Annotated in this window: 39 protein-coding genes and 1 pseudogene (1 of these 40 running past the window's edge); 33 read left to right on the forward strand and 7 right to left on the reverse strand. The window is 67.3% G+C overall.

The genetic code is table 11. The features are described from left to right. Positions 1-160, forward strand: the final stretch of a protein-coding gene (locus ACM0PK_RS11925; RefSeq protein ID WP_414607363.1) for a GNAT family N-acetyltransferase. 305 nt of this gene lie to the left of the window's left edge; only the last 160 of its 465 coding nucleotides appear in the window; the start codon falls outside the window, past its left edge; it ends in the stop codon at positions 158-160. Positions 161-186: 26 nt separating this feature from the next. Here the strand turns inward: ACM0PK_RS11925 and ACM0PK_RS11930 are convergent, their stop codons facing one another. Together ACM0PK_RS11930 and ACM0PK_RS11935 are read right to left on the reverse strand one after the other, a co-directional pair. Next, a complete protein-coding gene (locus ACM0PK_RS11930) occupies positions 187-546 on the reverse strand; it encodes a response regulator (RefSeq protein WP_069139920.1) in 360 nt (119 codons plus the stop codon). After that, positions 536-1,699 carry a two-component system sensor histidine kinase NtrB gene (locus ACM0PK_RS11935; protein WP_414607362.1) on the reverse strand — a complete coding sequence of 388 codons (1,164 nt, stop codon included), beginning with the start codon at positions 1,697-1,699 and terminating at the stop codon, positions 536-538. Before ACM0PK_RS11935 ends, ACM0PK_RS11930 begins: the two co-directional genes overlap by 11 nt. A 151-nt stretch (positions 1,700-1,850) precedes the next feature. Between ACM0PK_RS11935 and ACM0PK_RS11940 the strand changes: the two genes are divergently transcribed. From ACM0PK_RS11940 to ACM0PK_RS11960, 5 genes are all read left to right on the forward strand, one after another. Further along, complete coding sequence (locus tag ACM0PK_RS11940) at positions 1,851-4,958, forward strand: response regulator (protein ID WP_414607361.1); 3,108 nt, start codon at positions 1,851-1,853, stop codon at positions 4,956-4,958. Continuing rightward, positions 4,955-5,779 (forward strand): CheR family methyltransferase, encoded by an 825-nt coding sequence (locus ACM0PK_RS11945; protein WP_134969518.1) that lies wholly within the window; start codon positions 4,955-4,957, stop codon positions 5,777-5,779. The genes ACM0PK_RS11940 and ACM0PK_RS11945 overlap by 4 nt, the downstream gene beginning before the upstream one ends. Then, the gene (locus ACM0PK_RS11950) at positions 5,779-6,354 is read left to right on the forward strand and encodes a chemotaxis protein CheB (protein WP_005416311.1); all 576 of its coding nucleotides are present in this window, start codon (positions 5,779-5,781) and stop codon (positions 6,352-6,354) included. Before ACM0PK_RS11945 ends, ACM0PK_RS11950 begins: the two co-directional genes overlap by 1 nt. Beyond that, on the forward strand, positions 6,351-7,484 hold the full coding sequence (locus tag ACM0PK_RS11955) for a hybrid sensor histidine kinase/response regulator (RefSeq protein WP_072169055.1): 1,134 nt from the start codon (positions 6,351-6,353) through the stop codon (positions 7,482-7,484). Before ACM0PK_RS11950 ends, ACM0PK_RS11955 begins: the two co-directional genes overlap by 4 nt. A gap of 83 nt (positions 7,485-7,567) precedes the next feature. Next, on the forward strand, positions 7,568-7,996 hold the full coding sequence (locus tag ACM0PK_RS11960; protein WP_005416313.1) for a BLUF domain-containing protein: 429 nt from the start codon (positions 7,568-7,570) through the stop codon (positions 7,994-7,996). Positions 7,997-8,011: 15 nt separating this feature from the next. On the opposite strand, the gene ACM0PK_RS11965 is transcribed toward ACM0PK_RS11960, so the two are convergent. After that, entirely contained in the window at positions 8,012-8,332 is a 321-nt protein-coding gene (locus ACM0PK_RS11965) for an ArsR/SmtB family transcription factor (RefSeq protein ID WP_088497310.1), read from the reverse strand. Positions 8,333-8,406: 74 nt separating this feature from the next. Between ACM0PK_RS11965 and ACM0PK_RS11970 the strand changes: the two are divergent. The 3 genes and pseudogenes from ACM0PK_RS11970 to ACM0PK_RS11980 all read left to right on the forward strand — a co-directional run. Beyond that, positions 8,407-8,856: pseudogene (locus ACM0PK_RS11970) on the forward strand (YeeE/YedE family protein); the annotation flags it as partial. Then, positions 8,853-9,290, forward strand: coding sequence for a DUF6691 family protein (locus tag ACM0PK_RS11975; protein WP_088497312.1), 438 nt, complete (start codon positions 8,853-8,855; stop codon positions 9,288-9,290). The pseudogene ACM0PK_RS11970 and the gene ACM0PK_RS11975, both read left to right, overlap by 4 nt. 43 nt (positions 9,291-9,333) lie before the next feature. After that, complete coding sequence (locus ACM0PK_RS11980) at positions 9,334-10,386, forward strand: linear amide C-N hydrolase (RefSeq protein WP_414607360.1); 1,053 nt, start codon at positions 9,334-9,336, stop codon at positions 10,384-10,386. Here ACM0PK_RS11980 and ACM0PK_RS11985 read toward each other — a convergent pair. Then, entirely contained in the window at positions 10,383-11,162 is a 780-nt protein-coding gene (locus ACM0PK_RS11985; RefSeq protein WP_414607359.1) for a DUF6491 family protein, read from the reverse strand. The two genes, ACM0PK_RS11980 and ACM0PK_RS11985, sit on opposite strands and share 4 nt — an antisense overlap. Before the next feature lie 81 nt (positions 11,163-11,243). Here ACM0PK_RS11985 and ACM0PK_RS11990 point away from each other — a divergent pair, with 81 nt between their 5' ends. The 6 genes from ACM0PK_RS11990 to thrC all read left to right on the forward strand — a co-directional run bounded on the left by ACM0PK_RS11990 (position 11,244) and on the right by thrC (position 18,149). Beyond that, the gene (locus ACM0PK_RS11990) at positions 11,244-11,939 is read left to right on the forward strand and encodes a helix-turn-helix domain-containing protein (RefSeq protein WP_414607358.1); all 696 of its coding nucleotides are present in this window, start codon (positions 11,244-11,246) and stop codon (positions 11,937-11,939) included. Between the two features lie 167 nt (positions 11,940-12,106). Beyond that, complete coding sequence (locus ACM0PK_RS11995; RefSeq protein ID WP_005416320.1) at positions 12,107-13,057, forward strand: DMT family transporter; 951 nt, start codon at positions 12,107-12,109, stop codon at positions 13,055-13,057. A gap of 138 nt (positions 13,058-13,195) precedes the next feature. After that, entirely contained in the window at positions 13,196-13,333 is a 138-nt protein-coding gene (locus tag ACM0PK_RS12000; RefSeq protein ID WP_162911581.1) for a hypothetical protein, read from the forward strand. 84 nt (positions 13,334-13,417) lie between these two features. Then, positions 13,418-15,922: a bifunctional aspartate kinase/homoserine dehydrogenase I gene (gene thrA, locus ACM0PK_RS12005; protein WP_414607357.1), complete on the forward strand. Its 2,505-nt coding sequence runs from the start codon at positions 13,418-13,420 to the stop codon at positions 15,920-15,922. After that, the gene (locus tag ACM0PK_RS12010; protein WP_065184999.1) at positions 15,919-16,833 is read left to right on the forward strand and encodes a homoserine kinase; all 915 of its coding nucleotides are present in this window, start codon (positions 15,919-15,921) and stop codon (positions 16,831-16,833) included. The genes thrA and ACM0PK_RS12010 overlap by 4 nt, the downstream gene beginning before the upstream one ends. A gap of 29 nt (positions 16,834-16,862) precedes the next feature. Continuing rightward, positions 16,863-18,149 carry a threonine synthase gene (gene thrC, locus ACM0PK_RS12015; RefSeq protein ID WP_171956011.1) on the forward strand — a complete coding sequence of 429 codons (1,287 nt, stop codon included), beginning with the start codon at positions 16,863-16,865 and terminating at the stop codon, positions 18,147-18,149. A gap of 57 nt (positions 18,150-18,206) precedes the next feature. On the opposite strand, the gene ACM0PK_RS12020 is transcribed toward thrC, so the two are convergent. After that, positions 18,207-18,959 carry a Crp/Fnr family transcriptional regulator gene (locus tag ACM0PK_RS12020; RefSeq protein ID WP_005416324.1) on the reverse strand — a complete coding sequence of 251 codons (753 nt, stop codon included), beginning with the start codon at positions 18,957-18,959 and terminating at the stop codon, positions 18,207-18,209. Between the two features lie 126 nt (positions 18,960-19,085). On the opposite strand from ACM0PK_RS12020, the gene hisS reads away from it, so the two are divergent. From hisS to cueR, 18 genes are all read left to right on the forward strand, one after another. Continuing rightward, the gene (gene hisS / locus ACM0PK_RS12025; protein WP_414607356.1) at positions 19,086-20,480 is read left to right on the forward strand and encodes a histidine--tRNA ligase; all 1,395 of its coding nucleotides are present in this window, start codon (positions 19,086-19,088) and stop codon (positions 20,478-20,480) included. A gap of 407 nt (positions 20,481-20,887) precedes the next feature. Beyond that, positions 20,888-21,196, forward strand: a complete 309-nt coding sequence (locus tag ACM0PK_RS12030) for a YerC/YecD family TrpR-related protein (RefSeq protein WP_414607355.1) — start codon at positions 20,888-20,890, stop codon at positions 21,194-21,196. A 34-nt stretch (positions 21,197-21,230) separates the two neighbouring features. Further along, the gene (gene hisG, locus ACM0PK_RS12035; RefSeq protein WP_414607354.1) at positions 21,231-22,142 is read left to right on the forward strand and encodes an ATP phosphoribosyltransferase; all 912 of its coding nucleotides are present in this window, start codon (positions 21,231-21,233) and stop codon (positions 22,140-22,142) included. Then, positions 22,139-23,434: a histidinol dehydrogenase gene (hisD, locus tag ACM0PK_RS12040; RefSeq protein WP_414607353.1), complete on the forward strand. Its 1,296-nt coding sequence runs from the start codon at positions 22,139-22,141 to the stop codon at positions 23,432-23,434. The genes hisG and hisD overlap by 4 nt, the downstream gene beginning before the upstream one ends. Beyond that, a complete protein-coding gene (gene hisC, locus ACM0PK_RS12045) occupies positions 23,431-24,525 on the forward strand; it encodes a histidinol-phosphate transaminase (RefSeq protein WP_414607352.1) in 1,095 nt (364 codons plus the stop codon). Before hisD ends, hisC begins: the two co-directional genes overlap by 4 nt. Continuing rightward, on the forward strand, positions 24,522-25,595 hold the full coding sequence (gene hisB, locus ACM0PK_RS12050) for a bifunctional histidinol-phosphatase/imidazoleglycerol-phosphate dehydratase HisB (RefSeq protein ID WP_053499882.1): 1,074 nt from the start codon (positions 24,522-24,524) through the stop codon (positions 25,593-25,595). The genes hisC and hisB overlap by 4 nt, the downstream gene beginning before the upstream one ends. After that, positions 25,592-26,194, forward strand: a complete 603-nt coding sequence (gene hisH, locus ACM0PK_RS12055) for an imidazole glycerol phosphate synthase subunit HisH (RefSeq protein WP_065177579.1) — start codon at positions 25,592-25,594, stop codon at positions 26,192-26,194. Before hisB ends, hisH begins: the two co-directional genes overlap by 4 nt. Continuing rightward, a complete protein-coding gene (hisA, locus tag ACM0PK_RS12060) occupies positions 26,191-26,925 on the forward strand; it encodes a 1-(5-phosphoribosyl)-5-[(5-phosphoribosylamino)methylideneamino]imidazole-4-carboxamide isomerase (protein WP_065177580.1) in 735 nt (244 codons plus the stop codon). Before hisH ends, hisA begins: the two co-directional genes overlap by 4 nt. Beyond that, positions 26,919-27,695, forward strand: a complete 777-nt coding sequence (gene hisF / locus ACM0PK_RS12065) for an imidazole glycerol phosphate synthase subunit HisF (protein ID WP_065184991.1) — start codon at positions 26,919-26,921, stop codon at positions 27,693-27,695. Before hisA ends, hisF begins: the two co-directional genes overlap by 7 nt. Next, positions 27,685-28,305 (forward strand): bifunctional phosphoribosyl-AMP cyclohydrolase/phosphoribosyl-ATP diphosphatase HisIE, encoded by a 621-nt coding sequence (hisIE, locus tag ACM0PK_RS12070; protein WP_414607351.1) that lies wholly within the window; start codon positions 27,685-27,687, stop codon positions 28,303-28,305. Before hisF ends, hisIE begins: the two co-directional genes overlap by 11 nt. Positions 28,306-28,452: 147 nt before the next feature. Beyond that, complete coding sequence (locus ACM0PK_RS12075) at positions 28,453-30,042, forward strand: calcineurin-like phosphoesterase C-terminal domain-containing protein (protein WP_414607350.1); 1,590 nt, start codon at positions 28,453-28,455, stop codon at positions 30,040-30,042. Positions 30,043-30,077: 35 nt separating this feature from the next. After that, entirely contained in the window at positions 30,078-30,362 is a 285-nt protein-coding gene (locus ACM0PK_RS12080) for a hypothetical protein (protein ID WP_414607349.1), read from the forward strand. 84 nt (positions 30,363-30,446) lie between these two features. Beyond that, positions 30,447-31,469, forward strand: coding sequence for a glucokinase (locus ACM0PK_RS12085; protein ID WP_088497321.1), 1,023 nt, complete (start codon positions 30,447-30,449; stop codon positions 31,467-31,469). A 51-nt stretch (positions 31,470-31,520) separates the two neighbouring features. Then, entirely contained in the window at positions 31,521-32,519 is a 999-nt protein-coding gene (locus ACM0PK_RS12090) for a glycosylasparaginase (RefSeq protein ID WP_072169076.1), read from the forward strand. Continuing rightward, complete coding sequence (locus tag ACM0PK_RS12095; protein WP_414607348.1) at positions 32,516-33,253, forward strand: copper homeostasis protein CutC; 738 nt, start codon at positions 32,516-32,518, stop codon at positions 33,251-33,253. Before ACM0PK_RS12090 ends, ACM0PK_RS12095 begins: the two co-directional genes overlap by 4 nt. 393 nt (positions 33,254-33,646) lie before the next feature. Further along, positions 33,647-36,604 (forward strand): TonB-dependent receptor plug domain-containing protein, encoded by a 2,958-nt coding sequence (locus tag ACM0PK_RS12100; RefSeq protein WP_414607347.1) that lies wholly within the window; start codon positions 33,647-33,649, stop codon positions 36,602-36,604. Between the two features lie 161 nt (positions 36,605-36,765). Then, on the forward strand, positions 36,766-39,267 hold the full coding sequence (locus ACM0PK_RS12105) for a heavy metal translocating P-type ATPase (RefSeq protein ID WP_414607346.1): 2,502 nt from the start codon (positions 36,766-36,768) through the stop codon (positions 39,265-39,267). An 11-nt stretch (positions 39,268-39,278) separates the two neighbouring features. Next, entirely contained in the window at positions 39,279-39,734 is a 456-nt protein-coding gene (cueR, locus tag ACM0PK_RS12110) for a Cu(I)-responsive transcriptional regulator (RefSeq protein ID WP_111202265.1), read from the forward strand. A 77-nt stretch (positions 39,735-39,811) separates the two neighbouring features. Here the strand turns inward: cueR and ACM0PK_RS12115 are convergent, their stop codons facing one another. After that, positions 39,812-40,006 (reverse strand): heavy-metal-associated domain-containing protein, encoded by a 195-nt coding sequence (locus ACM0PK_RS12115; RefSeq protein ID WP_111202266.1) that lies wholly within the window; start codon positions 40,004-40,006, stop codon positions 39,812-39,814. Between the two features lie 204 nt (positions 40,007-40,210). Continuing rightward, positions 40,211-43,285, reverse strand: a complete 3,075-nt coding sequence (locus ACM0PK_RS12120) for a TonB-dependent receptor (protein ID WP_414607345.1) — start codon at positions 43,283-43,285, stop codon at positions 40,211-40,213. Positions 43,286-43,890 lie beyond the last annotated feature (605 nt).

Below are 43,890 nucleotides of genomic sequence, written 5' to 3' on the forward strand. Positions count from 1 at the left end.
GATCGAGCAGGCGTTCCAGTCTGATGCCGTTCAACGGCTGACCTTGCGGGTCTATCGGGACAATGCCGCCGCAGTTGCGTTGTACCGGTCCTTCGGCTTCGAGCCGGTGAACACTGCATCCACGCCGGCGCTGCTGTTCATGCAGCGGGCCCGGCGCTGAGCATGGCCACGCAGGCCGGTACGCCTTCAGTCCTGCCTGAGCAGTTCAACCAGCTGGCGCAGGCGATAGGGCTTGGGCAGGAACTCCACCTGCTCCGGAAGCGGCGGCAGCTGCGAACGCGCATAGCCGGAGGACAGGATCATGCGTGCATGCGGCTGCTCACGCGCGACGTGCTCGCTGAGTTCAATGCCGGACATGCCATTGGGCATGCTGACATCGCTGAACACCACGTCGAAACGTGCGTCGCCCTTCAGCAACGCAGCGGCTTCATGCCCGTCGGCGGTGGTGGACACCTCGATGCCGAAATCGCGCAGGGCCATGCCGATCATCTCGCGCAGATCGTTCTGGTCCTCCACCATCAGTACGCGGATCGGGTCATCGGTCATGGGTAAATTCCTCGGTTGCGGGTAGCAGCAGGCTGACCGTGGTGCCGACACCGGGCGTGGTGGACACGTCGACGAAGCCGCCGCTCTGGGTAGTGAATCCGAACACCTGGCTCAGGCCCAGTCCGCTGCCCTTGCCGATGTCCTTGGTGGTGAAGAAGGGCTCGCTGGCCCGCTCGGCGATGTCGGCGGCCATGCCGTGGCCTTCGTCGCAGACGCTGAGGGTGACATAGCCGCGTTGCAGCGTGGTGTCCGCATCCGGGTCGAGGCGGTGTTCCAACGCGGTGCCGATCAGGATGCGGCCGCCATCGGCGGTGGCCTCCACGGCATTGGCCACCAGGTTCGCCAGGGCGGTCTGGAGCTGCATCCCATCGGTACTCACCTGCGGCAGGCCCGGGGTGAGATGGGCTTCCAGTACCACCGTGGGCGGGCAGGCGCGTTGCAGGTCCGGCAGCCACTGCCGTACCAGCGCATTGATGTCCACCGATTCCCGGATCAGGGTCTGGCCGGTGCTGAAGGCCAGCAGCTGGCGGGTCAGCAGCGCGCCGCGGTCGGTGGCTGCCTGCGCGGCATCCAGCAGCTCGGCTGCGCGTGCATCGTCACTGCTGACACGCAGCGACAGCAGGTCAAGGGCGTTGCCGATGGTGGTCAGCAGGTTGTTGAACTCATGTGAGAGGCCGCGACTGAGCCGGCCGACCGTCTCGAACTGCTGCGTATTGCGCAGCGCACGCTGGGCATCGCGCAGCAGCCGCTGCGCCTGCCACTGCTCGGTGATGTCACGGGTGATCTTGACGAAGCCGAGCAGTTCGCCGGCTTCCACGACCGGCTCGATGACCACGCTTGCGCGGAACGACGAGCCATCGCGGCGAACGCGCCAGCCCTCACTGGCGACATGCCCCTGCTGCGCTGCGACGCGAAGCAGGCGCTGGGGTTCACCGGCCTCGCGGTCGGCGGCCAGGTAGAAGCGGCTGAAGTGCGTTCCCACCACTTCATCGGCTGAATAGCCTTTGATACGTTCGGCGCCCGGGTTCCAGCTGCACACGATGCCTTCAGGATCAAGCAGGTACAGCGCATGGTCGCGCACGCTGTCGATCAGCAGTCGCAGTTGTCGGGAAGGGTCCGTCAGCACGGACGTCGTAGAAGCGGCTGCGTCCACGTGTAAATAAGTGTTACCCCTGTGAGGGACGTGAAGCTAGGCATTCAAGTGTGAAGGATGCGTGCAAACCTGACACGTGCCATTTGTCCTGTGCGGCTGAATGCGACACGGAGTACCATCTTCCACCCTTTGCCTTCTGGAACCGACCTGCATGCGTCCTGGTGCGACTACGCGTGACCGCTGGATCTGGATGACGTCCGCCGTGCTGCTGGCCGCGACCATCGCGTTGGAACTGGTCGTCCCGCTCGGCTACGCAGTATGGCTGGCCTACTTCCTCGCGGTCGGCGTGACGGTGTTCCAGCGCAGTGCACGCGCGCCGTTCGTGGTCGCGGTGATCGCCTGTGTCCTGCTGGTGATCGGCTTCAACGTTGCGCCAGCCAGCAACAATTCGTCGTTCTCGCTTGTCAACCGTACCGTCGGTGGCTGCGCCTTCCTGATGATCGCACTGATCGTCTCGCGCGCGATCCAGGCCCGGCGCCAGGCGATGCGCGCGCTCTGGCTGCAGGAGGCCGAGAACGCGGTGGCGATGAGCCTGCGCGGTGACCTCGGGCCGGAGCAGATCGCCGAGGCGGCAGCAGTAAGCCTGGCAGGGCAGCTGGATGCAGAGGTCGGTGCGGTCTATCGCCTGGACGGCGGCCGGCTGCAGCTGACCGGTGGCGTGGCGCTGCCCTCTGGGACGCCGGCCTCCCTGGCCCTGCACGAAGGACTGGCCGGGCAGGTTGCCCGGGACGAACGCATCCGCCACCTGCACGGCGAAGATGCTGCCGTGCTCGAACTGCAGACCAGCCTGGGCCGGCTGCCGGTGCGCGAGCGCATCCTGGCGCCGATCAGCAGCGATGGTGCGGTGGTCGGTGTGATCGAGCTGGGCCGCGCGCGGGCGGGTGAACAGCGTGATCTGGATCGCGAGCTGCTGGAGCGCTGCGCCGACACCATCGGCATGGCATTGCGCGCATCGCTGCTGCGTGCGCAGCTGGTGGTGTTGCTGGAAGAGTCGCAGCGCCAGGGCGAGGAGCTGCAGGCCCAGCAGGAAGAGCTGCGTGTGGCCAACGAGGAACTGGAAGAGCAGAGCCGCAGCCTGTTGCAGTCGCAGAGCCACCTGGAAGAACAGCAGGCTGAGCTGGAACAGAGCAACGTGCAGCTGGAAGAGCGCACCCATGAGCTGGAGGCGCAGAAGCAGGCACTGCTGGTTGCGCAGAGCCAGCTGGTGCGCAACAGCAACGAGCTGGCGGCGACCTCGCGCTACAAGTCCGAATTCCTGGCCAACATGTCGCATGAGCTGCGCACGCCGCTGAACAGCTCGCTGATCCTGGCCAAGCTGCTGGCCGACAACAAGGACGGCACGCTGACCGAGGAACAGGTGAAGTACGCGCGTGCGATCCTGTCGTCCAACAACGACCTGCTGGCGCTGATCAACGACATCCTCGACCTGTCGCGCATCGAGGCCGGCCATGTCGAACTGTCCGATGAAGTGGTGGTGGTCGAGAGCGCGCTGCAGCGCCTGCGCGAGACGTTCGAGCCGATGGCGCGGCAGAAGGGCCTGGCCCTGCAGATCGAAGCCGACGCCGTGGCACCGACCCAGATGGTGGTTGACAGCCAGCGGCTGCAGCAGATCCTGAAGAACCTGCTGGCCAACGCGGTGAAGTTCACCGAGCATGGCAAGGTCAGCCTGCACGTGCGTGCCGGCGGCAACGGCCGCATCCGGTTCGAGGTCTGTGACACCGGCATCGGCATTGCCCGCGAGCAGCTGGATGTCATCTTCGAAGCGTTCCGCCAGGCCGATGGCAGCACCCGCCGTCGCTACGGCGGTACCGGCCTGGGCCTGTCGATCTCGCGCGATCTGGCCGAGCGCATGGGCGGCGGCATCCAGGTCGACAGTGAGCCCGGGCGCGGCAGCTGCTTCATCCTGGAGCTGCCGTTGCAGGGTGCGCCCGCGGCGAGCGCAGCCGACGCTGCCGAGGTCCCCGCGGCAGCGCCGCCGACGGCGCCGGCCGTGCTGCCGGCCGCGCCCGTACGCACTGCGACTGCGGCAGCGCCGGTCACTGCGATGGCCGGCGTAGCCGACGACCGCGGTCGCCGCCAGCGCGCCGGGCGCCTGATCCTGGCGGTCGAGGACGATGCCACGTTCGCCGAAGCGCTGGTGGCGCTGGCCCATGAACTGGAGTTCGACTGCGTGGTGGCGGGCACGGCGGAAGAGGCGCTGGCCCTGGCCAGCGAACTGCGCCCGAACGGCATCCTGCTCGATATCGGCCTGCCGGACGTGTCGGGCCTGAGCGTGCTGGAACGCCTGAAGCGCAACCCGGACACCCGCCACATCCCGGTGCATGTGGTCTCGGCCACGGACCGCAGCCAGGTGGCGCGTGAGCTGGGCGCGATCGGTTTTGCGATCAAGCCGACCACGCGCGAGCGGCTGGTGACGGCCATCGAACAGCTGGAACAGACCAGCCAGCGCGACATGCGGCGGCTGCTGATCGTGGAGGACGACAACGAGCTGCGCCACAACCTGGAACTGTTGCTGGGCCGCGACCAGCTGCAGATCGTCGCCGTAGGCACCCTGGCCGGCGCACTGGAACAGCTCAGTACGGTCACGTTCGACTGCATGGTGATGGACCTGTCGCTGCCCGACGGCAGTGGCTACGACCTGCTCGAGCACATGGCCGGCAACGACGATGTCGGTTTCCCGCCGGTGATCGTCTATACCGGCCGCGCACTCAGCCGCGAGGAAGAGCAGCGACTGCGCCGCTATTCCAAGAGCATCATCATCAAGGGCGCGCGTTCGCCCGAGCGCCTGCTGGACGAGGTGACCCTGTTCCTGCACAGCGTGGAGGCCAACCTGCCCAGCGACCAGCAGCGCCTGCTGCGCGAGGCCCGCCGTCGCGACACCGTGCTCGACGGTCGGACGGTGCTGCTGGCCGAGGACGACGTGCGCAACATCTTCGCACTGTCCAGCGTGCTCGAACCCCTCGGCGTCACGCTGGAGATCGCGCGCAATGGCCAGGAAGCGGTGGATCGCCTGGCCGAGCGCGAGGTCGACCTGGTGCTGATGGACATCATGATGCCGGAGAAGGATGGCCTTGCTGCGATGCGCGAAATCCGCGCGCAGCGCCACCTGCGGGACCTGCCGATCATCGCGCTGACCGCCAAGGCCATGCCGGACGACCGTGAGCGCTGCCTGCAGGCCGGCGCCAACGACTACATCGCCAAACCCATCGACGTCGACAAGCTGGTCTCGCTGTGCCGGGTCTGGTGCTCGCGGCAATGAACGAGCAGGCCCTGTTCGACCTCGAGCTGAAGGTGCTGCTGGAAGCGCTTTACCAGCGCTACCACTACGATTTCCGCAGTTATGCGGTGTCGTCGCTGCGCCGGCGGATCCGCCAGGCCATGCAGCGCTATGAGTGCGAGCGGCTGGCCGACCTGCAGCACCGCCTGCTGCACGAGCCGGACCTGTTCGCGCAGGCGATGCAGTTCTTCACCGTGCAGGTCTCGGAGATGTTCCGCGACCCGGCCTATTTCCGTGAGCTGCGCGAGCAGGTGGTGCCGGTGCTGCGCACCTACCCGTCGGTGAAGCTGTGGGTGGCCGGTTGCAGTACCGGCGAGGAAGTGTGGTCGCTGGCGATCCTGTTGCACGAGGAAGGCCTGCTGGAGCGCAGCATCGTCTACGCCACCGACATCAATCCGGCAGCCTTGGCCAACGCCGAGGCCGGCGCCTATGGCATCGACCGGATGGCCCAGTTCAGCCGGAACTACCTGGCGGCCGGTGGCACCGCCTCGCTGTCCGACTACTACGCCACAGCCTACGATGGCGCGGTGTTCGATCGCCAGCTGCGCCGCAACGTCGTGTTCGCTGACCACAGCCTGGCCACCGACACCGTGTTCTCCGAGGTGCACCTGGTGTCGTGCCGCAATGTGCTGATCTATTTCAACCGCGATCTGCAGGACCGCGCGGTGGGCCTGTTCCGTGAAGCGCTGGTGCATCGCGGCTTCCTTGGCCTGGGCAGCAAGGAGTCGCTGCAGTTCGGGCGCCACCACGGCGCGTTCGAGACCTGCTCGCGGGAGCATCGCCTGTACCGGAAGGTTGCCTGATGGCACCGCCGACACGACCGGCGGTGCTGGTGATCGGGGCCTCGGCGGGTGGGGTCGCGGCGCTGCAGGCGGTGCTCGGCGCGCTGCCTGCGGCTCTGCCGGCGCCGGTGCTGGCCGTGCTGCACCTTCCGCGCGATCGCAGCAGCCGCATCGCCGAAGTGCTGGCGCCGTACTGCGCGCTGCCGGTGCGCGAGGCCGAAGACAAGCAGCCGCTGCAGCCTGGCACGGTGACCTTTGCGCCACCGGACTATCACCTGCTGGTGGAAGACGCCGGTTCGCTGGCGTTGTCGGTGGACGCACCGGTGCTGTTTTCCCGCCCGGCCATCGATCCATTGTTCGAGTCGGCTGCGGCCGTGTTCGGCGCGCAGGTACTGGCCCTGCTGCTGACCGGTGCCAGCAGCGATGGTAGTGAAGGGGTGGCCGCGGTGCGCGCCGCCGGCGGCCGCGCCTGGCTGCAATGTCCCGAGGAGGCCGAGGCATCGATGATGCCGGCCTCCGCCCTGCAGCACGCCGGCGCCGATGCCGTGCTGCCCCTCGAACTGATGTGCCGTCGCCTGAAGGAGCTGTTTGCATGAACCTGTTGCCGCCGGACCCTGCGCAGTCGCAGACCCCGGTCAACCTGCTGATCGTCGATGACGTGCCGCAGAACCTGGTGGCCATGCAGGCGCTGCTGCAGCGCGAAGGCGTGAACCTGCTGCTGGCGGGCTCGGGCGCGCAGGCGCTGGAACTGCTGCTCGAGCATGAGGTGGCGCTTGCCCTGCTGGACGTGCACATGCCGGAGATCGATGGCTTCACCCTGGCCGAGCTGATGCGCGGTTCACACCGCAGCCGGGATGTGCCGATCATCTTCCTGACCGCCTCGCCGGACGACCCGCTGCGCGCGTTCAAGGGCTACGAAACCGGCGCGGTCGACTTCCTGCACAAGCCGGTGGCGCCGCAGGTGATCCTGAGCAAGGTCAATGTCTTCATCGAGCTGTACCAGCAGCGGCAGCTGCTGAAGGCGCGCAACGAGGCGCTGGAGCGCTCGCTCAAGCTCAACGAGACGATGGCGGCGGTGCTCACCCACGATCTGCGCACGCCGCTGTCGGCGATCCTGCTGTGTGCCGACAAGCTGGCGCTGGAGCTTCCTGCGGGCAATGACGGCGCGCAGCAGACCCTGAAGCACCTGGAGGCCAGCACGCTGCGCATGGCGCGCATGGTCGAGCAGCTGCTGGACTTTTCGCGGATCCGCAGCGGCGGGCTGCGCCTGCAGGCCAGCGCCTGTGATCTTGCCGAGGTCACGCGTGCGGTGGTGGCCGAAGCGGGCAGCGCCCACGGCCACGCACGGGTGCATCTGGATATGCTGGGCGATACCCGCCTGCAGGGTGATCTGGATCGGCTGGGACAGGTTGCCGCCAACCTGATCGGCAATGCGCTCACCCATGGCAGTGAGGCGCGGGTGGAGGTGGACGGCCGTGATCCGCGCAGCGTGCTGCTGCGGGTGAGCAACGCGGGACGGATCGACGACGCGCTGCTGCCGCGCCTGTTCGAGCCGTTCAAGGCCAGCTTCCATCCCAGCAATGGCCTGGGGTTGGGCCTGTATATCGTCGATCAGTTCGTGCGCGCGCACGGCGGGCATATCGCAGCGCGCAATGAAGCCGGTCAGGTGGTGTTCGAAGCCCGGTTGCCGAGGCGCGTAGAGGCGCTGCCGGCGGCCGCTACCTGAATTCTTCAGGAAACACCCGCGGGCACTGAGACGGACTCGTCCGCAGCTGCTACCGTGGCTGTACATCTTGTCAAGGAAGCGCCATGCCACTGCGTGCCATCGCCTACGTCAGCCAGGCGCTGCCGGATCTTTCCGCTGAACGGCTGCGGGCGCTGGTCGATGATGCAGCCCGTTTCAACAAGATGGCGGGCGTGACCGGTGTGCTGCTGCATGACGGCGGGCGATTCCTGCAGTACATCGAAGGGCCGCCGGATGGTATCGATTCGGTGTACGAACGCATCCTGCAGGCCGGTAGCCATATCGACATCATCGAACTGGCGCGTGGCCGCCTCGGCCAGCGCCAGTTTCCGTACTGGTCGATGCGCGCGTTGCCGGTGGAGGAGGCGCTGCTGCGGCAACTGTCTTCCAGCGACTGGTCAGGTTTCACCCGCGCGTTGCATGGTGACCTGTCGGCGCCGACCCCGGTGGATCTGCTCGATCAGGTCGTGCAACCGGTGCTGCACGCAGGTTGAACCCGCGTGGAAGGTTCAGCGCGCTGCATTTCCGCAGTAGGCGGCGTGCAACGCCTGCAATACGCCCAGCGCCGGCCCTTCCACCACCCGGTAGTGGATCGCCTGCGCTTCGCGCCGGGTCGCGACGATGCCAAGTCCGCGCAGCACCGCCAGATGCTGGGACAGCGCTGATGCGCTGAGCCCGGTCAGTGCCTGCAGTTCCGGTACTGGCGCCTCGCCTTCAACCAACCGGCACAGCACGCGCAGCCGTGCAGGATGGGCCAGGCTTTTGAGCAGCGCCGCGGCCTGGGCGGCATGCCCGGCCATCGCGGCAGTGTCGAGCTCGATGCGGGTCATGGTTGACCTTTTGTTTTAGAAGAAGCTAATTTAGAAAAAGCTAATTCAAAAGGCAAGCGAATGAACGGAACAACTGGAGGCAGGTCATGACCGTGCCGTGGGCCGCCGTCGCGGGGGGGGCGTTGATCGGTGCGGCGGCGGTGGTGTTGCTGGCGACCACGGGCCGGGTGGCCGGCATCAGCGGCATTGCCGCTGGCAGCGTGCGCGCAACGCCGGGCGAGCGCGGCTGGCGCTGGGCATTCCTGCTCGGCCTGCTTGCCGCTGCCGGGGGTGTGCTGTACTGGCAGGCCGTGCCAGGCCAAGCGCCCCGCGACCTGTTGCGTGACGCCTTGCCGGCGTGGCAGCTGGTTGGCGCCGGCCTGCTGGTCGGATTCGGTACGCGGTTGGGCAACGGCTGCACCAGTGGTCATGGGGTGTGCGGCGTGGCCCGCGGCTCAATGCGGTCACTGCTGGCGGTGGTGGTGTTCATGGCCTGCGCAATGTTGACCACATTCCTGATCCGTCATGGCGGGGGCTTCGCATGAGCCGCGTGATGGTGGCCGCCGGCGCGGCAGGGGCGCTGTTCGGCGCGGGCCTGGCGCTGGCCGGCATGACCGATCCGCGCCGCATCCTCGGTTTCCTCGACATCGCCGGCGATTTCGATCCCACCTTGGCCTGGGTGCTGGCCTCGGCACTGCTGGTCAGCGCGGTCGGCCAGCGCTGGGTGCTGCGGCGCCCGCAGCCGTCATGCGCAACGCGCTTCCAACTGCCCGCCGCGCGCGCTGTCGATGTACGCCTCGTGCTGGGCGCGGCATTGTTCGGAATGGGTTGGGGCTGGGCAGGCTATTGCCCGGGCCCTGCCATCGCCGGGCTGGCGGTGGGATCGCGCGAAGCGCTTTGGTTCGTGCCGGCGATGCTTGCAGGTTTCTGGCTGCACGATCGCCTGGTTCGCCCGGGCTTCACCGCTGTGTCACCCTGAATCGGGTCATATCCACGGATCACGGGGAAAGGAGCGCAACGACATGGCACGGATGAAGTGGAAGGAAAGGGCACTGCTGGCGGTCGCGCTGGCTGCCGCAGTGGCACCGGCGCTGGCCTGCACGCGCGCGGTCTACCTGGGCGACAACGGTGATGTGATCACCGCTCGCTCCATGGACTGGAAGGTTGATGTGGCGACCAACCTCTACGTGCTGCCGGGCGGCATCGCGCGCACCGGCCAGGCCGGGCCGAAGTCGCTGGCCTGGACGGCGCGCTACGGCTCGGTGGTGGCCACCGGTTATGACGTATCGACCACCGATGGCATGAACGAGAAAGGCCTGGTGGCCAACCTGCTGTGGCTGGTCGAATCGGAGTATCCGAAGCAGCGCGGCAACAAGCCGGGCCTGGCCATCTCACTATGGGCGCAGTACGTGCTGGACAACTTCGCCACCGTAGACGAGGCGGTCGCGGCGCTGCAGCGCGAGCCGTACTCGATCGTCACCGACAAGGTACCGGGCGAAGACCGCCAGGCCACGCTGCACCTGTCGCTGTCAGATGCCAGTGGCGACAGCGCCATCGTCGAATACATCGGCGGTCGCCAGGTGATCCACCATGACCGGCGCTACCAGGTGATGACCAATTCACCGATCTTCGAGCAGCAGCTGGCACTCAACAGCTACTGGCAGCAGATCGGCGGCACGGTGATGCTGCCGGGCACCAACCGCTCAGCCGACCGTTTCGCGCGCGCCTCGTTCTACATCAACGCCATTCCCAAGGCGGAAGACCCGGTAGTGGCGCTGGCCAGTGTGTTCAGCGTGATCCGAAACGCCTCGGTACCGTATGGCATCACCACCCCGGGCGAACCGAATATTTCATCCACGCGCTGGCGCACCGTGGCCGACCACAAGCGGCGGTTGTACTTCTTCGAATCGGCACTGACACCGAACACCTTCTGGGTCGACCTGAACAAGGTCGATTTCGGCGGCAAGGTGCTCAAGCTCGATCTCGGTCCGGACCAGCGCAATACCTTTTCCGGCGACGCGCTGGGCCACTTCGTGCCCAGCGCACCGTTCGCGTTCCTCGGCGTCGACGGTTAGTTCGACGCCTGGCTGGAAGCCGGATAGACCGCCTGGATCGTGCAGCCGCCGCGGGTGTACTGCGGCAGCGGCGCCAGGGCGTCGTTGCGCAGGTCACCATTCTCGAATCCGGCGGTGAGGATGCGATCGCCCGGATTGCCACAGATCAGGCCGTTCTGCATGCCGGAGTGGAAGCTCAGCTGTGGCGCACGGTCGAGCTGGCGGCAGTGGCTGCCAAGCTCCACGCGATAGTAGCGGTGACCCCCATTGCGATGCGGATTGGTCTCCACCAGCATGCCCTGCGGGTCGGACGACCACGCGCGCACGTTGCGCGTGGCAAAGCAGTACGACGGCGAACCACCGAAACTGCGGCGGATGTCCCTGCGCTCGCGGATGGTCAGGGCGGGCAGGGTGGCCATGCGCAGGCGGTCGCTGTCGCGGGCCACGCTGGCGTAGTCGCGATCCTGCACGGGGGTCACCGCGCTGATCGCGCAGCTGCGGCCATCGACCACCACACGCTCGCTGGGGCGACCGCAGGCCCAGCCGGCGGGTGCTTCAAGTTTCAGCGTGGTGGCACCGCGGACGCCGGGGCACTCTTCACTGAAGTCGATCCGATAGGCCTGGCCCGCGGCGGCTCGCAGAGCGATTGAACGCGATGAAGCCTGCTCCACTTCCTGGACGCCGACCGCGTCCATGCAGTGCGGGGCCGGTGGCGTACGTTCCTGCGCGGAGGCCGAGGCGGTGAGCGCCAGGCCGAGGCTGGTGGCAAGCACCAGGGACAGCTGCTGATGGGTCATGACCTGCACTCCCTGCGTTGGATGACGGATCGACTATAGCAGCGGTTTGCACGGCCGTTGTTACACGCGCACACTGCCCGAATGGGCGCCATCTTCCATCTGCGGCACTACGGGCAGGCCACCGGCCTGGACCGCCATGACTACGCGCAGTGGGTGCTGCCGCTGCAGGGGGAACTGCAGTTCGAGATGGAAGGGCGCGGCGGCCGGCTGGACCTGCTGCAGGGGGCATTTGTCGCCGCCGGCGAAGCACATGACCAGATGGCGGACGGCCCCAATGGTTTCGTGATCGTTGATTGTCCTCCAGGCGTGCTGGATGACGGCACGCAGGAGCATCTGTGCCGCCAGCGCTGGCTGCATCTGCCGCTGGCGTTGCGGCAGCGCCTGGGCGCCGTGCAGGCAGGGCAGCCGATGCCGGCGTTGCTGCCGCAGTTGCTGCAGGTGTTTGCACCGGCGGGCAGTGGCGCGCGCATGCAGGGCCTGTGCGCGGCGGTGCAGGCCGATCCCGGCCGGGCCTGGCCGGTTGCCCGGATGGCCGGAGTTGTCGGTGTCAGCGAGAGCCGGTTGCACACATTGTTCCAGCGCGAGTTCGGGCTGAGCCCGCAGGCCTGGCTCAGCGCGTGCCGCTTGCGTTGGGCCAAGCATCAGCTGCGCACTACCGCCGCGCCGATCAGCGATATCGCACTGGCCGCAGGCTATTCCGAACAGAGTGCACTGACCCGTGCGCTGCGCCGCGAATGTGGCCAGACCCCCGCTGCGTGGCGCAGGGGGGCCGGCTGATCTGTAGAGCCGAGCCCACGCTCGGCTGCCCTTGTCTGCACAACGGTGAATCGCAGCCGAGCATTGGCTCGGCTCTACAGAGGTGACAAGGCAGCAGCCTGGGTCAAGAGCGCCCAGCGGCCAGCGCTTACACTGCGCGGCCCGTTCCATCCGCCCGGACAACCCGAATGCGCAACAACCCGATGGCCGTGGGCATCGCCAATGGCGTGGCCGCTGGCGCACTGTGGGGCGTGGTCTTTCTCGCGCCTGCCGTGCTTCAGTCGTTCAATGCGTTGCAACTGTCCGCCGGCCGCTACCTGGTCTATGGCCTGATGGCAGTCGCCCTGCTGCTGCCGCGATGGAAGCGGCTGGCACCGCGGCTGGGCCGTGCCGAATGGATCGGCCTGCTGTGGCTGAGCCTGGCAGGCAACCTGGTGTATTTCCTGCTGCTGGCGACCGCCGTGCAGTGGGCCGGTGGCGCTGCAGCATCGCTGATCGTCGGCCTGATTCCGGTGGTGGTCACCCTCGTTGGCGTGCGCGAGCAGGGCGCTGTACCACTGAAACAGCTGCTGCCGGCACTGGGGCTGTGCGTGCTGGGGGTCGCCCTGGTGGGTTGGGAAGCGCTGATGTCCGAGCACCTGGCCACCCCGTGGCGGCAGCGCCTGATCGGGCTGCTGTGCGCGTTCGGTGCGCTGTTCTCGTGGGCGCTGTATTCGATCGGCAACAGCCGCTGGCTGGCGCGCAGGCCGGACCTGTCCAGCCACGACTGGTCGCTGCTGACCGGCGTCACCACCGGCGGCCTGGCCCTGCTGCTGGTGCCGATGGCCTTCATCGGGCACACCGGCAGCCATACGGCGGCGCAATGGAGCGGGTTCTGGGCGATAAGCGCCGGCGTGGCAGTGGTGGCCTCGATCCTCGGCAACGCATTCTGGAACCGTGCCAGCCGCCTGCTGCCACTGACCCTGACTGGCCAGATGATCGTGTTCGAGACCCTGTTCGCGCTGCTGTACGCCTTTGCATGGCAGCAGCGCTGGCCCTCGCTGCTGGAAGCGCTGGCAATCGTGTTCCTGGTGGCTGGCGTGATGCTGTGCGCGCATGCGCATCGCACACCACGGGCGATCGCCGAACATGCCGGCTGAATGCAGTCGTCAAGCGTGCTGATGCCGGCTTTGTCTCAGTTGCAACCAAATGTCGGCACGTTGGCCGGTGATCGCTGCATCGGTTTTTTGCATCGCAGCACTTGACAGCGGCAGGGCGCACGGTGTTTTCTGTGGGCCATGGTCCTTGATGCCGCCCACGCCAGCCTGATCGCCCCCGCCATTGCGGGCCGTTCGACTGCGCCGGTCGCGACCATCACCACCATTACCACCACCACCGTCACCACTGCCCTGGTGCGGCCCGTCGTCTTCGTGTAACTCCCGAAAACCACGGCCCCGCACCCTACAGGTGGCGGGGAAACTCGACACCTGCATGCGACGGGGCCTCCTACCGAGGTCTGCATGTCTTCCCACGCTCCCGCTCATTCCGTTGCCCCGGCCGACCTGGCTGCCCCGTTCACCGTCGTGCACAAGTTCGGCGGCACCTCGGTGGCCGATGCCGAACGCTATCGCCATGTGGGCGGCCTGCTGCTGGCCCGTCCTGAATCGCTGCAGGTCACTGTCGTCTCGGCGATGAAGGGCGTCACCGACGCGCTGATCGAACTGGCCCAGCTGGCGGCCAAGGGCGATCAAGGCTGGCGTGAGGCCTGGCATGCCCTGCGCGCACGCCATCGCGGCGCTGCCGTGGCGCTGCTGGGCGAGCAGGTGGGCGAGACGGTCGAATGGATCGACGCCCGCTTCGATCAGTTGGCCGAAGTGCTGGCCGCGCTGGCGGTGATCGGCGAGCTGCCGCGCGAGGTGCTGGACCGTGTGCAGGGCTTGGGCGAAGTGTTTTCCGCACAGCTGCTCGGCACGCATCTGCGGGCGCTGGGCGAAGACTGCGCGGTACTCGACGCGCGCGATGTGCTGGTGGTCGGGCATGGCGAACTCGGCGTGGATGTCGACTGGGAAGCCAGTGCCGACCGCCTGGCCAAGTGGCGCCTGCAGCATCCGCAGTCGCGCCTGGTTGCCACCGGATTCGTCGCACGCGATCGCGATGACCGCATTACCACCCTCGGCCGCAACGGCAGCGACTATTCCGGTGCGATCTTTGCCGCGCTGTTCAACGCTGACGAGCTGCACATCTGGACCGATGTCGATGGCGTGCTGTCGGCGGACCCACGGCTGGTGCCCGAGGCGGTGCAGCTGGAAGCGCTGAGCTACGACGAGGCCTGCGAACTGGCGTACTTCGGCGCCAAGGTGGTGCACCCGCAGACGATGTCGCCGGCGATCCGCCTTGGCCTGCCGATCTTCATCCGCAATACGTTCCAGCCGGCGCATCCGGGTACGCGGATCAGCGCCGAGCGCTCGCCGCGCGGGCCGGTGAAGGGCCTGACCCTGAGTCCCGGGCTGGCCCTGCTGAACCTGGAAGGCACCGGCCTGATCGGCGTGCCAGGTACCGCCGAGCGCGTGTTTGCCGCGCTGCGCCAGGCGCAGGTATCGGTGGTGATGATCTCGCAGGGGTCGTCGGAACATTCGATCTGCTGCGTGGTACGTGCTGCCGAAGCCGGCCGTGGCCGTGACGCACTGCTGCACGCATTTGCGCACGAGTTGTCAGCGGGACAGGTGCAGCGCGTACAGGTCAGTGAGGGCGTCAGCGTACTGGCTGCGGTCGGTGACGGCATGGCCGGGCAGCCAGGTGTGGCGGCGCGCCTGTTCGAGGCACTGGGGCGTGCGCAGGTGAACATCCTGGCGATTGCGCAGGGCTCGTCCGAGCGCAACATCTCGGTCGCCGTGGATAGCGCCGATGCCACCCGTGCGCTGCGCGCGGCGCATGCAGGCTTCTGGCTGTCGCCGCAGACCTTCGCGGTCGGTGTGATCGGGCCCGGCAACGTTGGCGCCGCACTGCTGGACCAGTTGCTGGCCGCGCGCCCGCAGCTGCTGGCCAAGGCCAATGTGGATCTTCGCCTGCGTGCGCTGGCCTCGCGTTCGCGCATGCGCCTGGAAGTGGACGGCCTGCACGCGGACTGGCGCGAGGCCCTGCGGGACGCGGGTGAATCCAGCGATCTTGATCGTTTCACCGAGCACCTGCTGGCTGCGCACCTGCCGCATGCGGTGGTGATCGACTGCAGTGGCAGTGCCGAGGTGGCCGAACGCTACGAGGGCTGGCTGGCGGCAGGCATCCATGTGGTCACCCCGAACAAACAGGCGGGCGCCGGGCCGCTGCCGCGCTACCAGCGCATCCGCGCCGCCGCAGCGGCCAGTGGTGCGCGCTTCCGCTACGAGGCCACGGTGGGCGCGGGCCTGCCGGTGATCACCACGCTGCGCGATCTGGTCGATACCGGTGACGAGGTGCTGACCATCGAGGGCATCTTCTCCGGCACGCTGGCCTGGCTGTTCAACCGCTTGGATGGCAGCCAGCCGTTCTCGCAGCTGGTCGCGCAGGCGCGGTCAATGGGCTATACCGAGCCGGACCCGCGCGATGATCTGTCCGGTGTGGACGTGGCACGCAAGCTGGTGATCCTTGCACGCGAGGCCGGTCACGCGCTCAGCCTGGAACAGGTACAGGTGGAAAGCCTGGTGCCGGCACTGCTGCGCGACGGCAGCGTGGATGACTTCATGGCGCGGCTGGGCGAGTCCGACGCCAGCTTGCTGCTGCGCCTGCAGGATGCGCGGGCGCGTGGCGCGGTGCTGCGCTACGTGGCACGGCTGGGCACCGACGGCGCCTCGGTGGGCCTGCAGGAACTGCCGGCCGACCATGCCTTCGCCAACCTGCGGCTGACCGACAACGTGGTGCAGTTCCGTACCCGCCGCTACTGCGACAACCCGCTGGTGGTGCAGGGACCGGGCGCTGGACCGGAAGTGACGGCGGCGGGCGTGTTCGCCGACCTGCTGCGGGTAGCCGCTGGCGAGGGAGCACGCCTGTGATCGCACGTGCATTTGCGCCCGCCTCGGTGGCCAATGTGGCGGTGGGCTTCGACATTCTGGGGCATGCCATTGCAGGCGTTGGCGATACGGTGAGCGTGCGGCGTATCGATGAGCCGGTGGTGCGCATCGAGGCGATCCGTGGCAGTGCGGTCGAACTTCCGCTGGAGGCGGCCGGAAACACGGCAGGTGCGGCGTTGATGTCGCTGCGCGCAGGGCTGGACTTGGACTTCGGCTTCGCGGTGGAGATCGACAAGGGCATTCCATTCGGCTCCGGCATGGGCGGCTCGGCAGCGTCGTGCGTCGCTGCGCTGGTTGCTGCCAACGCATTGCTGGATGCGCCACTCGCGCGCGAGGCGCTGTACCCGTTTGCGCTGGACGGCGAGGCCGTGGCCAGTGGGGGCCGCCATGGTGACAACGTGGGGCCGCTGCTGCTCGGCGGGCTGGCGTTGTGCACGGCCGACCGCCTGCTGCCGATCCCTGTGCCAGCCAGTTGGCACAGCCTGCTGGTGCACCCGCACGCGGTGCTGGAAACCCGTCTGGCACGCCAGGCGCTGCAAGGCAGCTATGCGCTGGGTGAATTCGTAGCGCAGAGTGCGAATCTTGCGCTGGTGCTCAGCGGCTGCCATCGCAGCGACGCGGCGCTGGTCCGCGCTGGCCTGCGCGATGTGCTGGTGGAGCCGCGACGGGCGGGACTGATCGGCGGCTTCGAGGCGGCTCGTGATGCGGCGTTGTCAGCCCGTGCAATGGGCGCAGGCATCTCCGGTGCCGGCCCCAGCGTGTTCGCCTGGTTCGAAGATGCCGACCAGGCCCACGCTGCCGCGGCGCCGGTGCAGGCGGCATTCGCTGCTGCCGGCTTCGACAGCGATGCCTGGGTGTCGCCGCTGGATGCGCCCGGAGCCCGGCTGTGCTGAATCCTTCTCCCTCTTTGGATACTGAACCCATGCAATTCGTTTCGACCCGCGGCCGGTCCCCGGCCGTTGGCCTCAGTGCGGCCATCGCTGCAGGCTTGGCGCCCGATGGTGGCCTGTACGTGCCCCAGGTACTGCCGGCGCCACGTGAGCTGGAAGCCGGTGCGACCCTGGCCGATACCGCTGCAGACCTGCTGGCACCGTTCTTCGCCGGAGATGCGCTGGAGGCCGGATTACCGTCGATCTGCCGCGAGGCGTTCGACTTCCCGGTGCCGCTGCGTGCGCTCGGCGACGGTGACCACGTGCTGGAACTGTTCCATGGGCCGACGGCGGCGTTCAAGGACATTGGTGCGCGTTTCCTGGCCGGTACGCTGTCGCGGCTGCAGGCCGGCAAGGACCGTGACCTGACCATCGTCGTCGCCACCTCTGGCGATACCGGCGCCGCCGTTGCCGCGGCCTTCCATCGCCAGCCAGGCGTACGCGTGGTGGTGCTGTATCCGGATGGCCGCGTGTCACCGCGCCAGGCGCACCAGCTCGGCTGCTTCGGTGACAACATCCAGGCGCTGCGCGTGGCCGGTGCCTTCGACGACTGCCAGGCCATGGTCAAGCAGGCGCTGGCCGACCGCGAACTGCAGGCACAGGTGCCGCTGAGCTCGGCCAACAGCATCAGCCTCGGTCGCCTGCTGCCGCAGATGAGCTACTACGCACATACGGCACTGAGCCACTACGCGTTGCATCGTCGCCGGCTCAACCTGGTGGTACCGACCGGCAACCTGGGCAACGCAATGGCCGCAGTGCTGGCGCGCGCGCTGGGCGTGCCGATCGGACAGATCGTGCTGGCCACCAATGCCAACGCCGTATTGCCGGCGTACTTCAACGGTGGCGAGTACCACCCGCAGGCCAGCGTGGCGACCGTGGCCAATGCAATGGACGTGGGTGCGCCTAGCAACTTCGAACGCCTGCGCTGGCTTTACCGGGGAGATGATGCGGAGCTGCGCGCTGCACTGCGTGCGTTCGCGGTGGATGATGTGACCATCCGCGCGACGATTGCGGCGGCCCATGCCAGCAGTGGCGAGCTGTTCTGCCCGCATACGGCTACGGCGGTGAAGGTGCTGCAGGACCTGCGCGCACGTGGTGCCAAGGGCGACTGGGCGGTGGTGGCCACCGCGCATCCGGCCAAGTTCGAGGCCGTGGTCGAGCCGTTGATCGGCGAACCTGTGGCCGTGCCACCGGCATTGGATGCGTTGTTGCAACGGGCGGCGCACGCCGAACCGTTGGCCGCCGATTACGCGGCGTTGCGCGAGGTGTTGTTGCGTTGATCGGAGATGGATGGGATTGCCGGCCGCTGGCCGGCAATCCCAGCAACCGCAGTGCGGTCAGATCAACCCTTCACCGGCCAGCGTGCGCAGCCCGTCCTCGTCGAGGATCTCCACTACGTTCAGGTGGGGCAGGGCAATCAGCCCTTGCTGGCGCAGCTTGGTGAAGGTGCGGCTGACCGTTTCCATGGTCAGACCCAGATGGTCGGCGATGTCGCCTCGGCCCATCGGCAGCGACACGCGCAGGCCGTCGCCGCCCAGCCTGGCTTCACGCGCGGCCAGGCGCAGCAGGAAATCGGCCAGCTTCTCGGCCGGCTGCAGGCGTGCCAGCGCCAGTGCAGCGTCCTGCGCGGCATCCAGTTCCTGGCAGGCACGCTGCAGCAGCTTGCGCTCCAGGTGCGGGAAGCGGCTGCGGAGCGCCTTCATCTGTGGCAGCGCGACGCGGCAGACACGGCTGTCGGCGATGGCTTCGATGTCGTAGCGGTGATGGTCGCTGCCGCTCAGGCCCAGGTAGTCGCCGGGCAGCACGAAGCCGTTGATCTGGCGGCGGCCGTCGGCCAGGGTGCGTACCAGGCGCAGTGCGCCGGCAGTCAATGTATAGACATGGTCGCGTTCTTCACCCGTGCGGGCGAGCGTGCTGCCCATGCTGACCTGCTGCGAAACGGTGACCTGTTCCAGCGCCTGCACTTCATCGGGCGACAGCGCCGAGCACACCGCAAGGTGGCGAACCGAGCAGTGCAGGCAGTCCAGCGTGGTGCAGGACGGCGAGGCGGGATCGTTGGTGGCGGGCGGAGCGCCGGAAGGCCGTGACATGTTGCGGGGGCGTATCGCGGGCGGGGAGGGCCTTATGATACTTCAAGCGGCCGTTCGACCCTGCCCGAGGCGGGGGCGCTAGAATGTCGCCCCCTCCCACGTCCCGTTCCAGCAGGAGTTCCGCCCGTGATCAAGCCCCGTACCCCGCCCGGCACCCTTGAACTGCTGCCGCGCGAGCAGATTGCGTTCCAGCGCATGCTGGACGTGATCCGCCGCAACTACGAGCGCTTCGGGTTCCTGCCGGTGGAGACGCCGGTGTTCGAGCTGTCCGATGTGCTGCTGACCAAGTCCGGCGGCGAGACCGAGCGCCAGGTGTACTTCGTGCAGTCCACCGGTGCGCTGGCCAATGCGGCCGAATCGGGCGACCGTTCGCTGCCGGAGATGGCGCTGCGCTTCGACCTGACCGTGCCGCTGGCACGCTACGTGGCCGAGCACGAACACGAACTCACCTTCCCGTTCCGTCGCTACCAGATGCAGCGCGTTTACCGCGGCGAGCGTGCCCAGCGCGGCCGTTTCCGCGAGTTCTACCAGTGCGACATCGACGTGATCGGCAAGGACAGCCTGAGCGTTCGCTATGATGCCGAAGTGCTGGCGGTCATCCACGCCGTGTTCTCGGAGCTGCGCATCGGCGACTTCAGCATCCAGCTGAACAACCGCAAGCTCATGCGCGGCTTCTTCGAAAGCCTGGGCGTGGCCGAAGGCGAGCGCCAGCTGGCGGTGCTGCGTGAAGTGGACAAGCTGGACAAGCGCGGCGCCGATTACGTGCGCGAGACGCTGGTGGGCGAGGGCTTCAACATCCCGGGCGAGCAGGTCGAGAAGATCCTGGCCTTTGTGGCCGTGCGTTCGCAGGGCCATGCCGATGCGCTGGCGCAGCTGGCAACGCTTGAAGCCGACGCCGGTTCTTCGGAGATCCTGCGTACCGGCGTGGCCGAACTGCGCGAAGTGCTGCAGCTGGTGCAGGCGCTGGGCGTGCCGGAAACCGCGTACTGCCTGAACTTCTCCATTGCGCGCGGCCTGGACTACTACACCGGCACCGTCTACGAGACAACGTTGACCGACCACCCGCAGATCGGCTCGATCTGCTCGGGCGGCCGCTACGAAGACCTGGCCAGCCACTACAGCAAGTCCAAGTTGCCGGGCGTGGGCATTTCCATCGGCCTGTCGCGCCTGTTCTGGCAGCTGCGCGAGGCCGGCCTGATCGATGGCATCGAGGCCAGCAGCGTGCAGGCGCTGGTGGCGCTGATGGACGAGCAGGGCATGCCGCAGTCGCTGGACATCGCCCGCCGCCTGCGCGCCGGTGGCATCAATACCGAAGTGCAGATGGAGCCGAAGAAGATCGGCAAGCAGTTCCAGTACGCGGCCAAGGCGGGCATCCGCTTCGCGGTGCTGGCCGGTGAGGACGAGCTGGCGCGGGGCGTGGTGGCGGTGAAGGACCTGCTGCGCGAGCAGCAGTTCGAAGTGTCGCGCGATGAGCTGGCGAGCACCCTGCAGGTGGAGCTGGAGCAGTCGAAGGTGATGTAACGGCCGGTTGGCCGCATGCCAACACGCCACGAAAACGCCCACCACCCGGTGGGCGTTTTCGTTTCCGGGCCGCGTTCCGGGGTCAGAGCCGTTTTCCTTCAGAAAACGGATCCGACCCCTTGCTGTTCCAACAGCTCGCAGGAAACTGTCGACGGCGGGGTGGGTCCGGAGGCAGGGGTGTCCGCGGCATGGATGCCGCGGCCAAGCCCCCATGGACGGGTTTACGGCGTCCCCTGCCACCGGACCCACCCCGCCAACCCTCAGCCATCCAGCATTTGACGTCGCTTCGGCATCTAGCGGGTGCAGGGCAGCAGCCTTGCCGCCCCCTCAACCCCCGATTTGACGCACTGCGCAAGAATGCGCTAATGTACTAACGCGCTATTACATTGATGCATGGAAACGACCCCGTGAAAGCCCGCCCCGAGATTGCCGCCAAAGACCCGAAGGCCGACCTGGAAGCCTTGGCCCTGGCCTTTGCCGCCCTGCGCGAGCCGGAGGAGGTGGAAGCCTTCCTGTGCGACCTGTGCACTCCGGCCGAACTGGAAGCCATGGCCGACCGCTGGAAGGTGGTGCCGTTGCTGCAGCAGGGCGTGCCGTACCGCGAGATCCACGAGCGCACCGGGGTCAGCGTGACCACCACCGGGCGGGTGGCGCGCACGCTCGAGCACGGCCATCGAGGCTATGCCGCTGCCATCGACCGCCTTGCTTCGCGCTGATCCGCGCCCCGTTCCGAACTTCGAGACCTCCCCCATGAGTGCAACCCAGGCAGCGCCGGCACGAGACCGGCTGCGTATCGCCATCCAGAAGAGTGGCCGGCTGGCCGAGCCCGCCCGTAACCTGCTCAGCGCCTGTGGCCTGAGCTGGCGCGAAAGCCGTGACAAGTTGTTCTGCTACGGTGAATCGCTGCCGGTAGACCTGCTGCTGGTGCGTGACGACGACATCCCCGGCCTGATCGCTGACGGCGTCTGCGACCTCGGCATCGTCGGCCGCAATGAACTGGACGAGCAGGCCGCGGCACGCCGCCAGATCGGCCTGCCTGACGCCTATCAGGCGCTGCGCGGGCTGGGCTTCGGCCAGTGCCGGCTGATGCTGGCGGTGCCGGAGGAATGGCAGTGGCAGGGCCCGGCGCAGCTGGCCGGTACCCGCATCGCCACCAGCTACCCGGCCATCCTCACGCAGTGGCTGGCGGAGCAGGGCGTGGACGCGCAGGTGGTCGAATTGTCCGGTTCGGTGGAAATCGCCCCGCGCCTGGGCACTGCCGACCTGATCTGTGATCTGGTCTCCAGCGGTGCCACGCTGCGCGCCAACCAGTTGACCCCGGTACACAACCTGCTCGACAGCGAGGCGGTGCTGGCCGGTGCAGTACGAGTGCCGGATGATGCACGGGCTTCGCTGCGCGCGATGCTGCTGCGCCGACTCGATGGCGTGGTGCAGCGCCAGGACCGCAAGCTGCTGATGTTCCGCGCCAGCGAGGACCGCGTCGACGCGCTGGCGCAGTTGCTGGCCGATGCCGAGCCGCTGTTGCGGTTGCCGGCCGATGGCGGTGCGCTGCGCCTGCAGACCATGTGCCCTGGCCCGCTGAGCTGGCAGCGCATGGAGGAACTCGAGCGCGCGGGTGCGCGGGGCCTGATGGTACTGAGCGTGGAGCGGTCGCTGGCATGAACCGTCTGATCTGGTCCCGACTTGATGAGGCCGCGCGCAGCGCGGCATTGACCCGCCCGGTGCAGACCGTGGCGCAGCAGACCCGCGACGCGGTGGCGACGCTGATCGCACAGGTGCGCGCGCAGGACGACGACGCGCTGCGTGCGATCACCGCACACTTCGATGGTGTCGAACTGTCGTCCTTTGAAGTGAGCGAAGCCGAGTTCGCGGCGGCCGAAGCCGCTGTCCCCGCCGAACTGCGCCAGGCCATGGTGGACGCCGCCGAGCGCATCGCCCGCTTCCACGCCGCCGGCATGGGCAAGGGATACGCAGTTGAAACCGCGCCAGGCGTGGTCTGCGAACGCATGCTGCGCCCGATCGGGCGGGTGGGCCTGTACGTGCCGGCCGGCAGCGCGCCGCTGCCGTCTACCGCGCTGATGCTGGGCGTTCCGGCACAGCTGGCCGGCTGCCCGCAGGTGGTGCTGTGCACGCCGCCGCGAGCCGATGGCAGCGCAGACCCGGCCGTACTGGTGGCGGCGCGGCTGACCGGCGTGCAGCGCGTGTTCAAGCTGGGCGGCGCGCAGGCGATCGCTGCCATGGCCTATGGCACCGCAAGCATTCCCGCCTGCGACAAGCTGTTCGGGCCGGGCAACAGCTTCGTGACCGAAGCGAAGCAGCAGGTCGCACAGGAGGGCGCCGCCGCCATCGACATGCCGGCCGGTCCTTCGGAGGTGCTGGTGATTGCCGATGCCGGTGCCAATCCGGCGTTCGTGGCCGCCGACCTGCTGTCGCAGGCCGAACACGGCCCGGATTCGCAGGTGCTGCTGCTGACCGACGATGCCGGGATGCTGGCGGCGGTCGAGGCTGAGGTCGAGCGCCAGGTGGCCCTGCTGCCGCGCGAGCAGATTGCGCGCCAGGCGCTGTCAGCGTCGCGCCTGATCCAGGTTGATTCGTTGGACGAGGCCTTCGCGATCAGCAACCGCTATGCGCCGGAGCACCTGATCCTGGCGCTGCGTGATCCGCGTGCGTGGCTGGACAAGGTGCAGGCGGCCGGCTCGGTGTTCCTGGGTGATTACACCCCCGAAGCACTGGGTGACTACTGCAGCGGCACCAACCACGTACTGCCCACCGCCGGTGCCGCACGTGCCTACAGCGGCGTGAGTGTTGCCAGCTTCCAGAACCTGATCAGCGTGCAGAGCGCCAGTGCCGCCGGCCTGGCCGCGATCGGCGGCTGCGCGCGCATCATCGCCAGCGCCGAAGGCCTGGATGCCCACGAGCGTGCGGTGGCATTGCGCATGGAGGTGGCGGCATGAGCGCGGCTATCGAGGATGTGCTGGCGCTGGTACGCCCGGATCTGCAGGCGTTCGCCGGCTACAGCTCGGCACGCAGTGCGGCGGTGCAGGGCGAGGTCTGGTTGAACGCCAACGAGTCGGCCTGGGCCAATCCGGCCGATGCGGCTGGCAGCAGCCGGCGCTATCCGGAGCCGCAACCGTTGGCGTTGCGCGAAGGCTTGGCGGCGCTGTACGGCGTGACGCCGCAGCAGCTGCTGGTCGGCCGCGGCAGCGACGAGGCCATTGATCTGCTGGTACGCGCGCTGTGCGTGCCGGGTCGCGATGGCGTGCTGGTCACGCCGCCGGTGTTCGGCATGTACGCCGTCTGCGCGCGCCTGCAGGGTGCCGCATTGATTGAAGTGCCGCTGGTGGACAGCGAGGATGGCCTGCGCGCCGATCTGGATGCGGTGATCGATGCGGCCAAGGCGCAAGGTGCCAAGCTGGTGTTCCTGTGCGCCCCGTCGAACCCGGCCGGCAGTGACATCGCCCTGGACGAAGTCGAGCGGGTGGTGGTTGCGCTGCGCGGGCAAGCACTGGTGGTGGTGGACGAGGCCTATGTCGAGTACGCGCAGCGTCCGTCGGCGACCACGCTGCTGGCCGCGAACCCGAATCTGGCGGTGCTGCGCACGCTGTCGAAGGCGCACGCTCTTGCCGCCGCCCGCGTTGGCACCCTGATCGCCGCCCCGGAGCTGATTGCCGTGCTGCGCCGCTGCCAGGCGCCGTACCCGGTGCCGACGCCATGCACGGAACTGGCGGTGCAGGCGCTGCAACCCGCCGCGCTGACCATCACCGCCGAGCGCGTAGCCACGGTGATTGCCGAGCGCGAACGCCTGCGCGAGGCGCTGCCGGGCCTGCCCGGCGTGCGTCGCGTCTACCGCTCATCCGGCAACTACCTGCTGGTTCGCTTCGCCGATGCCCAGGCCGCGTTCGATACGCTGCTGGCTGTGGGCGTGGTGGTGCGCGACCAGCGCGCCGCGCCGCAGTTGGGTGATGCACTGCGCATCAGTATCGGCAGTCCCGAAGAGAACGACCGCGTGCTTGCGGCCCTGTCGGCGCGGAGGGCCGCAGCATGACCCCGATCCTGTTCATCGACCGCGACGGTACCCTCATCGAGGAGCCGTCCGACTTCCAGATCGACGCCTACGAGAAGCTGCGCTTCGTGCCGCAGGTGATCCCGGCGCTGCTGAAGCTGCGTGATGCCGGCTACCAGTTCGTGATCGTCACCAACCAGGATGGCCTGGGCAGCGACAGCTACCCACGCGCCAGCTTCGATGGCCCCAACGACCTGATGCTGCAGATCTTCGAGAGCCAGGGCATCACCTTCCGTGACGTGCTGATCGACTGCAGTTGGCCGCAGGACAACGCGCCCACGCGCAAGCCGGGCATCGGCCTGATGACCGCCTACCTGCAGGACCGCAGCATCGACTGGGCGCGTTCGGGCATGGTGGGGGACCGTATCACCGACCTGCAGTTCGCCGACAACCTCAACATCCGTGGCTTCCAGCTGCGCACCGAACAGTTCGGTGGCGAGTGGAACTGGCCGGGCATCGCCCATGCGCTGGCCGACGCGCCGCGTACTGCCGTGGTCCAGCGCAACACCAAGGAGACGAAGATCCGCGTTGAACTCGATCTGGACCGTGCCGGTGATGCGCGCATCGCCACCGGACTGCCCTTCTTCGACCACATGCTGGAACAGATCGGCAAGCACGGCGGGTTCGCGCTGGACATCCAGGCCGAGGGCGACCTGCACATCGACGAGCACCACACCATCGAGGACACCGGGCTGGCGCTGGGTCAGGCCCTGCGCGAGGCGCTGGGCGACAAGCGCGGCATCGGCCGCTACGGCTTCACCCTGCCGATGGACGAGACCCTGGCCAGCGCTGCGCTGGACTTCAGCGGCCGCCCGTACTTCGTGTTCGAGGGCGAATTCAAGCGCGAGCGGGTGGGCGACATGCCGACCGAGCTGGTGCCGCACTTCTTCCGTTCGCTGTGCGATGCCAGTGGCCTGAACCTCAACCTGCAGGTACGCGGCGACAACGATCACCACAAGGTGGAGGCCTGCTTCAAGGCGCTGGCGCGCGCACTGCGCCCGGCGCTGGCCCGGCAGGGCACGGCACTGCCGAGCACCAAGGGGGCATTGTGAGCGACGTCGCGCTGATCGATGCCGGTGGTGCCAACCTGGGCTCGGTGCGCTACGCACTGGAGCGCCTGGGCGCGACGGTGCGGCTGGTGCGCGATGCGGACGAACTGGTGGGTGCGCAGCGGGTGATCCTGCCCGGTGTCGGCGCCGCCGGTCCCGGCATGCAGCGCCTGCACGCGCAGGGCCTGGTGGAACCGCTGCAGCGATTGCAGGTGCCGCTGATGGGCATCTGCCTTGGGATGCAGTTGCTGTTCGAACGTTCCGAGGAAGCGGGCGTAGAAACACTGGGACTGATTCCGGGCGTGGTGCGCAAGCTGGTGCCGGCCTGTGGCATCCGGGTGCCGCACATGGGTTGGAACCGGCTGCTGCCGCTGCGGGAGTCGTTGCTGTTGCAGGGTGTCCCGGAGCGGGCCAGCGCCTACTTCGTGCACAGCTACGCGGCGCCGCTGAATGCCCACACCGTCGCGGCGTGCGACCACGGTGGGCTGTTCACTGCCGTGGTGGAGCAGGGGCGTTACTACGGCGCACAGTTCCACCCCGAGCGCTCCGGCGAGACCGGCTCGCTGATGCTGCGCAATTTCCTCGAGGGCACCGCTGCATGAGTTTCATCGTCTACCCCGCGCTGGATATCCGCGATGACCGCGTGGTGCGGCTGCGCCAGGGCGACTACGCGCAGGAAACCTCCTACGGCGACGATCCGCTGCCGCGCGCGCAGGCCTTCGCCGCCCAGGGCGCGCAGTGGATGCATCTGGTCGACCTGGATGCTGCACGCGCCGGTGGCTATACGCTGGCACCGCTGCTGGCGGCGATCCGCGCGCAGACGCCGCTGCAGGTGCAGACCGGTGGTGGCGTGCGTGGCCGCGACGATGTGGCGCGCATGCTTGATGCTGGCGCCGGCCGCGTGGTGGTCGGCTCGCTGGCGGTGCGCCGCCCCGATGAAGTGGTCGGCTGGCTGGAGGAATTTGGCGCCGAGCGCATCACGATTGCGCTGGACGCGCGCCAGGACGCACAGGGGCAGTGGCAGCTGCCGGTGCACGGCTGGACCGAGAACGCCGGGGTGACCCTGGATGACCTGGCCCAGCGCTACGCGCGCGCCGGCATGCGCCACCTCTTGTGCACCGACATCGCCCGCGACGGCATGCTGGCCGGGCCCAATATCGGCCTCTACCAGCACCTGTCGGCATTGCTGCCGGGGGTGGCGGTGCAGGCGTCCGGCGGCATCCGTGACGTGGCCGATGTGGCCGAGGCGCGTGCCGCTGGCTGCGGTGGTGCGATTCTCGGCAAGGCACTGCTGGAGCAGCGCATGGACCTGGCGGAGGCGCTGGCATGTTGAGCCGCCGCATCATTCCCTGCCTTGACGTGCGCGATGGCCGCGTGGTGAAGGGCGTGCGCTTCCGCGACCACGTCGACATGGGCGACATCGCCGAGCTGGCGCAGCGCTACCGCGACCAAGGTGCCGACGAGCTGGTGTTCTATGACATCGGCGCCAGCCCCGAGGCGCGTTCGGTGGACGTGGCGTGGATCGAGCGCATCGCGCGCCTGATCGACATTCCGTTCTGCGTGGCCGGTGGCATCGACAGCGTGGAAGCCGCGCGTCGCGTGTTGTTCGCCGGTGCCGACAAGGTGTCGATCAACTCCCCCGCGCTGGGCCGCCCGGAACTGATCACTGAACTGGCCGACGAGTTCGGCGTGCAGTGCGTGGTGGTGGGTGTCGACTCGGTACGTGAAGCTGACGGCCAGTGGCGGGTGCGCCGTTTCAGTGGCGACCCGGACAAGACCCAGGCGGTACCGCTGCGTACCCTGGACTGGATCGTCGAAGCTCAACGGCGTGGCGCTGGCGAGATCGTGCTGAACTGCATGGACAGCGACGGTGTGCGCCGTGGCTACGATGTCGTGCAGCTGCAGCAGGCGCGGGCACTGTGCCAGGTGCCACTGATCGCCTCCGGTGGCGCCGGTGCGATGGAGCACTTCGCCGAAGCCTTTGACCAGGCCGACGTCGATGGTGCGCTGGCGGCGAGCGTGTTCCACAGCGGCGCCATCGCCATTCCGGAATTGAAGCGCTACCTGCGCGGACAGCAGATCGAGGTGCGGGATGTCTATTGAAGTCAGGCCTTCGTTGGACGCATTGCAGGCACTGGACTGGGGCAAGGGTGACGGCCTGCTGCCGGCCGTGGTGCAGGATGCCGATACGCTGCAGGTGCTGATGCTGGGCTATGTCAGCGCAGAATCGCTGGCGGCCACGCTGGCCATCGGCCACATGACGTTCTTCAGCCGCAGCAAGCAGCGGTTGTGGACCAAGGGCGGGCAGTCCGGCAACGTGCTGGTGGTGCAATCGATCAGCGTCGACTGCGACGCCGACACGCTGCTGGTGATGGCACGCCCGGCCGGGCCGACCTGCCACACGGGTGCGGAGAGCTGTTTCGACCAGGCGCCGAAGGACTTCCTGGGCGGGCTGGGCCAGTTGGTCGCGATGCGTGAGGCGCAGCGCCCGCCGGGCAGCTATACGACCCGCCTGTTCGAGGGCGGCATCCGCCGCATCGCACAGAAGGTGGGTGAGGAGGGGGTGGAGACCGCGCTGGCGGCGGTGGCGCAGGATGACGAGGCACTGCTCGGTGAGGCTTCGGACCTGCTGTACCACCTGCTGGTACTGCTGCGCGCGCGCGGTCTGTCGCTGGACGATGCGCGGGCGGTGCTGGAAAAACGCCATCGTTGAAGCGTGGTAGTGCCGGCCGCTGGCCGGCAACCTCATCATCTTCGGGCATCGAGGGGTTGCCGGCCAGCGGCCGGCACTACCCGTTGGAAATGCAGCCGAGCATGGCTCGGCTCTACAATACCGGATCCCTTTCTCCGGATGCCTCCCATGAAACTGCCTGCCGCCTGGCTGTGCTGCCTGTTGCTGACCTCGCCGGCCTGGGCTGCGGACACCGTGGTCACCGGCAAGGTCTATCTAGAGCGTGACGGCAAGCCGGGCCGCGGTGCGACCGATCCGGGCCTGGCCGGGGTGCAGGTTTCCAACGGCGAGGCCATCGTCAAGACCGCCGCCGACGGCAGCTACAGCCTGCCGGTGCGTGACCGCCAGACCGTGTTCGTGATCAAGCCCGATGCGTATTCGTTCCCGAAGGCGGCAGACGGCCTGCCTTCGTTCTGGCGCCACTTCCGCCCGAACGGCTCGCCGGCGCTGAAGTACGGCGGCATCGCCGCCACCAGCGATGTCACCCGCAACTGGGATTTCGCGCTGCAGCCGGATCGCCATGACAGCCGTCGCGGCTTCCAGATGCTGGTCTTCACCGACTCCCAGACCGCCAGCCTGAAGGACATCGGCTACTACCAGCAGTCGATCGTGTCGCCGCTGGTCGGCCAGACCAAGGCGCGCATGGGCACCACCTTGGGTGACATCGTCAACGATGACCTGACCCTGTATCCGGCAATCAACAAGGTCACTACGTCGCTGGGCGTGCCGTGGTTCCATGTGCCGGGCAATCACGATCTCGATTTCGATGCCGCCAGCGATGAGCATTCGCTGGACAGCTGGCGCAATATCTACGGCCCGGATACCTACGCGGTGGAAGAGGGCGGTGCCAGTTTCGTGTTCCTCGATGACGTGGTGTATGACCCCAACGCAAGGCCGAAGTATGTCGGTGGCCTGCGCGAAGACCAGTTCGCTTTCCTTGCCGGCTACCTGAAGGGCCTGCACAAGGACCGCCTGCTGGTGCTGGGCATGCACATCCCGCTGTTCGACGCCGCGCCGGGGCGCGAGACCTTCCGTCATGCTGACCGCCAGCGCCTGTTCGACCTGCTGAAGGACTTCCGCAACGTGCTGGTGCTCAGTGGCCACAGCCACACCCAGCAGCACGTCTACCACGGCAAGGCCGACGGCTGGAACGGTGACAAGCCGCTGCACGAATACAACGTCGGTGCCAACTGCGGCGCGTTCTGGTCGGGGGTGAAGGATGCCGCCGACGTGCCGGACAGCACCATGAGTGATGGCACGCCAAAGGGCTACGCGTTGCTGGACATCGCCGCCAATGGCAGCTACAGACTGCAGTACCGGGTGGCCGGCAAGCCGGCCAGCGAGCAGATCGGCCTGCATGCGCCGAAGGTGCTGCGCCAGGGGGCCTATCCGGCGTGGGGTGTGTACGCCAACGTCTACATGGGCGAGGACGCCAGCGTGGTCGAGTACCGCGTTGATGGCGGCGCATGGCAGCCGATGAAGCAGGTCAGCCAGCCCGACCCGCGCCTGATGGTAGAGAACGTGGCCGACGATCTGGCTGACAGCCTGCGTGGCTACGACCGCTCGCCGGAGGCCACCGCTTCGCCGCACCTGTGGCGTGGGGCGTTGCCGACCGACCTGGCCGTGGGCAGCCACAAGGTAGAGGTACGCTCCACCCAGCCCGATGGCGTGGTGTTCACCGCCACCACCCGCTACAGCCTGCAGACTGCCCAGCCCTGACACGCCGCAAGGCCTCTCCAGCGAAAGGACCCGGCATGGATATCCGCTTCATGGCCGGCACCACGCCGGCGACCCTCAGCCGCCACTGGTTCACCGGCGCGATGCTGTTGCAGAGCGCCACCGAGAAGGTCTGGGTGCAGCATCCGCTGCATCCGGGCACCCACTTCTCGTTCTCACTGGTACAGTCGTGGCTGCGCCACATCGCCGGCCATGAGGTGCTGGTCGAGCGCACCCGGCCGCTGTTGTTCGCCGGCTTCCGCCCGCAGCGCCTGCGCGTGCTGGTGGATGGCGTGCAGGTGGCCGAACAGGAAGGCATGTAGGCCAACCTGAACCGCCGGCGCGCTAGGCAAAGCCGCTCCGATGCCTGAGAATCGGGGCGATTCAATCGATCCAAGCAGGCCAGCGTGACCATCGCAGCAGCGTCCCCGGTTTCCACCGACTCCGCCCGCGGCGGTCTTCCGCGCAGTCTCGTTGTCGCCGATGTCGGCGGCACTTTCGCCCGTTTGGCGCTGGCTGAAACGCAACCCGGCCAGGCACCACTGCTGGGCAGCCATCGCACCTACGCCTGCGCCGAGCATCCCAGCCTGGCCGCGATCCTTGCTGATTTCACCGCAGGCCTCGGCCAGCCGGTACAGGCCGCCGTGGTCGCCATCGCCGGCCTGCTCGATGGCGATGTGCTGATCAATTCCAACCTGCCGTGGACGGTCTCGCTGTCGGCCACGCGGGTGCAGTCCGGGCTGCATGAGCTGCAGCTGATCAATGATTTTGAAGCGGTGGCGTTGGCCATTCCCTACCTGCAGCCTGACACCCTGGTGCCGCTCAATGGCGATGCTGACCCGGCGCAGGCGTTCCCGGCGCTGGTGCTGGGCGCCGGTACCGGTCTGGGTGCAGCATTGCGCTTTGCCGACGGCGAGCGTCCGGTGCTGGCCAGCGAGATCGGCCATGCCGCGCTCGGCGCCGGCAACGCGCTGGAACTGCAGGTGCTGGACAAGCTGCTGCAGCGCTGGCCGCACGTGGACAACGAGCGCGTGCTGTCCGGCAGTGGCCTGATGAACCTGTATCCGTGCCTGTGCGAATTGCGCGGCGTCACTCCGGTGTGGAGCAGTACCGAGGCACTGATCGGTGCCGCGCGCAGCGGTGAGGATGCGCTGGCCGTGGAAACGCTGCAGGTGTTCTGTGCCTGGCTGGGCAGCCTGGTAGGCGACGCAGCGATCGCGGTGGGTGCGCGTTCGGTGTACCTGGCCGGGGGCATTTCCGCGCATGTGCAGGATTTCCTGGCCGATGGTCGCTTCCGTGAGCGCTTCCTCAACAAGGGCGTGCTGACCGAGGTGCTGCGCCAGGTGCCGGTATGGCGCGTGGAGCATGGCCAGCTGGGCGTTCTCGGCGCAGCGGTCTGGTACGCCGCACGGCAGCCCACGCACGACTGATCGGCGTGGCCGGCATCGGGCCGGCCGCGCATTGCAGACTGGGAGGGGAAGATGGTGGATCGCAGGCAGTTCCTGCAGGCCGGCGCACTGGCCGCAGGCATGGTGGCCTTGCCGGGCGTGCAGGCGCGCACGCAGGGTGGGGCCAGGGTGGTTTCGACCTGGGACTTCGGCGTGCCGGCCAACCAGGCCGCGTGGAAGGTGCTGGCGCAGGGTGGCAGCGCACTGGATGCGGTGGAAGCGGGCGCACGCTGGGCTGAGAGCGAGCTGTGCAACCCCACCGTCGGCCATTGCGGCAACCCGGATCGCGACGGCGTGCTGAGCCTGGATGCGAGCATCATGGATGGCGATGGCCGTTGTGGCGCAGTGGCCGCGCTGGTCGACATCCTGCATCCGGTGTCGGTGGCCCGCAAAGTGATGGAAAACAGCCCGCACGTGCTGCTGGTGGGCGAGGGTGCGCAGCAGTTCGCGGTGCAGCAGGGTTTCGAGCGCAGGCACCTGCTCACGCCGCAGGCCGAAGCGGCCTGGCGCGAGTGGCTGAAGACCGAGAAGTACCAGCCGCAGATCAATGCCGAGCGCCGTGGTATTCCCGGCAACAGCGACAACCACGACACCATCGGCATGCTGGCGCTGGATGCCAAGGGCCATCTTGCAGGTGCCTGCACCACCAGCGGCATGGCCTGGAAGCTGCACGGCCGGGTCGGCGACAGCCCGATCATCGGTGCCGGCCTGTATGTCGACAACGAAGTGGGCGCGGCCACTGCCTCGGGCGTGGGTGAGGAGATGATCCGCAACGCCGCCTCGTTCCTGGTGGTCGAGCTGATGCGCCAAGGACGCTCGCCCGCGCAGGCCTGCCGCGAAGCCATCGACCGCGTGGTGCGCAAGCGCCCCGAAGCGAGCAGAACATTGCAGGTGTGCTTCCTGGCCATGAACAAGCAGGGCGAGGTGGGTGCCTACGCGTTGCACCGCGGCTTCGTCTACGCCGTGTGCGATGGACAGCGCCAGGACGACCTGCGCGACTCGCCGTCGATCTACATGAGCACTCAGGCGTGAGCACGCGGCTGACCCTGGAGATCGCCAGCAACTCGCTGGCCTCGGCGCTGGCCGCACAGGCCGGCGGTGCCGACCGCATCGAACTGTTCGAGAACCTGGCCGAGGGTGGCACCACGCCGTCGTTTGCCACCATCGCGATCGCCCGCGAACGCCTGTCGATTCCGCTGTTCGTGCTGGTGCGCCCGCGCCCGGGTGATTTCCACTACGACGCATTGGAAACCGAACTGATGCTGCGTGACATCGCGCAGTGCCGCGCGCTGGGCTGCGATGGCGTGGTGATCGGTGCGCTGGATGTGCAGGGCGGTATCGACCTGGCGTTGTGCCGTGAACTGGTGCAGGCCGCCGGGCCGCTGCAGGTGACTTTCCATCGTGCCTTCGACGCGGCCCGCGATCTGCCGGCGGCGCTGGAGCAGGTGATCGGACTGGGTTGCCAGCGCGTGCTGACCTCGGGCGGCCAGGTCAGCGCAGAGGCCGGCGCCGATGTGCTGGCGGGTCTGGTCACCCAGGCGGCGGGACGTATCACGGTGATGGCCGGCGCCGGGCTGGGCCCGGCCAACATCGCCGCCGTTGCGCGACGGACCGGCTGCACCGAACTGCACGCCTCGGCCAAGGGCCTGCGCCGCTCGGCGATGCAGTTCCAGAACCCGGCTTTGCGCGGCCTGGACCCGGACTGGAGCCAGACCGCCACCGCGACCGTGGCCGCGCTGCGGGAGGCGCTGGACGGCGCAAGGTAGCCCGCTTCTGCTGTAGAGCCGAGCCAACGCTCGGCTGCGCTTTGCGGCAAACGACATCAGCCGAGCACGGGCTCGGCTCTACAGTCGCACGCGACGACGCGGACAAAACCGTTCCGCGCGCGGTTGTCGCGATCGTGTCATTGACGCGTGCGCTGTTCTCTCAGCGATGTTTCGCAACCCTTTGATTGTTCTTGATACCTGCGGCTGATAGCGGCATTGCGTAGGGTGTTGCTGCATCGCCGCATGCCCGGCGTGGTTCAGCTGTGCTTTAGTTTGGATCGATCCACAGGGGAGGGAGCTGGGACGGTGGTGAACCGATCCCGGCACCCGGATCAGCCGTCGTGCTACGCCACCACCTGTCCGTGCGTCCACACTTTCCAAGAGCAACCACCCATGGCTCAGTCCGTTCGCAAGCGTCGTCATCTGCTGTCCCAGGCACTGGTCCTGGCCCTGTTGCCCCTGGCCGCGGGTGCACAGGAAGCGGCCAGTTCGTCCACCAAGGACTTGGATGCGGTCACCGTTACTGGTTCGCGCATCAAGCGCGCCGCGGTCGAAGGCCCGGCCCCGGTCAACGTGATTACCGCTCAGCAGATCCAGAAAGAGGGCTTCGTCAGCGTGTATGACGCGCTGAAGACGCTCACCGAAGCGACCGGCACCGTTGAAGCCGCCTCGCAATGGGGCTCGCACACGCCCAACGCCAGTGGCCTGAACCTGCGCGGCATGGGCCCGAACCGCTCGCTGCTGTTGGTCAACGGCCGTCGCGTGGCCGATTACCCGCTGCCGTATGGCGGTGAAACCAACTTCTCCAACTACGGCAACATTCCCGCTGCCGCGGTCGAGCGCATCGAAGTACTGACCGGCGGCGCCTCGGCCATCTACGGTTCGGATGCGATCGCCGGCGTGGTCAACGTCATCCTCAAGACCAACTACGACGGCGACGAAGTGCGCGTGCGTGGCGGTACCTCCACCGAAGGCGGGCGCGACACCTGGGACCTGTCCTGGGCCGGCGGCAGGACCGGTGACAACTGGAGCGTGACCTACGCGCTGCAGTACACCAAGCGCGATCCCCTGTTCGGCCGCGACCGCCCGCAAATGGACGATGCCGATGATGCGCCGCATGCGTCCTGGAACATGGAGCAGCGCATGGTCGGCTTCCGCCCCACCTCGGGCCTGGCGTTGATCGATCCGACGACGGGCCAGCGCCTGGCGCCACCCGCCGGCACCTGCGAGAAGTTCGACGGTGAGTACTACACGGCCGATCGACTGGTCTACAACTACGCCGCCAACCGCATCACCAACACCGGCCGCCTGTGCGGCATGAGCGCCGACTACGCCAACTGGCTGCTGACCGGTGGTGCCGAGAACGTGTCCGGCAACCTGTATGCCACCTTCGATTTCAGCAGCGACCTGCAGACCTGGACCAACCTGGCGGTGTACCACTCCGAAGCGATCTGGGGCACCAACCCGCCCAGCGTCTCGCTGATCGACGACGACAACGGCTATTACTGGGATGCCAATCGCAACCGTCCGATCCTGGGCGTGCGCCAGTTCACTCCGAACGAAGTCGGTGGCCTGGATACCCTGCGCAACACCAACCGCGAGCTGTCCTGGGACTGGAGCGCAGGCCTGCGTGGACGTCTTGCCGAACGCTTTGACTGGAGCGCCACGGTGGGGCGTTCCTATTACCGCGTGGAAGAGCGGCAGAACGTTGTCGACGAGCAGAAATCGTACGACTACTTCCTCGGCCCGCGCCTGGGTACCACCGCCGATGGCGAGGCGATCTACGCGTTGAACGAATCGCGCTGGTGGAATCCGCTCACGCCGGACCAGTACTGGCAGATGGGCACGGTCGCCAGGAACCGCGCGTCATCGTGGGTCAACCAGGCCTCGGCGGACATCACCGGCGAGCTGTTCCAGGGCTGGGCCGGCCCGATCTCGTTCGCCGCCGTGGCCGAAGTCGCGCAGCAGGGCTATCACCTCAGCCCGGACCCGCGCGCCGGCATCGACTTCGATCTGCAGAACGTCGATCGCGGTGGCGGCGAGCGCACCCGTTACTCGGCCGGCGTCGAGTTCAAGATCCCGCTGCTGGAGAGCGTGACGGCCACCGCCGCCGCCCGCTACGACCGCTATGGCAACTACAAGGCCGATGACAGCAGTGAAGCGCTGGATATCGGCAGCCAGAAGGAGACCACCTGGAACGTCGGCCTGGAATGGCGCCCGGTCGAATCGCTGCTGGTGCGTGGCTCGTATGCCACCAGTTTCCACGCGCCGGACATGCACTACCTGCTGGGCCAGCCGAGCAGTTCCGAAGTGCAGACCTATGACCGCCTGCGCTGCATCCAGAGCGGTGCCTACCTGGTCAACAACTGTGGCGTGGGCAACACCGATGTCTGGTACACCTTCGACGTGAACCGGCGTGGCACGCCGCTGCTGCGTTCGGAAACCGGCGATTCGTGGACGGTCGGCTTCGTCTGGGACGTGATGCCGAACCTGTCGGTCAGCGCCGACTACTGGGCGATCAAGCTGGAAGACATGATCGTCGACGTCGGCGCCGACGAGGTGCTGGCCAGCGAGGCCGGCTGCCTGACCGGCAAGAACATCGACGGCACGCCGTGGGCCAATCCGGCCGGTGGCGACTATTGCGCCGGCATCCTGGCCCGCGTGAACCGCGACAGCAGCGGCCGCCTGGTATCGATCGAGCGCGGCCCGTTCAACCTGGCCAGCCGGGAAGTGCGCGGCATCGACCTGACTGCACGCTATCGCCTGGAAACCGCGCAGTGGGGCAGCTTCCAGCTGGGCCTGAACTACACCAACCAGATCTCGACCAAGGAACAGCGCTACGCCAACGACCCGAACCCGGAACGGCGCGACCGGGACCTGCGCAGCAAGCTGCGCGCGAGCCTGGCCTGGCAGCGCGGCAACTGGAACGCCAACGTCTATGCCGACCGCGTGGGTTCGGTGCCGGGCGTGCGCTATCACTGGGGCACCGACCGCCTGGACAATCCCGGCGGCTGCCTGCCGTTCGCCGACGGCTACGTGCCCAGTGACAGCCCGTCGCTGAACTGCCTGGAACCGGCACAGCTGCCGGATGGCTCGGTGAACCCGAACCCCAACGCGGGCCAGCAGACCTCGCGCTACTTCGGCCGGGTCGGCCCGTTCATCACCTGGAACGTCAACGTGGGTTACCAGGTGACCGAGCACGCCAAGGTCAATGTCTACGTCAACAACGTGTTCAATTCGGCCAGCTGGAACCACAAGGACCCGTACAAGCTGGACTATGACTTCGCCCCGACCCGGTTGCTGAGCGCGGTCGGCCGCGAGTTCGCATTGGAGTATGTGTTCACCTTCTGAGGAGACCGACCTCCGCCGCTGGATCCACGCCATGCGTGGATGCGGAAACGGGACGCCGGGGGCGGCGCTCCCTTCAGGCATGCGGACAGGCTGGATTTGACCTTCCCACGATGGCAAGGTTTAGCCTGTCCGCATCCAGAAGGAAACCCGGGAATCCGATCATGAGCACGCCGCGCGCCGCTGCCGCCCCCGCCAGCCCCTCCACCATCAGCCTGCCCATCGAGGGCATGACCTGCGCCAGCTGCGTGGGCCGGGTCGAGGCAGCACTGTCCAAGGTCGAGGGCGTGGGCAGTGTCTCGGTGAACCTGGCCACCGAGCGGGCGGACATTCGTCCGTCGGGCCCGGTGGATCGCGCGGCGCTTGTCCAGGCAGTGGAGCGGGTGGGCTATGACGTGCCCGCGGCGACCACCGAGCTGGCGGTCGAAGGCATGACCTGCGCTTCCTGCGTGGGCCGTGTCGAACGCGCGCTGTTGGCCGTGCCCGGCGTCAGCCAGGCCAGCGTCAACCTGGCCACCGAGCGCGCCACGGTGCGTGGCATGGCGGACGTGGCTGCGCTGGTCGCCGCGATCGACAAGGCCGGCTATGACGCACGTGTGATCGAGGCGGGTGTGCAGTCCGATGATCAGACTGCGGAAAAGAAGGATGCCGAGCGCGCCGGGCTGAAGCGCGACCTGATCGTGGCCACCGCGCTGGCACTGCCGGTGTTCGTACTGGAAATGGGCTCGCACCTGATTCCCGGCATGCACGCATGGGTGATGTCCACCCTCGGCATGCAGGCCAGCTGGTACCTGCAGTTCGCACTGACGCTCCTGGTGCTGGCCATCCCCGGGCGCCGCTTCTACCAGAAGGGCTTCCCGGCGCTGCTGCGGTTGGCGCCGGACATGAATTCACTGGTGGCGGTGGGCACCGCCGCGGCGTTCGGCTATTCGGTGGTAGCGACCTTTGCACCGCGGCTGCTGCCGCCGGGCACGGTGAACGTCTACTACGAAGCGGCGGCGGTGATCGTCGCGCTGATCCTGCTCGGCCGCTTCCTCGAGGCCCGGGCCAAGGGCCGCACCTCCGAAGCGATCAAGCGCCTGGTCAACCTGCAGGCCAAGGTGGCCCATGTGGTCCGTGACGGCCGCGCGGTCGACATCCCGGTCAATGAAGTGCAGAGCGGCGACCTGGTGGAAGTGCGCCCGGGCGAGCGCGTGCCGGTCGACGGCGAGGTGGTTGAAGGCCGCAGCTACATCGATGAATCGATGATCAGCGGCGAGCCGATTCCGGTCGAGAAGCTGCCGGGCAGCAGCGTGGTGGGTGGCACGGTCAACCAGAAGGGCGCACTGACGGTGCGGGCCACGGCCGTGGGCGCGCAGACCCTGCTGGCGCAGATCATCCGCATGGTCGAACAGGCGCAGGGCTCGAAGCTGCCGATCCAGGCGGTGGTCGACAAGGTCACGTTGTGGTTTGTGCCGGCGGTGATGCTGGCCGCGCTGGCGACCTTCGCGGTCTGGTTGATCTTCGGACCATCGCCGGCACTGAGCTTCGCGCTGGTCAATGCGGTGGCGGTACTGATCATTGCCTGCCCGTGCGCGATGGGCCTGGCCACGCCGACCTCGATCATGGTCGGAACCGGTCGTGGCGCCGAAATGGGCGTGCTGTTCCGCAAGGGCGAGGCCCTGCAGCTGCTGAAGGACGCGCAGGTGGTGGCGGTGGACAAGACCGGCACGCTGACCGAAGGCCGCCCGCGCCTGACCGATCTGGAGATTGCTGCCGGCTTCGATCGCAACAGGGTTCTGGCGGCAGTGGCCGCGGTGGAGTCGCGCTCGGAGCATCCCATCGCCCGCGCGATTGTTGATGCCGCGACCGAGCAGGGCATCGCGTTGCCGGGCATGGTCGACTTCGAATCGGTCACCGGCATGGGCGTGCGGGCCAATGTCGAGGGTGCACGCGTGGAGGTCGGTGCCGATCGCTTCATGCGCGACCTGGGCGTGGACATCACTGCATTCGCAGCATTGGCGGCGGAACTCGGCACGCAGGGCAAGTCACCGATGTACGTGGCCATCGATGGACGCCTAGCCGCGATCATTGCGGTATCCGATCCGATCAAGCCGAGCACCCCCGCAGCGATCGCGGCGCTGCATCGGTTGGGCCTGAAGGTGGCGATGATCACCGGCGACAACGCCGGGACCGCACAGGCGATCGCGCGCCAGCTCGGCATCGATGAAGTGGTGGCCGAGGTGCTGCCGGAAGGCAAGGTCGAGGCAGTGCGTCGGCTGAAGGCCACGCATGGGCGCGTCGCCTTCGTCGGCGACGGCATCAACGATGCCCCTGCGTTGGCTGAAGCCGATGTCGGCCTGGCCATTGGTACCGGCACCGATATCGCGGTGGAGTCGGCCGACGTGGTGCTGATGTCGGGTAACCTGCAGGGCGTGCCCAATGCCATTGCGCTGTCCAAGGCGACGCTGGGCAACATCCGGCAGAACCTGTTCTGGGCGTTCGCCTACAACACCGCTTTGATTCCCGTCGCGGCCGGCGTGCTGTACCCGGCCTGGGGCGTGCTGCTGTCGCCGGTGTTCGCGGCCGGTGCGATGGCGCTGTCCAGTGTGTTCGTGCTGGGCAACGCGCTGCGCCTGCGCCGCTTCCAGCCGCCGATGGCGGATGCCCACGCCACGACCCATTGAAGGAGAACCGCATGAACATCGGTGACGCCGCCAAGGCCTCCAGCGTGTCGGCGAAGATGATCCGCTACTACGAACAGATCGGCCTGATCCCCGCGGCCGATCGCACCGAATCGGGCTACCGGGCGTATTCGCGGGCGGACATCCATCGCCTGCGCTTCATCCGCCGCGCGCGCGATCTCGGCTTCCAGGTGGCCGAAATCAGTGACCTGCTGGGCCTGTGGAACGACACCGCGCGGCACAGTGCCGACGTCAAGCACCTGGCCGAGCAGCACATCGCCGACCTGGAACAACGCATCGAGAGCATGCGGCAGATGGCCGACACGTTGAAATCGCTGATCCGTTGCTGTGCAGGCGACGAGCGCCCTGAGTGCCCGATCCTGGAGCGGCTGGGTGAAGACGATGAGGCTCCGCTGTCGGTCGATGCAGCGAAGACCGGCGCGGTGCGGCGGCGCGCTCGCAAGCGCTGAGTTTCCATGTCGCGTGCAAAAAAGCCCGCCCGGTGACAGTGCACGGGGCGGGCTTCGCTGTGGCAGAGGACAGGGGATCAGGCAGTGCGTGGCGGGAAACCCGCATCGTTCAGCGCGGCGAACACCTGCTCCTGTGATGCGGTGGTCTGCACCTTGACCAGGCCGCTCGGCGGGTCAGCGACTACGCGGGCGTTCGGATCGATCTGCTGGATCGCGCGGGTCACGCTGCGTGCGCAGCCGCCGCAGGTCATGCCGTCGACATGGAATTCCATCTGTGGCTCCTTCGATGCTCTTGGGATAGGGCCAGTGTGCACCTTCCAACGATGGCAGGGTCAAGCGCCGGACTGAACGGCGGCCAAGGGGCCCATGAACATGCATCCATGAAAAACGGCAGCCACCTTTACCAGCGTGGCTGCCGTGGAGGACCCTCCCCGCCGGAACGGGGCGAGAGCGCGCCGGGCAGGCCCGGCGCCGCCTCAGAACTTCCAGTTCACGCCGAAGTACAGCTGGCGGCCGGCGTACAGGTTGGACAGCAGGCGGGCCTGGCTGTCGTTGCCGATGTAGCTGCGCAGCTCGGACTTGGTGGCATTCAGCACGGCGGCGGTCACCGTCCAGTCCGGGGTGAGGTTGTAGGCCACGTTCAGGTCAAGCTGGCTGTAAGGCTTGGTGTAGGTGGTCATGCCATTGTTCAGGCCGCCGACCACTTCACCACGACGGTTGTACGAGGCGCGCGCCAGGAACTTGTCGTTCTCGTAGAACACCGTAACGTTGGCCTGGTTCTTGGCACTGCCGACCAGCGGCGAGGAGCCGATTTCCTCGCCATCCAGCACGATCGAGGCCAGGTTGGTGTCGTTGTAGGTGTAGTTGGCCTGCACACCCAGTCCGAAGTCGAACGTGTACTGGCCATACAGTTCCACGCCCTGGGACACGCCATCGCGGCCGTTGGCCTGAGTCTCGTACTTCTGCACGGTGACCGACTGCCCGCCGACGTTCATCTGCTGGTCGCGCACCACCGGCACAGTGAAGTTGTCCACGTTCTTGCGGAACAGCGAAACACCTGCGACCGCGCCCGGCTTGAAGTACCACTCCAGGCCCAGGTCGAACTGGACCGCCTTGAACGGTTCCAGCGCCTTGTTGCTGCCCGAGCCGTACCAGCCGGGCGTGTCGGTGCCGCCGGTGACGCGGCGGTCGTTGGCGTACTCTTCGCTGATGTAACGCAGGCCACCGGGATAGGCGATGCTGGTGTAGCTCGGGCGCGCGACCACCTTCGATGCCGCGCCACGCAGCACCAGGTTGTCGGTGATGTCCCAGGCAATGTTGAAGCTGGGCAGCACGTCGGTATAGGTCTTTTCCAGCGACGACAGGGCATACACCTTGTCGCGCACCTGCGGATCGGGCAGGCGGACGAAGCCACCCTGGCAGCGCAGGTTCGGGTCGGCGGCCGGATCATCGCAGCTCATCGGCGCGCCGCTGGCGTTGTCGACGAAATAGTCGTTGAAGCGCTCGACCGAATCGCTGGACTGGGCGAACTGCTTGGTCCGCACCACGCGCACGCCGATGTTGCCGCGTACCCGCTCAGTGCGGAAGTTGGCCTGGAAGTAGCCGGAATGGATCTTCTCGTTGACGTCGTAGACGAAGTCTTCTTCGGTGCGGTTGTGCGAGCCACCGTAGGTCTTGTTCAGGTAGTCGATGTAGGCCGGGTAGTTGATGCCCGGGAACACGTTGGCGTTGAACGCGCCGGTGATGTTGCTGATCGGGTTGGACAGGAAGAAGCCCGGTTGCGCATCGCCTGCGGTCGGATCGCAGCCGGCCTGGTAGCGATTGTTGTCATAGTCGGACGGATCCAGGCCCGGGCACACCCAATAGGTGTTGCCGGTGTTGCGGTGGACCTTGCCATCGCGGTACTTGGCGCCGAACTGGATCGAATCCAGCCAGCCGGCCTCGAACAGCTTGGTGACGTCGGCCTGGAAGTAGTTCTGCTTGACCTCGGTCTGCATCCACGACGAATCGGTCGAGCCGGTATCGACTTCGGCCACGCCCGCCATCAACTGCTGCTGCAGGTCCGGCGAGAACTGCACCGACGGCGTGCCGGTCAGGTCCCAGGCGGTGTACTGGTTGCCGGACTGCCACTGGTTGCCCACCTTGCGGCGCGGCTTGGCCGACATGCGGAAATTCATCGACGGACCACCTTTGGACCAGGTGCGGCCGCCGGTGAACGAGGCCTTCCACAGCGGGCTGATATCCCAGTCGATGGTCAGGTCGGCGGTCTGCGACAGTGCCTTTTCCTTGCTGTATCCACCGGTGAGCTGCGGAGTGGGGATGGTGCAGTCGTCCGGGCCCCAGCCACCGGGTTCCAGGCCGGCTGCCGCTGCTTCTTCCTCACTGCAGTAATAGGTCTTTCCGGCCAGCTTCTGGTACTGCGCACCCGTGACGATGCTGCCACTCGGGTCGAAATCCAGGCCGTTGAGCAGGCGGCCGCCGGCCCAGTTGCCGTCCTGGTTGTAGCGGGCCAGGTTCCACTCCGGCACCTTCAGCATGTTCTGGGTGTAGTCACCCTGCAGCTCGAAGCGGAAGTAGTTCGCGGTCATCGTGACGTTGTCGACCGGCTTGAACTGGAAGGTCAGCTGGCCGCCCTTGCGCTCGCGCTTCTCTTCCTTCACCGCGAAGTTCACCGAGGTCGGCATGAAGAATTCGCTGTAGTTCTTGCCAGCCTGGTTGTTGAAGCCGGACTGGCCCCACCAGTAGTGGATGCCATCCTGCTCCAGCAGGTTGCCGTTGGCATCGCGGGCCGTGGTGCCATTGCCGTACCACTGGTAGTCCTCGGTGCTGGCTTCCATGGTGCGGGTGGTGCGCTTCTGCTGGGTCACGCCGACGAGGACGCCGAAGCGCTCATCCTTGCTGTGCCACGAGTACAGCGCGGACGCCTGCGGATCGACATCGTGGCTGGTATCGGAGGTGGTGCCCTCCAGGTTCACGTAGCCGGAGTTGGATTCCATGTCCAGCGGGCGACGGGTATGCAGGATGACCGTGCCGCCGATGCCGCCTTCGTCGATGCGTGCTTCCGGCGACTTGAACAGCTCCGCGCTGGACAACATGTTCGATGGCAGCAGGGTGTAGTTGAAGGAGCGCGTCGCTTCGTTGTTGGTCTCTGACGAGGCGACGAAGTTGCCGTTCAACTGGGTCAGGGTCAGGTCCGGCGCAAGGCCGCGCACACTGACACTCTTGCCTTCGCCACCGCTGCGGGTGATGACCACGCCGGGCACGCGCTGCAGTGCGTCGGCCACGTTCTTGTCGGGGAACTTGCCGACGTCCTCGGCGGTGATCACCTCGACCACCGCGTTGGCGTCGCGCTTCTGCTCGAGGCTCTTTTCAATGGCGTAGCGGTAGCCGGTGACCTGGACGCTGTCCAGGGTGGTGGCGTCCTGCGCGCCGGTGGACGTGGCCTGTTGCGCGGCGGCGCCAGCCGGAATGACGGCGGCGGCCAAGGCCAGCGCGATGGCCAGCGACAATGCGTCGTGGCCGTGCGTACGTGTTGAATGCTTCATTCCCATCTCTCCCTCTCTCCTGGATTGATCCGGTGACGTGGCACGGACAACTTGAATCGATCTAATTTGAAGTGACTTTGCGGCTGTCGCCGTGCAATGGCAGTAGCGCCGCCCGTGTGGCCTGGTACGTCCTGTTGCTGCTCCCCCAACTCCCGGCCATCGCAGTGTCGTTCTTGGATCGATCTAAGCGATGGGCGGGCGATTTTTAGCATGGGTCGCCCTTGGGCGCATGCTGCTCCGCAATATGGTACTGGCGTGGCGAAGGGATGACGGTTTGCTGAAAACAGTGAAATCGTTTTCGTGCGCAGGGGAGGGTGGGTCGGCAGGGCTGCGCCCTGCACCCGCGGTAGTGCCGGCCGCTGGCAGGCAACAGCCAAAGCCAAAGCCAAAGCGGCTCTGGGTTGTCTGTGGCTTGGCGGGGCGGTGTCGGACTGCGGGGACGCCGTAAACCCGTCCCTGGGGGCTTGGCCGCGGCATCCATGCCGCGGACACCCCGCAATCCGACACCGCCCCGCCTTCGACAGTTTCCCGGTGACGGTTGAATGGGTCCTAGGTACGGCATGGGGTAACGGCATGGGGTCAGATCCGTTTTCCAAAGGAAAACGGATCTG

This window comes from Stenotrophomonas sp. FR010 (assembly GCF_047520755.2).
In the GTDB taxonomy this organism is placed as follows: Bacteria; Pseudomonadota; Gammaproteobacteria; order Xanthomonadales; family Xanthomonadaceae; genus Stenotrophomonas; species Stenotrophomonas sepilia.

Bases quoted from the DNA above. Each gene is read 5' to 3' on its own strand.
- ACM0PK_RS11930 (WP_069139920.1), bottom strand. From the start codon at position 546: ATGACCGATGACCCGATCCGCGTACTGATGGTGGAGGACCAGAACGAT.
- ACM0PK_RS11940 (WP_414607361.1), top strand. From the start codon at position 1,851: ATGCGTCCTGGTGCGACTACGCGTGACCGCTGGATCTGGATGACGTCC.
- ACM0PK_RS11945 (WP_134969518.1), top strand. From the start codon at position 4,955: ATGAACGAGCAGGCCCTGTTCGACCTCGAGCTGAAGGTGCTGCTGGAA.
- ACM0PK_RS11950 (WP_005416311.1), top strand. From the start codon at position 5,779: ATGGCACCGCCGACACGACCGGCGGTGCTGGTGATCGGGGCCTCGGCG.
- ACM0PK_RS11955 (WP_072169055.1), top strand. From the start codon at position 6,351: ATGAACCTGTTGCCGCCGGACCCTGCGCAGTCGCAGACCCCGGTCAAC.
- ACM0PK_RS11960 (WP_005416313.1), top strand. From the start codon at position 7,568: ATGCCACTGCGTGCCATCGCCTACGTCAGCCAGGCGCTGCCGGATCTT.
- ACM0PK_RS11965 (WP_088497310.1), bottom strand. From the start codon at position 8,332: ATGACCCGCATCGAGCTCGACACTGCCGCGATGGCCGGGCATGCCGCC.
- ACM0PK_RS11975 (WP_088497312.1), top strand. From the start codon at position 8,853: ATGAGCCGCGTGATGGTGGCCGCCGGCGCGGCAGGGGCGCTGTTCGGC.
- ACM0PK_RS11980 (WP_414607360.1), top strand. From the start codon at position 9,334: ATGGCACGGATGAAGTGGAAGGAAAGGGCACTGCTGGCGGTCGCGCTG.
- ACM0PK_RS11985 (WP_414607359.1), bottom strand. From the start codon at position 11,162: ATGACCCATCAGCAGCTGTCCCTGGTGCTTGCCACCAGCCTCGGCCTG.
- ACM0PK_RS11990 (WP_414607358.1), top strand. From the start codon at position 11,244: ATGGGCGCCATCTTCCATCTGCGGCACTACGGGCAGGCCACCGGCCTG.
- ACM0PK_RS11995 (WP_005416320.1), top strand. From the start codon at position 12,107: ATGCGCAACAACCCGATGGCCGTGGGCATCGCCAATGGCGTGGCCGCT.
- ACM0PK_RS12000 (WP_162911581.1), top strand. From the start codon at position 13,196: ATGGTCCTTGATGCCGCCCACGCCAGCCTGATCGCCCCCGCCATTGCG.
- thrA (WP_414607357.1), top strand. From the start codon at position 13,418: ATGTCTTCCCACGCTCCCGCTCATTCCGTTGCCCCGGCCGACCTGGCT.
- thrC (WP_171956011.1), top strand. From the start codon at position 16,863: ATGCAATTCGTTTCGACCCGCGGCCGGTCCCCGGCCGTTGGCCTCAGT.
- ACM0PK_RS12020 (WP_005416324.1), bottom strand. From the start codon at position 18,959: ATGTCACGGCCTTCCGGCGCTCCGCCCGCCACCAACGATCCCGCCTCG.
- hisG (WP_414607354.1), top strand. From the start codon at position 21,231: ATGAGTGCAACCCAGGCAGCGCCGGCACGAGACCGGCTGCGTATCGCC.
- hisD (WP_414607353.1), top strand. From the start codon at position 22,139: ATGAACCGTCTGATCTGGTCCCGACTTGATGAGGCCGCGCGCAGCGCG.
- hisC (WP_414607352.1), top strand. From the start codon at position 23,431: ATGAGCGCGGCTATCGAGGATGTGCTGGCGCTGGTACGCCCGGATCTG.
- hisB (WP_053499882.1), top strand. From the start codon at position 24,522: ATGACCCCGATCCTGTTCATCGACCGCGACGGTACCCTCATCGAGGAG.
- hisA (WP_065177580.1), top strand. From the start codon at position 26,191: ATGAGTTTCATCGTCTACCCCGCGCTGGATATCCGCGATGACCGCGTG.
- hisF (WP_065184991.1), top strand. From the start codon at position 26,919: ATGTTGAGCCGCCGCATCATTCCCTGCCTTGACGTGCGCGATGGCCGC.
- hisIE (WP_414607351.1), top strand. From the start codon at position 27,685: ATGTCTATTGAAGTCAGGCCTTCGTTGGACGCATTGCAGGCACTGGAC.
- ACM0PK_RS12075 (WP_414607350.1), top strand. From the start codon at position 28,453: ATGAAACTGCCTGCCGCCTGGCTGTGCTGCCTGTTGCTGACCTCGCCG.
- ACM0PK_RS12080 (WP_414607349.1), top strand. From the start codon at position 30,078: ATGGATATCCGCTTCATGGCCGGCACCACGCCGGCGACCCTCAGCCGC.
- ACM0PK_RS12090 (WP_072169076.1), top strand. From the start codon at position 31,521: ATGGTGGATCGCAGGCAGTTCCTGCAGGCCGGCGCACTGGCCGCAGGC.
- ACM0PK_RS12100 (WP_414607347.1), top strand. From the start codon at position 33,647: ATGGCTCAGTCCGTTCGCAAGCGTCGTCATCTGCTGTCCCAGGCACTG.
- ACM0PK_RS12105 (WP_414607346.1), top strand. From the start codon at position 36,766: ATGAGCACGCCGCGCGCCGCTGCCGCCCCCGCCAGCCCCTCCACCATC.
- cueR (WP_111202265.1), top strand. From the start codon at position 39,279: ATGAACATCGGTGACGCCGCCAAGGCCTCCAGCGTGTCGGCGAAGATG.
- ACM0PK_RS12115 (WP_111202266.1), bottom strand. From the start codon at position 40,006: ATGGAATTCCATGTCGACGGCATGACCTGCGGCGGCTGCGCACGCAGC.
- ACM0PK_RS12120 (WP_414607345.1), bottom strand. From the start codon at position 43,285: ATGGGAATGAAGCATTCAACACGTACGCACGGCCACGACGCATTGTCG.